At 42.1% G+C, this 56,048-nt stretch carries 53 protein-coding genes (1 of these 53 running past the window's edge); 5 read left to right on the top strand and 48 right to left on the bottom strand.

The window, feature by feature from the left end; all coding sequences use genetic code 11:
- Positions 1 to 414: 414 nt before the first annotated feature.
- The 16 genes from A5877_RS13270 to A5877_RS13195 form a co-directional block, all read right to left on the bottom strand.
- Positions 415 to 1,170: a DivIVA domain-containing protein gene (locus tag A5877_RS13270; RefSeq protein ID WP_005237274.1), complete on the bottom strand. Its 756-nt coding sequence runs from the start codon at positions 1,168 to 1,170 to the stop codon at positions 415 to 417.
- A 20-nt stretch (positions 1,171 to 1,190) separates the two neighbouring features.
- The gene (locus tag A5877_RS13265; RefSeq protein WP_086316963.1) at positions 1,191 to 1,973 is read right to left on the bottom strand and encodes an RNA-binding protein; all 783 of its coding nucleotides are present in this window, start codon (positions 1,971 to 1,973) and stop codon (positions 1,191 to 1,193) included.
- Positions 1,974 to 1,991: 18 nt separating this feature from the next.
- Positions 1,992 to 2,255, bottom strand: a complete 264-nt coding sequence (locus A5877_RS13260) for a YggT family protein (protein WP_005228822.1) — start codon at positions 2,253 to 2,255, stop codon at positions 1,992 to 1,994.
- A 26-nt stretch (positions 2,256 to 2,281) separates the two neighbouring features.
- Positions 2,282 to 2,935, bottom strand: coding sequence for a cell division protein SepF (locus A5877_RS13255; RefSeq protein ID WP_008377341.1), 654 nt, complete (start codon positions 2,933 to 2,935; stop codon positions 2,282 to 2,284).
- Between the two features lie 16 nt (positions 2,936 to 2,951).
- Positions 2,952 to 3,623, bottom strand: coding sequence for a YggS family pyridoxal phosphate-dependent enzyme (locus A5877_RS13250; RefSeq protein ID WP_016620653.1), 672 nt, complete (start codon positions 3,621 to 3,623; stop codon positions 2,952 to 2,954).
- 12 nt (positions 3,624 to 3,635) lie between these two features.
- Positions 3,636 to 4,880, bottom strand: a complete 1,245-nt coding sequence (ftsZ, locus tag A5877_RS13245) for a cell division protein FtsZ (protein WP_005237278.1) — start codon at positions 4,878 to 4,880, stop codon at positions 3,636 to 3,638.
- Between the two features lie 31 nt (positions 4,881 to 4,911).
- On the bottom strand, positions 4,912 to 6,234 hold the full coding sequence (gene ftsA, locus A5877_RS13240; RefSeq protein WP_005237279.1) for a cell division protein FtsA: 1,323 nt from the start codon (positions 6,232 to 6,234) through the stop codon (positions 4,912 to 4,914).
- Between the two features lie 153 nt (positions 6,235 to 6,387).
- Complete coding sequence (locus A5877_RS13235; protein WP_005237280.1) at positions 6,388 to 7,380, bottom strand: cell division protein FtsQ/DivIB; 993 nt, start codon at positions 7,378 to 7,380, stop codon at positions 6,388 to 6,390.
- A gap of 86 nt (positions 7,381 to 7,466) precedes the next feature.
- Positions 7,467 to 8,561, bottom strand: a complete 1,095-nt coding sequence (gene murG, locus A5877_RS13230; protein WP_005237281.1) for an undecaprenyldiphospho-muramoylpentapeptide beta-N-acetylglucosaminyltransferase — start codon at positions 8,559 to 8,561, stop codon at positions 7,467 to 7,469.
- Positions 8,562 to 8,576: 15 nt separating this feature from the next.
- Positions 8,577 to 9,935 (bottom strand): UDP-N-acetylmuramoyl-L-alanine--D-glutamate ligase, encoded by a 1,359-nt coding sequence (gene murD / locus A5877_RS13225; protein ID WP_086316962.1) that lies wholly within the window; start codon positions 9,933 to 9,935, stop codon positions 8,577 to 8,579.
- 12 nt (positions 9,936 to 9,947) lie between these two features.
- Positions 9,948 to 10,910: a phospho-N-acetylmuramoyl-pentapeptide-transferase gene (gene mraY, locus A5877_RS13220; protein WP_005237283.1), complete on the bottom strand. Its 963-nt coding sequence runs from the start codon at positions 10,908 to 10,910 to the stop codon at positions 9,948 to 9,950.
- Between the two features lie 15 nt (positions 10,911 to 10,925).
- Positions 10,926 to 13,121 (bottom strand): penicillin-binding transpeptidase domain-containing protein, encoded by a 2,196-nt coding sequence (locus A5877_RS13215; RefSeq protein WP_086316961.1) that lies wholly within the window; start codon positions 13,119 to 13,121, stop codon positions 10,926 to 10,928.
- Positions 13,122 to 13,541: a cell division protein FtsL gene (gene ftsL, locus A5877_RS13210; protein ID WP_008377334.1), complete on the bottom strand. Its 420-nt coding sequence runs from the start codon at positions 13,539 to 13,541 to the stop codon at positions 13,122 to 13,124.
- A gap of 5 nt (positions 13,542 to 13,546) precedes the next feature.
- Positions 13,547 to 14,506 (bottom strand): 16S rRNA (cytosine(1402)-N(4))-methyltransferase RsmH, encoded by a 960-nt coding sequence (rsmH, locus tag A5877_RS13205; RefSeq protein WP_008377332.1) that lies wholly within the window; start codon positions 14,504 to 14,506, stop codon positions 13,547 to 13,549.
- A gap of 25 nt (positions 14,507 to 14,531) precedes the next feature.
- Positions 14,532 to 14,963: a division/cell wall cluster transcriptional repressor MraZ gene (gene mraZ, locus A5877_RS13200; RefSeq protein WP_005228792.1), complete on the bottom strand. Its 432-nt coding sequence runs from the start codon at positions 14,961 to 14,963 to the stop codon at positions 14,532 to 14,534.
- Positions 14,964 to 15,161: 198 nt separating this feature from the next.
- On the bottom strand, positions 15,162 to 15,530 hold the full coding sequence (locus tag A5877_RS13195) for a DUF3397 domain-containing protein (protein WP_005237289.1): 369 nt from the start codon (positions 15,528 to 15,530) through the stop codon (positions 15,162 to 15,164).
- Positions 15,531 to 15,862: 332 nt separating this feature from the next.
- Here A5877_RS13195 and A5877_RS13190 point away from each other — a divergent pair, with 332 nt between their 5' ends.
- Entirely contained in the window at positions 15,863 to 15,982 is a 120-nt protein-coding gene (locus A5877_RS13190) for a DUF4044 domain-containing protein (RefSeq protein WP_005237290.1), read from the top strand.
- Positions 15,983 to 16,044: 62 nt separating this feature from the next.
- On the opposite strand, the gene cls is transcribed toward A5877_RS13190, so the two are convergent.
- The 15 genes from cls to A5877_RS13105 all read right to left on the bottom strand — a co-directional run bounded on the left by cls (position 16,045) and on the right by A5877_RS13105 (position 32,378).
- Entirely contained in the window at positions 16,045 to 17,490 is a 1,446-nt protein-coding gene (gene cls, locus A5877_RS13185) for a cardiolipin synthase (protein WP_005237291.1), read from the bottom strand.
- 123 nt (positions 17,491 to 17,613) lie between these two features.
- A complete protein-coding gene (gene ftsX / locus A5877_RS13175; protein ID WP_005237292.1) occupies positions 17,614 to 18,498 on the bottom strand; it encodes a permease-like cell division protein FtsX in 885 nt (294 codons plus the stop codon).
- Entirely contained in the window at positions 18,491 to 19,177 is a 687-nt protein-coding gene (gene ftsE, locus A5877_RS13170) for a cell division ATP-binding protein FtsE (protein ID WP_005237293.1), read from the bottom strand. The genes ftsX and ftsE overlap by 8 nt, the downstream gene beginning before the upstream one ends.
- 112 nt (positions 19,178 to 19,289) lie before the next feature.
- A protein-coding gene (prfB, locus tag A5877_RS13165) for a peptide chain release factor 2 (RefSeq protein WP_101495161.1) occupies positions 19,290 to 20,397 on the bottom strand; the annotation gives its coding sequence in 2 pieces (ribosomal slippage) (positions 19,290 to 20,324 and positions 20,326 to 20,397; 1,107 coding nt in all).
- Positions 20,398 to 20,485: 88 nt separating this feature from the next.
- A complete protein-coding gene (secA, locus tag A5877_RS13160; RefSeq protein ID WP_005237295.1) occupies positions 20,486 to 22,990 on the bottom strand; it encodes a preprotein translocase subunit SecA in 2,505 nt (834 codons plus the stop codon).
- Between the two features lie 247 nt (positions 22,991 to 23,237).
- Entirely contained in the window at positions 23,238 to 24,053 is an 816-nt protein-coding gene (locus A5877_RS13155; protein ID WP_086316960.1) for a DUF1189 domain-containing protein, read from the bottom strand.
- A 10-nt stretch (positions 24,054 to 24,063) separates the two neighbouring features.
- On the bottom strand, positions 24,064 to 24,897 hold the full coding sequence (locus A5877_RS13150; protein ID WP_005237297.1) for a sugar ABC transporter permease: 834 nt from the start codon (positions 24,895 to 24,897) through the stop codon (positions 24,064 to 24,066).
- 2 nt (positions 24,898 to 24,899) lie between these two features.
- Positions 24,900 to 26,189, bottom strand: coding sequence for a carbohydrate ABC transporter permease (locus A5877_RS13145; RefSeq protein ID WP_077453540.1), 1,290 nt, complete (start codon positions 26,187 to 26,189; stop codon positions 24,900 to 24,902).
- Positions 26,190 to 26,349: 160 nt separating this feature from the next.
- Positions 26,350 to 27,615, bottom strand: coding sequence for an extracellular solute-binding protein (locus A5877_RS13135; RefSeq protein ID WP_061053856.1), 1,266 nt, complete (start codon positions 27,613 to 27,615; stop codon positions 26,350 to 26,352).
- 156 nt (positions 27,616 to 27,771) lie between these two features.
- Positions 27,772 to 28,719, bottom strand: a complete 948-nt coding sequence (locus tag A5877_RS13130; protein WP_086316959.1) for a LacI family DNA-binding transcriptional regulator — start codon at positions 28,717 to 28,719, stop codon at positions 27,772 to 27,774.
- Positions 28,720 to 28,906: 187 nt separating this feature from the next.
- Positions 28,907 to 29,464, bottom strand: coding sequence for a ribosome-associated translation inhibitor RaiA (gene raiA, locus A5877_RS13125; protein WP_005237301.1), 558 nt, complete (start codon positions 29,462 to 29,464; stop codon positions 28,907 to 28,909).
- A gap of 137 nt (positions 29,465 to 29,601) precedes the next feature.
- Positions 29,602 to 30,285 carry a ComF family protein gene (locus tag A5877_RS13120; RefSeq protein ID WP_086299190.1) on the bottom strand — a complete coding sequence of 228 codons (684 nt, stop codon included), beginning with the start codon at positions 30,283 to 30,285 and terminating at the stop codon, positions 29,602 to 29,604.
- On the bottom strand, positions 30,275 to 31,585 hold the full coding sequence (locus A5877_RS13115; RefSeq protein WP_086316958.1) for a DEAD/DEAH box helicase: 1,311 nt from the start codon (positions 31,583 to 31,585) through the stop codon (positions 30,275 to 30,277). Before A5877_RS13115 ends, A5877_RS13120 begins: the two co-directional genes overlap by 11 nt.
- Before the next feature lie 106 nt (positions 31,586 to 31,691).
- On the bottom strand, positions 31,692 to 32,012 hold the full coding sequence (locus A5877_RS13110) for a PTS sugar transporter subunit IIB (protein WP_005228768.1): 321 nt from the start codon (positions 32,010 to 32,012) through the stop codon (positions 31,692 to 31,694).
- A 72-nt stretch (positions 32,013 to 32,084) separates the two neighbouring features.
- The gene (locus tag A5877_RS13105) at positions 32,085 to 32,378 is read right to left on the bottom strand and encodes a hypothetical protein (protein ID WP_005237305.1); all 294 of its coding nucleotides are present in this window, start codon (positions 32,376 to 32,378) and stop codon (positions 32,085 to 32,087) included.
- Between the two features lie 104 nt (positions 32,379 to 32,482).
- Here A5877_RS13105 and A5877_RS13100 point away from each other — a divergent pair, with 104 nt between their 5' ends.
- Positions 32,483 to 33,130 (top strand): YigZ family protein, encoded by a 648-nt coding sequence (locus tag A5877_RS13100; protein WP_176256977.1) that lies wholly within the window; start codon positions 32,483 to 32,485, stop codon positions 33,128 to 33,130.
- A gap of 200 nt (positions 33,131 to 33,330) precedes the next feature.
- Here A5877_RS13100 and A5877_RS13095 read toward each other — a convergent pair whose 3' ends face one another.
- Together A5877_RS13095 and A5877_RS13090 are read right to left on the bottom strand one after the other, a co-directional pair.
- Positions 33,331 to 34,038: a GntR family transcriptional regulator gene (locus A5877_RS13095; RefSeq protein ID WP_005228765.1), complete on the bottom strand. Its 708-nt coding sequence runs from the start codon at positions 34,036 to 34,038 to the stop codon at positions 33,331 to 33,333.
- A 199-nt stretch (positions 34,039 to 34,237) separates the two neighbouring features.
- Entirely contained in the window at positions 34,238 to 38,464 is a 4,227-nt protein-coding gene (locus tag A5877_RS13090) for a 2-hydroxyacyl-CoA dehydratase (RefSeq protein WP_086316957.1), read from the bottom strand.
- Between the two features lie 174 nt (positions 38,465 to 38,638).
- On the opposite strand from A5877_RS13090, the gene A5877_RS13085 reads away from it, so the two are divergent.
- The gene (locus A5877_RS13085; protein ID WP_005237309.1) at positions 38,639 to 39,244 is read left to right on the top strand and encodes a TetR/AcrR family transcriptional regulator; all 606 of its coding nucleotides are present in this window, start codon (positions 38,639 to 38,641) and stop codon (positions 39,242 to 39,244) included.
- A gap of 42 nt (positions 39,245 to 39,286) precedes the next feature.
- Here the strand turns inward: A5877_RS13085 and A5877_RS17225 are convergent, their stop codons facing one another.
- The 10 genes from A5877_RS17225 to A5877_RS13035 all read right to left on the bottom strand — a co-directional run bounded on the left by A5877_RS17225 (position 39,287) and on the right by A5877_RS13035 (position 46,107).
- Complete coding sequence (locus tag A5877_RS17225) at positions 39,287 to 39,454, bottom strand: hypothetical protein (protein WP_005237320.1); 168 nt, start codon at positions 39,452 to 39,454, stop codon at positions 39,287 to 39,289.
- 456 nt (positions 39,455 to 39,910) lie between these two features.
- Positions 39,911 to 40,318, bottom strand: coding sequence for a NusG domain II-containing protein (locus A5877_RS13075; RefSeq protein WP_005237322.1), 408 nt, complete (start codon positions 40,316 to 40,318; stop codon positions 39,911 to 39,913).
- A 14-nt stretch (positions 40,319 to 40,332) separates the two neighbouring features.
- Positions 40,333 to 40,728, bottom strand: a complete 396-nt coding sequence (locus A5877_RS13070) for a hypothetical protein (RefSeq protein WP_008377307.1) — start codon at positions 40,726 to 40,728, stop codon at positions 40,333 to 40,335.
- A 37-nt stretch (positions 40,729 to 40,765) separates the two neighbouring features.
- Positions 40,766 to 40,936, bottom strand: a complete 171-nt coding sequence (rpmF, locus tag A5877_RS13065; RefSeq protein ID WP_005237324.1) for a 50S ribosomal protein L32 — start codon at positions 40,934 to 40,936, stop codon at positions 40,766 to 40,768.
- A gap of 29 nt (positions 40,937 to 40,965) precedes the next feature.
- A complete protein-coding gene (locus A5877_RS13060; RefSeq protein WP_005237325.1) occupies positions 40,966 to 41,100 on the bottom strand; it encodes a putative metal homeostasis protein in 135 nt (44 codons plus the stop codon).
- A gap of 15 nt (positions 41,101 to 41,115) precedes the next feature.
- Complete coding sequence (gene rpsN, locus A5877_RS13055) at positions 41,116 to 41,385, bottom strand: 30S ribosomal protein S14 (RefSeq protein ID WP_005237326.1); 270 nt, start codon at positions 41,383 to 41,385, stop codon at positions 41,116 to 41,118.
- A 16-nt stretch (positions 41,386 to 41,401) separates the two neighbouring features.
- Positions 41,402 to 41,554 (bottom strand): 50S ribosomal protein L33, encoded by a 153-nt coding sequence (gene rpmG, locus A5877_RS13050; protein WP_005225339.1) that lies wholly within the window; start codon positions 41,552 to 41,554, stop codon positions 41,402 to 41,404.
- A 298-nt stretch (positions 41,555 to 41,852) separates the two neighbouring features.
- Complete coding sequence (locus A5877_RS13045) at positions 41,853 to 43,832, bottom strand: S9 family peptidase (RefSeq protein ID WP_086316956.1); 1,980 nt, start codon at positions 43,830 to 43,832, stop codon at positions 41,853 to 41,855.
- Between the two features lie 78 nt (positions 43,833 to 43,910).
- Positions 43,911 to 44,855, bottom strand: coding sequence for a tocopherol cyclase family protein (locus tag A5877_RS13040; RefSeq protein ID WP_086299187.1), 945 nt, complete (start codon positions 44,853 to 44,855; stop codon positions 43,911 to 43,913).
- A 214-nt stretch (positions 44,856 to 45,069) separates the two neighbouring features.
- On the bottom strand, positions 45,070 to 46,107 hold the full coding sequence (locus A5877_RS13035; protein ID WP_086316955.1) for an NADH:flavin oxidoreductase/NADH oxidase: 1,038 nt from the start codon (positions 46,105 to 46,107) through the stop codon (positions 45,070 to 45,072).
- A 263-nt stretch (positions 46,108 to 46,370) separates the two neighbouring features.
- Between A5877_RS13035 and A5877_RS13030 the strand changes: the two genes are divergently transcribed.
- Positions 46,371 to 48,509 carry a UvrD-helicase domain-containing protein gene (locus A5877_RS13030; protein ID WP_086316954.1) on the top strand — a complete coding sequence of 713 codons (2,139 nt, stop codon included), beginning with the start codon at positions 46,371 to 46,373 and terminating at the stop codon, positions 48,507 to 48,509.
- A gap of 163 nt (positions 48,510 to 48,672) precedes the next feature.
- On the opposite strand, the gene A5877_RS13025 is transcribed toward A5877_RS13030, so the two are convergent.
- Entirely contained in the window at positions 48,673 to 50,055 is a 1,383-nt protein-coding gene (locus tag A5877_RS13025) for a CHAP domain-containing protein (RefSeq protein ID WP_254907487.1), read from the bottom strand.
- Between the two features lie 392 nt (positions 50,056 to 50,447).
- Between A5877_RS13025 and A5877_RS13020 the strand changes: the two genes are divergently transcribed.
- Positions 50,448 to 51,848, top strand: coding sequence for a metallophosphoesterase (locus A5877_RS13020; protein WP_086316953.1), 1,401 nt, complete (start codon positions 50,448 to 50,450; stop codon positions 51,846 to 51,848).
- A 449-nt stretch (positions 51,849 to 52,297) separates the two neighbouring features.
- Here A5877_RS13020 and A5877_RS13015 read toward each other — a convergent pair whose 3' ends face one another.
- The 4 genes from A5877_RS13015 to A5877_RS13000 all read right to left on the bottom strand — a co-directional run.
- Complete coding sequence (locus A5877_RS13015; protein ID WP_005237337.1) at positions 52,298 to 52,651, bottom strand: nuclear transport factor 2 family protein; 354 nt, start codon at positions 52,649 to 52,651, stop codon at positions 52,298 to 52,300.
- Positions 52,652 to 53,239: 588 nt separating this feature from the next.
- A complete protein-coding gene (locus A5877_RS13010; RefSeq protein ID WP_005225331.1) occupies positions 53,240 to 53,440 on the bottom strand; it encodes a cold-shock protein in 201 nt (66 codons plus the stop codon).
- A gap of 247 nt (positions 53,441 to 53,687) precedes the next feature.
- Positions 53,688 to 55,148 (bottom strand): glycoside hydrolase family 1 protein, encoded by a 1,461-nt coding sequence (locus tag A5877_RS13005; RefSeq protein ID WP_086316952.1) that lies wholly within the window; start codon positions 55,146 to 55,148, stop codon positions 53,688 to 53,690.
- A gap of 1 nt (position 55,149) precedes the next feature.
- Positions 55,150 to 56,048, bottom strand: partial view of a glycoside hydrolase family 1 protein gene (locus tag A5877_RS13000; RefSeq protein WP_005237340.1) — the 3' portion only. It continues 544 nt past the right edge of the window; 899 of the gene's 1,443 nt are visible here — the last part of the coding sequence; the start codon falls outside the window, past its right edge — the gene reads right to left on this strand; its stop codon occupies positions 55,150 to 55,152.

Here is a 56,048-nt window from a genome sequence, read left to right as displayed (position 1 = left end):
GGTTACTACGCTCCCTATGGTCGCCTAGTACTGTTCATCATCTATTCTGTCTTGCTTCGCAAGCCAATCATAGTGATTCTTAGTACGGTTACTACGCTCCCGGCGGTCGCCTAGTACTGTTCATCATCTGCTCTGTTCCGCTTTGCGGACCAATCGCAGTGATTCACAGCAAAAAACACGTCCGTCCCTGGTAAGGGACGAACGTGTTCGTGGTACCACCCAAATTTTATTGTCGGTTGACAATTCTTTGATGATCGGTAACGGGATCAGGCGTCGTTCTCTACTCGAGTCTTTGAAAAGTCAGCTCTTTCAAGAACGCAACTCACAGATGATCTGATTTCTTACAGGGTTTTATTTGGCTTCCACTCTCCCAAACTCGCTTGAAAAATATAAGAAATTTTTCTGTTCTGTGTCTTAGTTATTATCTGTCTTGTTCAATTCGTCTAATAAGTTTCTCGCATCATCTAATGTTTTCACTTCAGGGCTTTCACTTACATCAACGATTTTTTCATCTGATTCAACAATGTCCACATCAAATGTTTCCACTGCTTCTGAGTTTACTCCAGAACCATTTTCACTGTCAAGTTCTTTTGACAAAACTTCTCTGATCACTTGGTGGGAATCTTGTACATAGCTTGAAAATGGCGCCAAAATTTCTTCCCACTCAGGACTCTTCACTTGTTCTAATTGCGTTTGCAACATAACTAATAAGTTGTTATGGAAGACTCTGGTTTTCTTCTTCAAGTCATTTGTTTCTGTCGCCAATTGACGGGCATTGTCGGTTGCATCCGTCAAAATCTCTTTGGCTTTTTCTTCCGCTGAGGTCATCAAGGCATGCGCATGTTTTTCTGCAGTAGCAACCATTTCATCCGCACGGTTTTGAGCAGAAGTAACGATTACTTCTGATTCTTTGCTTGCGCTTGTTTTTACTTTATCCGCCGTATCTTGAGCCACGATAATGGATTGATTCAAGGCATCTTTCAATTCATTGAAATATTCAAGTTTTTCTTCTGCGTGTTTCAACGATTTTTCTAACTCACGATTGCGTTGAACGGCTTCTTCATAATCACGAACGATCATATCCAAGAAGTCATCGACTTCATCTTGGTTGTAGCCTCTCATTTTTACTGAAAAGTTTTTATTTTGAATGTCTAATGGAGTTAATGCCATATTCTATACACCTCTTTGATTTATTTACGTAATACACCTAATAACAATCTAACTTTTTCTTTTTTCGTGGTTCCTTCTAACCCCTGTATTTGAATCCGACCAAATCCTCTTACTGAAACGATATCCAGTAAATCCAGAACAAAATCTGGTCGTAATGCTTCTGTCCAGTTTACTTTTACTTTTCCTGATTCGATCAACTGTTTCGAACGTTGGCGTGAGATGTTGTACACGGCGGAGATCACTGTATCAAGACGCAATGAACTAACCGTTTCTCTTTCCTCGGTCCAGCCATCTTTAGGCACGATCAAATCGGTATATTTCGTTTCTTCCAAACGTACCGATACGTTGCCGATTTTATCCACTTGGAGTTGAATAAAATGACTGACTTCAGTAGCAACGAATACTTGCCATATTTCACCATCGGAAAGAATGTCTCCAAAGTATTCCCTCTTGACTCCAGTCCCCATTAATGTGCCTAAAACTTTTCCATGACTCAACACCGTAAATTTTTTCGGGTATTGAATCGTAAATAAAGTCATGTCAAACTCATCGGCGGTGGGCTCATAGTAATCGGGATAAATCAAACAACGTCGTCTCTCAGCAGCTTCATATCCACCAAAAAAGCGGAAACTTAAATCCGTTGATTGACGAATCAAGCTTTCTAAGATATACGCTTGTCTCGGATCTAAAAAATCAGTCAAGTAAGGCGCATACTGCATTTGCACTTGTTCGATCCATCCTTGAGCGGAATCAATAAAAGGGCGTTCATCGTTTCGAAAATGTTGATAGACATTTGCGTTCACCGATAACCACCCCTTACGTTAAAATAAAATTGATTGTAGGATCAATATCAATGCTTGTGATGCTAGCTGTAAGACAATAATTGCAAATGCAATCGTAAAATCGATACCAGCAAAACTTAATTTCAATCGATCAAATAAACTCAAATACGGTTCACACACTTTTGCTAAGAAACGGCCAAAAGCGGACTGATACCCTCCTGGAAACCAAGACAAAAGTGCATAAATCACTAATAAAATGGTATACAGATAAACAGCATCACTCAGTAATTTAACGAATCTCAAGAATAAAATTGGCGTTCCTCCTCACTTTAGATATCAAAAAAATTGGTATCTGCTAATGTTTGGGCAGTGCCTTCAATTTCCATACCCTTAGGCGTGCAAAGAAAAATTTCATCGCCAACACGCTTGATATCACCATCTTCAGCGTACACTGTTCCTGTTAAAAAATCAACTATTCGACGAGCTTGGTACTCTTCAATTAAATGAAAATTAACAAGTACAGCATCTCCATTGATGACTTGCTTCGCAATCCCCATAGCTTCTGAATAAACGCGTGGTTCTACGATCGTTATTTTTCCAGCCATTTGTGGAGAGGTTTCTTTTGCTTTTGTGTCTTTGACTCTCGTATTAGTTCTTTGTTGCGCCATTGGAACGACTTTTTCTTCCGTCTTAGGCACCGATCTTACTCGTTCAGCCGCCGCTGAGGATTGTTGATAGGTAGCAGTTTGAGGCTGCTGTCTGTATTGATAGGCTTGATTTTGTGGTTGACTTGTTGTATAAGAAGCCGCTTGGCTAGAAGCACGCGTACTCGCTGTTGTTCTAGGGGCGGTAAAAGCTCCTCCTTGGTTCACAGCTGGTTTCGCTGCCGTGCGTGCCGGTTCTTCAGTGGCAAATGTTTCTTCATAATAATCTTCTTCGTCAGTCAATCCAAAAAAATTGGTCAGTTTCTCTTTGAGCGACATCGGTCAACCTCCTTTTTTATTGAAATAATGCTGTTCCTACACGAATAAATGTTGCGCCTTCTTGAATCGCAATGGGAAAGTCATTACTCATTCCCATACTCGTTTCTAAGCAAGGGGCATGTGTAAGATGCAGGTCAGCGATCTGTTGTTGAATCCTTTTTAATTCTTTGAAAATCTGATGTTGCTCGTCTTTGGAAGCAGTGAGCGGGGCCATCGTCATCAATCCAACAACACGAATTTTGTCGAACGAAGCGAGTGCTTCAATAAAAGCCACCACCTCTTCTACGAAAATCCCTTGTTTCGTTGCTTCCTGCGAAACATTCACTTCCACAAAGCAGTTGATCGGATGCTCTGCTCGTTTTTGAATTTCTTGTGCCAGTTTGATTGAATCCAACGCATGAAAAAAATCAATCTCATTTATAACTGATTTTACCTTTCTGCGCTGTAAATTACCAATAAAATGCCAACGGACATCTGGGTAATCAGTTAATGCTGCCTTTTTTTCAAGTAGCTTTTCTACTCGATTTTCTGCACAATCACGCACACCATTTTCTAGAAGTTCTCTTGTCGTTTCTGTATCGACGGATTTTGTCACAGCTGTCAAACAGACCTCACTGGCATCTCTAGAAACAAGAGCACAGGAGTCCTGTATCTCTTGCTGGATCTTGTGCAAGTTCTCAGAAATCATGTGCTCTGCCCCCTAGCGTTTACGACGGAAAAATGGTGGTGTGCTTAATTCGTCGTCATCATTCGAGCGTACTTCATCACGGCTGAAGGTGTCGAATTCTTTCTTTTCTACATTTTCAAATGTGTTTTCTTCTACTTTAGGTCGTACATTTTGTTCTTTACGGATATCCCAATCACCAAAACCATTGCTTTCTTCTGCTTGTGCTGGACGCGCTTGGTCCATATCTAAGGTTGGTTTTTGTGGGATAGAATGAATTTGGCTTTGACTTTGTCTGCTAGAGCGAGACCCACGTTCTTTTTTAGAAGGGTCAATGCCGGTTGCAATGACAGTCACACGGATTTCATCGCCTAAGTCTTCATTGATTGATGTTCCTAAAATAATATTTACATCACCTGTTGCCGCATGAGCGACGATATCAGAAGCATCTTGTGCTTCAAATAAAGTCATATCCAATCCGCCAGTGATGTTCAATAGCACTTGTTCAGCACCATCGATCGATGTTTCTAGCAATGGTGAAGAGATTGCTTTTTTCGTTGCTTCGATCACGCGTTCTTCGCCGCTAGCAACGCCGATTCCCATCAAAGCAGTGCCTTGATTTTCCATCACTGTTTTCACATCAGCGAAGTCTAAGTTGACATAGCCAGGTGCAGTGATCAAGTCTGAGATCCCTTGAACCCCTTGACGCAAGACATTGTCTGCTTCACGGAATGCTTCAAGCATTGGCGTTTTCTTGTCAACAACTTCTAACAAACGGTTGTTTGAGATGATCAATAAGGTATCGACATTCTCTTTTAATTTAGCGATTCCTTCAGCAGCAAAACGGCCGCGTTTTGGTCCTTCAAATGTAAACGGACGAGTAACGACGCCGACTGTCAATGCCCCGATTTCTTTGGCAATTTTAGCTACGATCGGTGCAGCACCGGTCCCGGTTCCGCCACCCATACCAGCGGTAATGAAAATCATATCTGCGCCTTCTAATGATTCACGAATAGAATCTTCACTTTCTTCTGCTGCTTTTTGACCAACTTCTGGTTGTGAACCAGCACCAAGACCACGGGTATATTTAGGGCCTAATTGAATGACTGTTTCTGCTTTTGAATTTTTTAATGCTTGAACGTCAGTGTTGGCTGCAATAAATTCTACGCCTTTGACATTTTCTTCGATCATACGATTTACTGCGTTGCCGCCACCACCGCCGACTCCGATGACTTTGATCACAGCGCCGTCATTGATGTTATTATCAATTGAAAATTCCATAGTTTATCTTCCTCCTGAGAATCGTTTTAGATTATTCAAAGATATTTGAGAAGAAATCTTTTACTCGGTTTGTGATCGACTCACCTTTTTTCTCTTCTTCTGTTTCTTCATAAGTTTCTTCTGGAGCTTCATATTGTTCGTAATGCACTTCTTGTTGTTGAATGGCAACGGGCTGTTGCGCGACTGTTTTTTCACCAGTGATCGCACTTTTGGCAAGCTGATAGACTTCGCTTAAGTTTGCTGAATAGTCAACGATACTGATTACATTGGTGAATACAGGATTTCTAAGTCCCATATGATTAGGAACGTAAAGCTTAACGTTTGTTTCGAATACTTCTTGAGCCAAATCTACGACACCCGGCAGGCTTGCAGCACCACCAGTCAAAATCACGCCACCTGGCAAATCAAGTCCATCAATTTCATCTAAGACTTCTTTTGATTTGGTAAAAATCTGTTCCATACGTGCTTCGATGATTTCTGACAAATAGCGTTCATCGATCTTCACAGGTTCTGATTTCCCAATCACATCCACTGGAAATTCTTCACTAGCGGATGTCCGTTCAGGATACGCATCCCCATAATTGATTTTTAATGCTTCTGCATTGTTGAAGGAGGTATTTAAAACTGTCGAAATGTCTTTTGTGACAAATTCGCCACCCTCTTGGTTCACATGGGTAAATTTCAATTGCTTGTCGTGCATCGCTGATGTCGTCGTTTGGCCGCCGCCGATGTCGATAACGATCGTACCAAAATCTTTTTCACCATCAGATAAAATCGATTCTGTCAGTGCTAATGGCGTAATGACTACTTCATTAACGATCAGACCAGATTTTTCCACACATTTACGAATGTTGTGAATGATGGTTTTTGGACCTGTATAAACCACACCAAACATCTCTAGGCGAACACCGATCATGCCACGAGGATCTTTGATCCCTTCAAAACCATCCACTGTAAATTCTTGCGGTAAGATAGCAATGATCTGTCTTTCAGGAGGGGTTGAACGTACAAGTGCTGCGGAAGCAACATTGCGGACGTCTTCGTCGGTGATCTCTTTTGATTCACTGTTGACAGCGATCATCCCTTGACAATTTTCCACTTCAAGAAGATTGGCTGGTACACCAACACTTACACTGCGAATTTGAATTCCTGCTTTTTCTTCTGCTTGTCTTACTGCTCTTTGAATGGCTTGTACCGTTTTATCGATATCTACAATGATGCCACGGTTGATTCCTTCTGATTTTGCATTTCCTACACCAATGATATTCATTTGGCTGTCAACGTATTCGGCTACTACAACTTTTACAGATGTCGTACCGATATCAAGGCCAACATACATTCCCGTTTTTGCCATGGATGGGGTTCCCTCCTACTTAAATTGGATATATAGCGAACCATCACAGTCCGTTTTTAGAGTTCATTCGAATAATTTGTTCACTGTTACCAATTCTACCATATAATGGCGCTTTTTAGAAACAAGTTAATGAAAAAAACTCTTGAATTTTTCCTAAGAATCACTATCAGCTGTTTGATTTTCGTCTGCATCGTCTTCTTGTGTATTTGAAATTGGGTAAGTAAAGATCCCAACTTCCATATCCACAATACTGTCCTCGGTCAAATCTTTGGCAATTTGCGGATAATACTGCATTTGACTCACCATATTTGAGATATTGACAATCACTTGATTGCCATCATTCATAAAGAGAGTTAACAGTTCATCATTGCTGTCACGGGGGGTGTATTTGATTTGAGAAATGCCATCTCGAATTTCTGAACTTAATTCTTGATAGGCACTGAGTGTCGCCTTGATTTTGTCTTCAGCCGAAAAATTTTCTAAAACCGGCAATCCTTCCTCTGGCTGCTCACTGATATCATCCAAAACAGCGCCATTTTCCAAAACTGGTGCATAGCCGCCATCTTTGGCTAATAAAGCCACTTCCTGGAATTCAGTGACAGTGATATCAAAACGATTAATACCGGATAAAGAAATAGAAGCATTTTTTATGCGCGGCAATTCTTTTTTGATTGCTGCTACACTCTGATTCCGTTCAAAAAATTGCGGCCACATCTCTTCATTGACGGCTAGGTCAGAATTTTTGAGAATCGCTTCTGCGGATACTTCTTGATTGCCTTTGACCACCACATTAGCCAAACGACTAAGCGGCGAAACAAAATACAAAACAATCAGCAAAGGAATCATCAGTAAACCGATAATCAGCGCTAAACGGCGAATCAATACTTGATTGCGGTACGCCTTTAGATTAGGTAGCCGGTCAGCAAAGGAGCGAGCCTTTTTTTCTGGCTCAGGCAGCTCTTCTTTCCCAGCGTCGGTTTCTTCTATCGCTTGTTCTGCTTCAAAAAGTGCTTCTTCTGCCAACTCCTCTTCATCTTCATGCGCTTCTTTCATGTCTTCTGTTTCTTCAGAAGCGGGTGAAGACCAAGCTGGCTGATTGCCTTTTTCTTGCAAATATTTTAGATTTTCTTTTTGCCAAGGGGTCAACTCTTCCGTTGACGAGGGGGTTTGATCATCATGAGGTGTTTTGTCTTTACTAATGATAATCGCTCCTTTCTATCCCACACATTGTACTATTTGATTACCTCTTGCACAAGTCGAAATAATCGTTCTGAGGCATCGCTGATCCCTTGTTCTTTTGAGGCTTTGGCCATCTTACTACGAAGGGCTTCATCTTGCATGATACTATCTACTGCTTCCACGAGGTTTTGGCTGTTTAGTTCATGATCGGCAATCATTTTGACTGCTCCTGCATTAGCTAAACTTTGGGCGTTCTTTGTTTGGTGGTCATTAGTCACATAAGGGCTAGGAATCAGAATTGCTGGAATCCCTAATGCCGTAAATTCGGCAATCGATGTGGCACCTGCTCGTCCAATCAACAAATCACTATTTGCCATCACTTCTGCCATTTGATCGATATAGGGACGAATACTGATATTAGGGAAAGCATCTTTTGACATCCCGATTTTTTCTTCGATCTCTTTGTAATACCTTTCGCCAGATGCATAAAGTAACTGATACTCTTTTTGAGCAAAAAGCGGCAGCGCATCAATGATCGCTTGGTTGATTTTCAGAGCTCCTTGACTCCCACCAAAAACCAAAACCGTTTTTTTCGCCGGATTTAAATCGTAAGAAGACAAAATCGTCGACTTTTGACTATTCCGTACTTCTTGCCCCCTGGGATTGCCCACAAGCACCGTTTTCTTCGCTGGAAAGTATTGAGAAGCATCGTGAAAAGCAATGGCGATTTTATCCACATACTTGGTTAGAAACTTATTGGTGATTCCAGGAACACTATTTTGTTCATGAATAATGGTAGGTATTTTCAACTTCGCTGCAGCAAAGACCACGGCGCCAGAAACATAGCCGCCGGTGCCAATCACCACATCCGGTTGAAACTCCTTGATGATTTTCTTTGCTGCATAATAGCTTTTCATGAAAAGCTGGATCGTTTTTACGTTATCAAAAGACAGCTTACGCTTAAAGCCTTGAATCTCTAACGTTTTAAAAGGAATACCTGTTGGAGGGACGATTTTATTCTCCAAGCCCCTTGTTGCACCAATGTATAAAAATTCGGCTGTCGGGTCAATCTCTTTTACGTAATCGACAAAAGACAACGCTGGATAGATGTGGCCGCCAGTACCGCCGCCAGTCACAAGTATTTTCATGTCCTTCACTCATTTCTATTTAAGTTCTGCTACTGCCGCCATAAATTTGTCGCCGCGAACTTCAAAATTAGGGTATTGATCCCAACTTGCATTCGCCGGTGACAATAGAATCGTATCTCCAGCAGCACTTAAAGAAAAGGCAACTGGGACGGCGGTTTCAACATTGTCTGTCATTTCAATCGTTTTTACGCCAGCTGCTTGAGCGGCTGAGGCTAATTTTTCTTTTGTTTCTCCAAACACTACGATAGCTTTGAGTCCTTTTAGTGCTGGAACCAACTCATCAAAACTGTTGCCACGGTCCAAGCCGCCTGCCAATAAGACCAATTTCTCATTGTCAAAACCGCCTAAGGCCATTTCTGTTGCTAAGATGTTGGTTGCTTTGGAATCATTGAAAAATTTCACCTGATTGATGGTGGTGACATACTGGGTCCGATGAGGTACCCCAGTGAAGGTTTGCATCGCTTGTTTGATTGCTTCGTTTGGCATATTGCAAAGTTTTCCAACAGCGATCGCCGCTAAGGCATTTTCAATATTGTGTGCCCCTGGTACGCCAAGTTCCTCCGCTGCCATAATTGCTTCTTCTTTATAGTAGAGCATCCCATCAAGCATATATGCTCCTGCTACTTTTTCCTTGGTGGAAAAAGGAATGATTTTCGCCTTTGATTTGGCCGACAGTGCTTCTAGTTCCGGTTGGTTCCAGTTGATCACTAAATAATCGTCAGCGGTCATTCGTTGTTGCAAGCGCCATTTTGCTAAGACATATTCCGGGCGACTACCATGGTAATCGATATGGGCTTCATATATATTCGTGATGACAGCGATTTTCGGCCGTAAGGTATCGATTCCCATCAATTGGAAACTTGAAAGCTCCATCACCAAGCGATCTTCAGGCTTAGCTGTTTGAGCAACGGAACTTGCAGGAAACCCGATATTTCCAGAAAGCAATGCCTGTCCTTTTTCCATTCCAGCATTCAAGACATTGGCGATCATAGTCGTTGTGGTGGTTTTTCCATTCGTACCAGTAATACCGATAATCGGCGCTTCAGAGATTTGATACGCTAGTTCCACTTCCGTGATCACAGGAATTTTTTTCTCTAAAGCTTTTTGAACAAGAGGTTGTGAATAGGGGATCCCTGGATTTTTAACGACTAGCGAAAATCCTTCATCCAATAATTCAATCGGGTGGCTGCCAGTGATCACTTTGACCCCTAAAGCCAAAAGATCTTGTGCTTCTGGATTTTCAGCAAATGGCTTTCCGTCATTAACGGTCACAAGTGCGCCCAAATCATGTAACAATTTGGCCGCACTGAATCCACTACGCGCTAATCCTAGCACAAGAACTTTTTTATTTTGATATGTTGTAATTTTTTTCATTTTCTTCATCTCCTACCATACAAGGGCTATTGTGAGCAACGAGCAACCTAACGCGATACACCAAAACACAGTGTCGATCTTCCACTCAGACCATCCGCTCATTTCAAAATGATGATGGATGGGTGACATCTTGAAGATTCGTTTGCCTGTTAATTTGAATGAGGCAACTTGCAGCATCACGCTTGCTGTTTCACAAACATAGACCAGTCCGACAAGCAATAGGGTCCATTCTTGGTGTAAAAGAATCGAGATAGCTGCCAGCAGACCGCCTAAAGCCAGTGAGCCGACATCCCCCATAAAGATTTTTGCCGGTTTGCGATTGTAGGGAAAGAAGCCGATCAATCCGCCGATGATCGCAAGACAAACGATTAACACATCGATTTGATCTTGTCGCCAAGCAATCAGTGCGTAAGTTGAAAAAGAAATCGTGCCCAGTCCTGCGACTAGCCCATCGATACCGTCCGTCAAGTTGACTGCATTTGAAAAACCAACAAGCCAAAAAATGACGAACAAGCCATAAAAAATCGATAGCGACACGTCTATCCCAAAGAAATTCAGTACATCCGCATTGCCTTCGGATCGGAAAACAAAGTAAAAGACGAGTCCGCCTAAAATCTGTCCAATCAGCTTTTGCAACGAGTTCAGCCCCATATTTCGTTTGCGGAAAATCTTGATGAAGTCATCAAGAAATCCTAATGCACCATAAACCAAGGTAATGAACAAAAGAATGAACAATGAAGCAGTCAATTGATTTTGCCATGCTCCTACCCAGATGGCAGTGATCATTGCAGAAATCAAAAATACAAACCCACCCATCGTTGGTGTACCGGCCTTTACATTGTGCCATTTGGGGCCGTCACCACGTATTTCCTGTCCGTATTTCTTCATTTGAAAATAGCCGATAAACAAAGGCATTGTGGCTGTTACGATCGCAAAGCCACTTGCCAAAGGTAATATCATCTCTGTCCATTCCATATTGTTCTCTCCTATTTATTCGTTTTCACTTAGTGTAAACTTGATCGATTGTCCTGATAATTCGGTGTATGGTTCCACGCTTTGTTTGGTACAATAGCCGTTTCCTTCAAAACTGACGTCTACATTCAGCAGACTACCAAATTTGATTAAGTCTGCTTTTGACCAAGAAGTCGTATCCGGCATATAGTACTTATCGCTGTCGGTAACGAGCAGTACCCGTCCGCCAGGCATGATCGAAGTTCCACTGTCAACCGATTGGGCAATGACTTTTTCACCATCCCCGATGACTACCGGGATCAATCCAGCTTTTTGAACATCCGTTGCAGCCGATTCTGTATCGAGATTGCGATAATCCCCCACAGTTGTTTCGCTACCAGATGTTGTGCTTTCTTCTAATGCAGAGTTTTTCAGATCCATGACCCGTTTCATCAATGGATTGGCAATTTCACCCAACACGGTGCTTTCGTGCTTCTCTGGTAATTTAATCGTCAAATACAAAATGTATTCTGGTTCTTCTGAAGGAAACATCAAAACAACGGAATATAGATAATTGGTGCCACCAGACAAATACTTACCGGTTGTTGGATCGGCTACTTGGGCCGTCCCTGTTTTTGCAGAAATGTTGTAGCCAGGTAATTCATAAACGCCATAGGCACTTCCGTAATTTTCACTCTCGACAACATCACGCATATATTCACGGACCTCTGTTGCAGCCTCTTTTGTGATCGGATGGCCGACCTCTTCTGGTTGCGTGACCGTTTCTTCTCCAGTATTGCCATCAACGATTTTACTAATAAATTGTGGTTTCAGCATCGTTCCATTATTTGCGACCGATGTGAAAGCCTGCATCATTTGGAAATTCGTCACACCAATCGCTTGACCAAAGGAAGTCATCGCTTGGCTGACAGGATTATCTTCTGGGGTGATTCCAGTATTTTCGTTAGGCAATCCTGAATAGGTGCTACGGCCAAAGCCAAATTCTTTTAAGTATTGTTGCCAACGATCAGCCATCCGCTGCTCCAAGGTCACCATTCCGATATTACTGGACCATGAAAGAGCTTGGCGCATCGTCAGTGTTCCTTTTTGACCAAAGTCCCAGTCATTGATGGTTGCATCGTAAAGTTTTAATCCATCAGGACTTGGGGTAAAGGTTTCGTTCTCATTGAAGATGCCTTGATCGATGGCAGCTGCTGTCGTCAAAATCTTCATGGTTGATCCTGGCTCATAGTTGTCTTCAACTAACAGATTTTGCCAATCATTGATCGAATCCAAATTTTCTGGATTGTAGGTTGGTCGTTGCGCCATCGCTATGATTTCGCCGGTTTTGGCATCCATTAAGTTCGCTGTTAAGTTTTCTGGTTTGTTTTCTTTAAAGACGCTGTCCATCAGCGTTTCCAAATAGCTTTGGATTCGACTATCGATGGTGGTATAAACGTCTTTCCCGTCAACGGCTGCGACGGTCTCTGCTACTGTTCCGGGCAGCGGGTTTTGATTGTTATCTTTTTGATAAACGATCTCACCATCAGTTCCCGATAATACATCATTGTAAGCAGCTTCCAACCCAGTTTTGCCGACTAGACCAGTATCGTCATCATTGGCAACAGCATACCCGATAAAGTGAGAAGAAAAGACCCCATTCGGATAAAGGCGAGCTGGATGGCTATCAAAATGGAAGCCGGCAATATCTTCTTTTTCCATTGCATCTTCGATCTCATTTTTTTGTTCTAATGTAATATTATTTCCCTTGCTCCCAAAAGAGACCCGCCACAATTGTTGCTCAAGGCCATCCTCTAACGTATTGACTGCTGTTTCTTGATCAATGGACAATACATCTGACAAAATTTTGGCCAACTTATTGAAGTTTGCTTTTTCTGCAAAGAGATTTTTGTTGCCATCTTTGTAATTCTGATTCAAAACAGCATAAATGGAATACGAGGTCACATCTTCGGCAATCGGAATCCCATTACGGTCATAGATTGTTCCACGTTTCGCTTTGATCACTTCGCTGCCTTCATAAAGATTTTTGGTCTTTTCTGCTAATGAAGTTCCCGCGACATCCCCGACAATGACGATATAGCTCAAACGCGTGACAAACAAAAAGAACAATCCAATACTCGTAGCAAAGAGAATAATACCTACTTTTTTGCGATTGTTCGTTGTAGTTTGATTGTTCTTTTTTAAGTATTGCTTGAATTTATCTGTTAACTTCATTTAGTCCACTTTCCTTAAATTGCCATCATCAATCGACAATCCATTATCCTCAGCAATCTTTTGGATGCGCTCGGTTTTAGAAAGTTCATTTTTCTCTTGTTCCAACTGTTCTGCTTGTGTTGTTTTCTCAGTGATATCCGATTGGATCAAGGAAATATCATGCTCAACTTGGCTGATATTGGTCCGAATATTGATGGTCAAGATTGCCAACGTCAATACAGCGATAATCACAAAGGCAGCAATCAGTTTTTCTAGAGTAGAAATACTTTTTAACCGACGAGCCGGAGATGCTGGTACACGGATGACCTCAGGACGCTGGGGATCAGTAGGCAGTTTTTCAGTTGTCGGTTCAGAGTGATCCAAAGGTTGTGATTCAAGAGGTTCTCTGAATTCATAGTCATGAACTTTTAGTTCTGCCATAGTTGTTACCCTTCGCTTTCCTTGATTTTTTCCGCGATTCGTAGTTTCGCACTACGAGAACGATTATTTTCAGCTACTTCTTCCTCAGTAGGAAGCAGTGGTTTTCTTGTTATAAGTTTTAGTGTTGGTTGAAATTCTTCTGGTATCATCGGCAGACCTGGTGGCATATCCTTTGGTGTACTGTATTCCTTGAACATCGATTTCACAATGCGATCTTCTAATGAGTGGAACGTGATCACACTGACACGTCCGTTGACTGCTAAAAGATGAATGGCTTGTTCAAGTGATTCTTCAATTACACCTAGCTCATCATTGACTGCAATTCGAATGGCTTGGAAAACCCGTTTTGCTGGGTGACCGCCCTTTCTTCTTGCTGGAGCTGGAATGGCTGTTTTGATGATATCGACCAATTCCCCTGTTGTTTCGATGGGATGATCTTGTCTCACCCGCTCGATTTCCCGAGCGATTTGTTTTGAGAATTTTTCTTCTCCATAACGGAAGAAGATTTTGACTAATTGATGGTAGTCGAATTGATTGACCACTTCATAGGCAGTCAATGCTGCAGTTTGATCCATCCGCATATCCAGCGGTGCATCTTGGTGGTAGCTAAAGCCACGTTCGGCTTCATCTAATTGGGGTGAGGAAACACCTAAATCATACAAAATACCATCGACTCGGCTTACGCCGTGTTGATTCAATGCTTCCTTTAAATAGCGGAAATTACTTTTAATAAACGTGACCATCCCTTTAGCAACATAAGGTGCTAAACGTTCTTTTGCATGGTCGATGGCGGTTTGGTCTTGATCAAAAGCAAAGAGATGTCCTTCTTCAGACAGTTGTGACAATAAATATTCACTATGACCAGCTCCACCTAATGTACAATCGACATAGACGCCTTCTGGACGAATTGATAATCCATCAACGGTCTCCTGTAGCATAACGGTGTAGTGTTGAAAATCTGCCATGTGTTTTTTCCTCTTCCTATCAAGCCTATAAGCCAAAGTCGATCATTGTTTCAGCAATTTCATCAAAGTTTTCTTCTGCTTCTTCAGAGAATGCTTGCCAACGCGTTTCATCCCAAATCTCGATTCGATTTGAAACCCCGATGATCACGCAGCTTTTAGTAAGGTCTGCATGATTTCTCAATGTAACAGGGATATTGATTCGTCCTTGTTTATCGATCTCGCACTCTGTTGCAGCAGAATAAAAGAAGCGGACAAATGTCCGAGCATCCTTTTTCGCTAAAGGCATTTCGTTTAGTTTTTCTTCAAGTTTTTCCCATTCAGATAAGGGGTAGCCAAATAAACAGCCATCTAATCCACGTGTCACAACAAATTTTTCTCCGAGTTTTTCTCGTAGTTTTGAAGGGACGATTAGTCGGCCTTTTGCATCTATCGAATGTTGAAATTCTCCCATAAACATCGATAAATAACCCCCGATCTCCACCTGATATTCACAGTCTACCACAATCCCCCACTTTCTACCACAAATTATATGAAATTTGAAAGGGAAGTTGTTTGACTTTTCTTTACCAAATGAACAAAAAGAGGGAATCAGACTCCTTAAAGTCTTTAAAAAAACTTTAAGCAAAAAAATGGACGTTTATCAAGGGGCAAAACACTATAAGTAACTTACGATATTTAGAATGATCAAAACGACATGAAAGATGATCGTAAATAGAAAAATACTGCGCCAATACATCTTAAAATAGCGACCATATTGGATCTCTTCATAGTAGTACGCCTGAAAGACGGCCAGTAGAATGCCTAATAAAAAAATGGAGATCAAATAATACAATGTGATTGCTTGATCAAAAGTATATTTTGATAATTGATGAATCCCCACCATTAAAAATGGTACCGCTAAATCCGGTGCCTTCACATGGAAACGATCATTCAACGAAAGTGCAGAAACGATAAAACGACAAGCAAAATAAACGAGCACAGGAAAAATATACCAAAACAAAACGATTGGATTAAATCCAGACATACAGCAAAATCCTTTCTAACAACTAGTGTCACTATACTTTATTTTCTTTACATCCATGTTTCAGTTCTTTTAAAAATCTAAGCCGGAATAAGACAGCCATGAAATTTTTTAAGGAGGCTCTTATTTCAACAACTAACTTTTGAAAGTTTTAAAGAATGTATTTCTTTACCTATTAAAACAGAAGGGCGTAGCTTCAACAAGCCTATCTTGCCATTCTAACGAATTTTTTTATAGTGAAATTGAAATTTTCTTAATTTCTCCTTGGATCAACTTGAGTTCTTGAGAAATTGAGGGTAAACTGTCACTAGAATAACTCTAAAAGGTGGATTAGAATGAACGAGAAAAAACCAAAAAGTACCTTTGCAAAAATCACGCAAGTCGTGATCTGGACCATGCTTATTCTCACTGTCGGCTCGATTTTCTTAGCAGCGTACACAAGTATTATGGGTTAATCCTATTAAAAAATGCCCTTTTCCAAAATGATGGCTTCCATCTTTTGGAAAAGGGCATTTTTTTACAGTAACGGTGACACAAGACGTGCCAGGCCTTCCTTGATCTTGATCGTCAATTTTCTTTGTTGATACGCTTCGATCGTTAACGGTTTGGAATCGATCGAATCCGCCAGAAACGCTTCTTTTGTTTGAGTCGCAAGTTGCGCATCATAGATAATCGTATTGACTTCAAAATCTAAGCGAAAGGATCGAACATCGATATTTGCTGAACCAATCGATACAAGTCCACTATCTATAATCATCGTTTTCGCATGCATAAACCCTTTCTCATAGGTTTCAATGATTGCACCAAAATGAAGCAGCTCAGCCGCAAAGGAATAGGTCGCCCAATATACCAAGGGATGATCCGGTTTATTAGGGATTTGGATATGGACTTTCACCCCAGAAAGCAGTGCCAACTTTAAGGCATTGTGAATAGCTTCATCCGGAATATAGTAGGGCGTTTGGATTAGAATTTCTTTTTTGGCTAAATTGATCATTTTCAAATACGTCATTTTTATTTCTTCATGTTCCGTATCAGGACCACTAGTGATAACTTGGGCTGCGACTGTCCCCGCTTGTTTGATTTCAGGAAACAAAGAAGGATCATATTTGATCTCCAAGGCATGTTGTGAATTCCAATCCATCAAAAACCGATTTTGCAGCGAATAGACAGCTGAACCGGCAATTCGCAAGTGATTGTCTCGCCAATAGCCAAATTTTTCCACTTGTCCTAGATATTCATCTCCCACATTAAAACCGCCTGTATAACCAATCTCACCATCAATCACCACGATTTTACGATGATTCCGATAATTGATTCGCGGATTGACATAAGGAACGAACAAAGGAAAGAAAAAGGCAATTTGCCCGCCATGCAGACGCAATTCATCAAAAAACTTCAATGATACCTGGGTACTGCCCCAAGCATCTAACAAGACTCTTACTTTTACGCCTCGCTTTGCGGCTCGTACCAATGCTTCTTTGACCTCATTTCCCAATGCATCACTGCGATAAATATAATATTCCATATGAATGTGATTTTTTGCCTGTTCGATATCCGCGATCAAGGCATCAAATTTCTGCCGCCCATCGGTATAAAGTGTCATGCTATTGGCTGTCGTATAGAGGGATTGACCAAAGACCGTCAACAGATAGACTAACTGCTGGACTTCTACTTGAGCAGTCGGCGGATGCGGAAACAAATGACGCGCGAGCGCTTGTTTTTGTTCTTCTAATTCAACGTTTAGACCAATCTTTGCTTGTGAGCGCATATCGAAAATCTTTTCCTTGGAAATTCCTCTACCAAAGAAAAAGTAAAGCACAAAACCAACGATTGGGATGAACATCAAGACCAAAAGCCAGGCCCATGTCTGAGCAGTCTGACGTCTCTCTCTGAAAATGATAATGATTGATAACAAAATATTAACTATAAATAAAATGGTTACCAAATTATCCATTACAACCATTTTTCCACCTCTTCCCCGATTTCCCGCTACTAAAGCATATCAAAAAATAGTACCTAAAGTAAAGAAACACTGTGATGAAACAAAAAAAGCCGATCTGACGATCGACTTTAATAAAACATACGTTTAGAATTTTAAAAATCGGCGCATTGATAAGACGGAACCAAGCGAACCAATCACGATACCAATCAGTGCCATCACACCGCACACTTGTATTAGAAACATATTTGGTGCAATTAAGCTGTAATTTGAACGTAGCAAGGATGGATTGACCATTGCATAAACTTGATGATACCCGAAGTACATCAACGCAATTGGGACAATTGATCCTAAGAGTCCGATCCAGCCTCCTTCAAGGAAGAATGGCCAACGAATGTAGCCGTTTTTCGCCCCAACCAGACGCATGATTTGAATTTCTCTTTGACGGGACAAAATCGTGATCCGAATCGTATTAGAGATTAGGAACATTGCCACAAAAATCAGTAAGACAGCAGCAGCTAAGCCCCAAGTCCGCACAGCCGCAGACAATTCAAAGATTCGGTCAGAAGAGTCTCCACCGTAATCGGCTTTAAAGACATTCGGCAAATCCCCAGCTTGTTCTGCGATCTCTGTCGTATACTCTGGATCTGTGGCACTTACAACAAATACGTTATACAGTGGATTACTGTCGCCTTCGAACAAGTTCCATGAATCCCCCATGGCATCCTGGATCTTCTGCAATTCTTCGTCTCGACTAGAAAATGTCACTTCTGAAACGTTCGGCAGATCATTTAAGGCCTGTTCTAAAGCATCCATGTCTTCTTGTTCTGTACCAATATCAACGAAAACCGACACGTCCACATTCTCACGAATATCTTCGGCTAGTTTTGTTGCATTTAAGATTACACCTAGAAAAATACCGACTAATGTTAATGTGATCGTCACGGCACTCAATGACGCGATAGTCATCCAGCCGTTACGCTTTAAACTTTTAATACTCTCCAGGAGATGACGGAAAAATGTTCTAATCATCGTAACCATATTCTCCTTCCGCTTGGTCGCGAATAATGCGGCCATTCTCAATCGCGATCACGCGATGACGAATCGTATTTACGATCGTACTATTATGGGTCGCCATAACGACCGTTGTTCCTTGTGCATTGATTCGATCAAGCAATTTCATGATTTCCCATGAGTTTTCAGGATCTAGATTTCCGGTTGGTTCATCCGCAATCAATACCTTCGGTGTATTTACGATGGCACGAGCGATCGACACCCGTTGTTGTTCCCCACCGGAAAGTTCACTTGGAAAGACCCGAACTTTATGTTTCAGTCCGACCAAATCCAAAACTTCCATCACCCGTTTTTTGATATCACGGGGTTTGCGTCCGATAACTTGCATTGCATAAGCAACATTTTCAAAGACCGTTTTCCGCGGTAAAAGTTTGTAGTCTTGGAAGACCACGCCGATTTCCCGGCGCATCAAAGGGATCTCACGGTTTTTCATGCCGACCAAATCATATCCTGCGACATTCAAAACGCCTTTTGTTGCTCTTTCTTCTCGATACATCAATTTGATAAAGGTTGATTTTCCGGCGCCGGATGGTCCAACGACATAGACAAACTCCCCTTGATCAATTGAAATCGAAAGGTTACGGATAGCAGTCGTACCATTAGAGTACTTTTTCATTATATCTTTCATTTCTATCATACAGCTATCTCTCCATCTCAAATTTTCATTCTGGCTTATTATAGCATGAATATATTTCACCTTGCTTGCAACAGATTACAATTGTGTTTCAATCTGTTTAAGTCATACCAGGTTATTTTTGATTCAGTTTCAGCTTCAAATAGGCATCGATAAAGCCGTCCAAATCGCCATCCATGACTGCCTGTACATTCCCAGTTTCGAAATTCGTTCGGTGATCTTTGACCATTGAATAGGGATGGAAGACATAAGAACGAATTTGCGAGCCCCAGCCGATCTCTAATTGCTCGCCTCGCAAGGCTGCTGCTTCTTGTTCTTTCTTTTCGACTTCTAATTGATACAGCTTAGCTTTCAACATCCCCATCGCTTGCTCACGGTTTTTCAGCTGTGAACGCTGGGCTTGGCTAGCGACCACTGTACCTGTTGGAATGTGAGTGATCCGCACAGCAGATTCGGTTTTGTTGATGTGCTGTCCACCAGCGCCGCTTGCGCGGTACGTATCGATCTTCAAATCATCTGAGTTGATCTCCACATCGATCGCCCCATCTAATTCTGGCATCACATCCACCGAGCAAAATGACGTATGCCGTCTCTTAGCAGAATCAAAAGGTGAAATACGGACCAAGCGATGCACGCCTTTTTCCGACTTCAAATAGCCATAGGCGTTGTGGCCTTTCACAAGTAATGTGACACTTTTGATCCCCGCTTCATCACCGGCTTGATAGTCCAAAGTTTCCACCTGATACCCATGTTGTTCACAAAAACGAGTATACATCCGTAACAGCATGCTGCCCCAGTCTTGCGACTCGGTACCGCCTGCTCCCGGGTGCAGCTCGATGATGGCATTGTTTCGATCATAGGGTTCATCTAACAACATCGACAATTCATAAGAAGCCATTTTCTCATTTAACTTACCGATTCGCGCATCAAGTTCTGCTTCCATTTCCGGATCGGCTTCTTCTTGAATCATTTCCAACATCACTTCGAGTTCTTCCAATTCTTCTGCTAGCTGATTGAATTGATCGTAAGTCTCTTTGTTGGCATTGTTGGCGTTAATGACTTGTTGAGCTTTTTCTGAATCATCCCAAAAGGTAGGATCTGCCATTTGGTGTTCCGCTTCCGCAATGTCCTCTTCTAACTGATCTAAGTCAAAGAGACCCCCTAAAACTGATTATTTTTTCATTCATCTGGGTCAATTGATTCCGAATATCTGCGATTTCCATTAAAATTCCTTCTTTCTTTTTTTCTTACAAACGAAAGTAGACTGGACAAAAACGTCTGCCAGCCTACTCTCACCTTTTTCAAAACTTGTTACATATTTTTCCCGTGGCAATTCTTGAATTTTTTCCCGCTTCCGCAAGGACAAGGATCATTGCGGCCCACGTTTTTGAAACTTGGCGCTTGGGCAGCCGGTGCTTCTTCTACCCCTTGTGCTTCTCCTTGGGCTACTTGTTCCCGTTGAACGTTTTGGCGGATTTCTGCCTTCATAAACAGACGAGTTACTTCATACTCGATGGCTCCAACCATGTTTTCAAACATATTGAATCCTTCTGTTTGGTATTCAACTAACGGATTGTTTTGTCCATAAGCCCGTAACCCAACCGATTGGCGCAATTGATCCATGGCATCGATGTGGTCGGTCCACTTCGTATCAACGACTCGTAAAATCACTACTTTTTCAAATTCCAGTAATTGTTCTGGACTATTAAGTTGTGTTTTCTTTTGTTCAAAGACTTCTTCTGCCCGTTGGTTTAGATAATCTTTAATCTCTTGAGCTGATTTGCCCTTGATGTCTTCAATACTGATGGTATCTTCATGAACAAGTGCATTGGCAGCAAAATCAACGATTCCTTCATAATTCCAATTGCTTTCTTCTAATTGCGTATGACTGTCAACGACACGGCTGATGGAACGTTTCACCATATTCATTAATTGTGGTGAAAGATCCGTTTCTTCCATGATTACTTCTTGACGTTGTCCGTAAATAACTTCCCGCTGTTCTCGCATTACGTCATCGTATTGCAAGACGTTTTTCCGGGTATCGTAGTTATTCCCTTCCACTCGTCTTTGGGCAGATTCTACTTGTTTTGAAAGCATCTTGCTTTGGATCACGGCATCGCCTTCATCGATTTTCATCCGATCTAAGAACACTTTGATTCGTTCAGAACCAAAACGTTTCATTAAATCATCTTCTAGCGACAGGTAAAATTGCGACATCCCTGGATCTCCTTGACGTCCCGCACGTCCCCGCAACTGGTTGTCGATCCGTCGTGATTCGTGACGCTCGGTACCAATAACTGCCAATCCGCCTAGTTCTGCAACACCAAGACCCAACTTGATATCCGTTCCCCGACCAGCCATATTGGTCGCGATCGTTACAGCACCTTTTTGCCCAGCATTCAAAATGATTTCCGCTTCTTTAAAGTGATTCTTGGCATTCAATACTTCATGAGGAACTTTCTCCCGATCAAGCATTGATGATAGTAATTCAGAAGTCTCAACAGCGACCGTCCCTACAAGGACTGGTTGCCCTTTGCGGTGACGCTCTTTGATGTCTTGAACGACTGCTTGGAATTTGCTGGTAAGTGTTGGATAAAGCAAGTCCGCACGATCATCCCGTAAGATCGGTTTGTTCGTAGGAATCTGAATGACTTGCATGTTATAGATTTCTCTAAACTCTTCTTCTTCCGTTTTCGCAGTACCGGTCATCCCAGACAGTTTTTTGTACATCCGGAAATAGTTCTGGAATGTGATCGTCGCCATCGTTTTGGTTTCATCTTCGATCTCGACACTTTCTTTTGCTTCGATCGCTTGATGCAGCCCGTCAGAATAGCGGCGGCCATCCATGATCCGACCTGTAAATTGGTCAACAATCATTACTTTGCCATCTTGCACCACGTAATCAATGTCACGAATCATGATGTAATTCGCCCGCAACGCTTGGTCCAAGTGATGGGTCAATGCGGTGTTTTCGATATCATACAAGTTTTCTAAGCCGAAGGTCTCCTCCGCTTTTTCGATCCCACGTTCTGTCAAGCCGATCGTTTTTGATTGAATATCGATTTTGTAGTCTTCTTCTTCCGTCAAGCGTTTGACGAAATTGTCGACCCGATTGTATAGCGCGGTCGATTTTTCTGCTTGTCCTGAAATGATCAATGGCGTTCTCGCTTCATCGATCAAGATCGAATCGACTTCATCGACAATGGCATAGTTTAATGGACGTTGTACCATTTGATGACGATAAACCACCATGTTGTCCCGCAAATAGTCAAACCCTAATTCATTGTTTGTACTATAAGTGATGTCACAAGCATACGCCGCACGTTTTTCTTCTGCTGATTTTGAGTTGATGTTCAAACCGACTGTCAATCCTAAAAAGTTGTACAGCTCCCCCATCTCAGTCGAGTCACGAGTTGCCAAGTATTCATTGACAGTTACGACGTGGACACCTTGACCGCTCAAAGCATTCAAATAAACAGGTAATGTCGCCGTCAAGGTTTTCCCTTCACCCGTACGCATCTCTGGGATATTCCCATCATGCAAGACGATCCCACCCATTAATTGGACGTGGTAAGGATAAAGGCCCAAAACGCGTTTTGCAGCTTCACGTACTACTGCAAAGGCTTCAGGTAATAATTTATCCAAAGTCTCTCCCTCTTGGAAACGACGACGAAATTCATCGGTTTTCCCGCGTAATTGTTCATCAGATAAAGCGGCCATTTCATCCGCATGTGATTCAACTTGATTCGCAATATGGTCAAGACGTTTTAATTCTTTTTTGTCGTTTTCGATTAATTTTCTAAAAAAATTGGCCATACCTTAATAATTCTCCTTTTACTTCTGCATTATCCTAGCTGGAAACTCTCCTAACTATTTTAGCACTAGTTCACCATAAATGAAATATTTTTCGATAGAACTATCGCATCAATCTTGCGTGATAAACGGATTCTTAACCTTTTTTCACAGATTTTAAAGAAACGAAGGGAAAAAATACGCAACAAGCCATCGATCGGTGCCCAAAGTCCAGCGCACGTCCAAATGACTTGTTGCGAATATTTGCAAATTAGGCCGTTTTAAAACGGGTTTTTATGAAAGCTAAGAAGAGCATCAGCAGCATGCCTAAAGATTGGATCCCAATCATCAAGATGATGTCCGCGCCAATAAATCCTGCCAACATCGCCACCAGAGAGCCTGCCCCCAGTGCATTCAAAATCACGTTGGTACTTTCTTTGAAACTGCTGATCGTCGACAGTCGCGACTTTTTCGTCAGCCAGAGGAAAAACGCTGCGCCCATGACGAGGATACTATTCATTGCCACCAATAAAAATGCCACCGTGATCGTCTGGCTGAAGAAAATCGCCGTCTCGTTGTTGCGATAAAAGCCGTCTTCGATCACTTTCTGAAACGAAGCCGCATCATGCACTTGATCAGGCATCATTTCCGCCGTGTAACGCATCTCATAATGATAGGTTTGTCCATCGATTTCCTCTTTGATGGTCCAGTCTGTTTCACGAAAATTGATGGCATATTTTGCTCTTGAAAGGTCCGCTTCTGAAAGCGCAACACCTATAATGCCCGCTTCTGTTTGCGAAAAGACTTGTGACTCATCCGTTAAAAGTTTGCCATCATCCAGCTGCAGTTCACTGTATTCGGCTGCTGTTTCAGCAGTCATGAGTGTTTTTGCATGGGGGAAAAATGCTGCAAAGGCTTGATCCGTTTGCTTGCTGATCATCAAGGTCAGCGGGATCATCAGCAAGGACATCAAGAAAATATAGACAAACACTTGCTGCCAGCGATTTAATTTTTTACGCCATGCATAGACTTTTGTTGGAGAAAATATGGCCCCAAAGTATGTTAAGGGAAATCGTTGTTCAGACATCCTATCATTCCTATCCTTTTGTTCCGCCCGAGGTCAAACCTGAAACAAAGTATTTTTGTAAGAAGAAAAACAGTGCAGCAATCGGTACGGCGATCAAAATCGCCCCAGCCGCAAAGAGTGCGACCCGTTGATTACGGGCATCGTTGATAAAGGTCTGCAGCCCGACTGCGACGGTCAAACGCTCTTGTGAGCGAAGCAAGAACCGCGCCAGCAAGAATTCGCCGAATGGCCCCATAAAGGCCCACAATGCTTGGACGGCAACCATTGGTTTTACGAGGGGCAAAACGATTTGCCAAAAGATGCGGAAATGCCCTGCACCGTCAAGTTTTGCTGATTCATCCAAGTCGATCGGTACCGTATCAAAGTACCCTTTCATCAGCCAAGTATTCATGGGAATCCCACCACCGATATAGATCAGTGTCAAGAACCAGAAACTATCTAGACCGTTTGCTAATAAGCCCATGACATAAAAAGCGGTCAACGCCGACATCGTTGGCACCATCTGAACGATCAAGAACACCATCAAACTGCTCTTACGACCGGCAAAGCGATAACGACTGTAAGTATACCCTGCCAGTGTTACGATCATTACTTGGATCACCATCGTGGAAACAGCCACGATCAAGGTGTTTTTATACCATGTCAAATAGGGGGTTTCATTGAACAATCGTCGAAAGTTGTTCAATGTCCAATCCGCATCAAAATCCAAGCGAAAGGCGATCATATTCCCTGCCTTGAAGGCTGAGGTTGCGGTAATCAACAAGGGATAGATGATAACGATCGATAAAGCGATCATAAACAAGTAGGTAAATAATTTGCTGAAAGAAAACTTTTTCTTTTTCATCCTCAATCCTCCATATTAAATGCATTCGTCTTTTTAAACACCAGTAATGAAATGGAAATCACCACAAAGGAAATGATCAAGGTCAATGCAGAAGCAATCGAGTATTGTGGCGAGCCGCCCGTCGTCAATTTGTAGATCCATGAAATCAAAATATCCGTCGAACCGGCATTTCCACCTAAACTTCCTGGACCACCTTCGTTAAAGAGATAGATCATGGAGAAGTTATTAAAGTTCCCTGTATATTGCGTAACGAAGGTTGGTGCTGCCACCAAAAAGATCGCCGGTAACGTAATATTGCGAAAACGCTGAATCGCATTTGCTCCATCCATTTTGGCTGCTTCATACAAATCTTCAGAAATGGATTGTAAAATCCCTGAGACCATAACATAAATATATGGAAACCCTAACCAACCTTGAATCAAAATAATCGCGGTCTTTGTCCAAAACGGGTCGGTTTTCCAAGCAATATTGCCAATATCAACAAAAGGCAAATTGTTCAATAGCGGGATCACCTGCGTATTGATCGCTCCAGCGGTATCATTAAACATGTTCGAAAAACTCATGATCGTGATGAACGCTGGCACCGCCCAAGGAAGCAAGAAAATCACCCCGAAGACCCGACGGAACTTCACAAATTTTTGATTGGCAACAACTGCTGTCAGTATTCCTAAGGTAATTTGCAAAGTAGTTGCTAAAACGGTCCAAATCACCGTCCAACTAAACACTTTTACAAAGGTGTCGCGGTAAGAACTTAAGGTGAAGATATTCGTAAAATTCGAAAAACCGATCCAGTCGATTAAGTTTGCTGGCGGAATATGTCGAAAATCATAGTTGGTAAACGCCATGAAGAGTGTCACCATTACCGGAAAAATAATTGCTACGATCATCACCAGATAGGCTGGGATCGTCAATAGATAAGCGAAACCATCCTCATACAATTTATTGAAAAACTCTTTTCTCGTAACTGCCACCGGGAACCCTTTTTCAATACTTTGGCGAACTTGATAGGCATCTTTGATATTTAAAACCCAAAAGATAATGAAAATAACGGTAACGATGACCTGTAGCGTTCCTTCGATCAACAAGAACAAAGAATTGTGTTCCATCGGTACTGATCCCAGTGTGACAAAGTTATATAATGCTTGTCCACCGAACAAAAGCATTTCGCCTAGAAAAATTAGAAAGACCGCAAAAAAGAGTCCCGCTTTAAATTTCTGACCATTTTTGAATTGTCCCACCCCAGGGATGATTGAAAGAAGCGCTGTCTGCATGGCTTTTGAATTCGTCCTCATATGTATCCTCCTTAAAATCGAAAGTCTGCCAAGCGGCCGACGATCCATAGAAATCAATCTCATCAAGCAATTTCTTGCGTGCTACGTTGCAAGGAATCCTTTTGACAAACATCCTCTATAGAATCGTCGACATGAATGACAGACCGTAATCGGCTATTTATTAATATTTCTGCTCAATCGCTTCTTCGATTGTTTTGGCAGCATTATCCGCTGCTTCTTGAGGAGTCATATTGCCTGAACCTGCATCAAACAGCATGTTTTCAGCCCCTACCCAAACCTCAGACATTTCAGGGATATTTGGCATTGGTTGTGAAACACTGTATTGCTCAATCACTGCTTTTGCTACTGGATCATCAGAAGCAGCAACTGTTTCTTGAGCCATAATGTTTGCTGGAATATCATGACGCATTTCATACAATTTCTCTTGATTAGCTTCGTTTGTTAAATATTCGACAAATTGTTGAGAAATGTCTTTGTTTTGTGAGTAGTTGGAAACAACCCATGCTTTTCCACCACCAAACGTTTCATAATCATTGCCATTGCTCAGCGTTGGGATTTTCGCTACGCCATAGTTAATCCCTGCTTCTTCAAAGCCGTTCACGCCCCATGGTCCGTAAATGATGGCTGCTGTTTTGCCTTGGTTAAAGTAATCTAACATCAAGTTTTCGTTGGCTGATACATCCAGCATTCCTTGCGGCCAGACATTTTGGAACCAATCAGTTGCGTACGTGATTGCTTCAACAGAACCTTCATTGTTGATCCCTAAGTCAGATGGATCTGTCCCTTCATCCCCAAAGACATAACCACCATAACCAGCTAATAGACCGTACGTATAATAAAAGTCTGTCCAACGAGCTAAGAAACCAACATTGTCATCGCCTTCTGCAAAACGATCATCTTTTGCTAGCTCTTCTAAATCAGAAAAAGTTGCTGGCGCTTCATCGATCAAATCTTTGTTATAGAACATGACAACTGCTTCAATCATTGCTGGTGCGCCATAGATTTTATCATCGATCGTCACTTGTTGCTTGTCTGTATCGCTGTACCGTCCATCATCTGGCAAAGTCATTTCTGCCAAATGCCCTTGCGAGCCTACTTGACCTACACGATCGTAAGGAGACATCGTAACATCTGGACCTTTCCCAGCAGGACCGTCTAGTTGAAGCGCATCCATTTGATCGAACATATCCATTTCTACAACGTTGATGGTAACATCATTTTCAGATTCAAAGTCAGATTTCACTTCATTGATATAATCAATATAGTCTGCGCCTACAGAGACCGTGAGCGTTTTTTCATCGCTCCCTGAACCTGCATCTGCATTACTACCATCGGTACTACCGCCGTTGCCGCCACACGCTGCAAGCGCTAACAACGCACTTCCTGAAACTAATCCTAGAGCTGCCTTTTTCCAATTCACTTTCATCCTGTTTACCTCCTGCAATTTGTAACTCCATTATGCAACCGGTTTCTTAAAATGGCAAACCTTTTCTAAATGTTAGCGATAACAAAAATAGAAAAAACCTTTAAATTAAGATGTCGAGGAATCAAAAAGAAATTGCGCAACCATTTGCTTAATTTTTCATTTTGTGGATTCACGAACCACGAGTTGAGGTAAAAAGCGCTGTTGTCGCTGGCTCGTATCATTATGTTCGATTTTTTGGATCAATAATTCGCCGCAAACTTCCCCCATTTCCACGATGGCTTGCTTCATCGTTGTCAATTTTGGCGAACTTACCTGATCAAGGAATACGCCATCGTAGCCGATGATCCCAAAATCATCTGGCACCTCCACTCCGATCGACTGTAAGCCTTGATTGATGCCTAACGCTAAACGATCTGTGGCACAGATAAAACAAGTGTTTTTCATTAAATGCTCATTCTGCGATTGGATAAACTTGCGGGCGGCGGAAGATCGGTTGTCAAAACGATAGATTTTTGGTGATATTCCCGCTTTTTTGACTGTATCTATGTACCCTTCTTCTCGGCTTTTCGTAAACGCTTCTTCCAACTCTAAACCAATATAGACCAATTGTTGATAGCCGGTGTCGATAGCATGTTTGCATGCAGAAACGATTCCTTGGTAGTTGTCACTGTCAACAAAACTGAACCCAGCTTCATTTTCGCCAAACAACACCACAGGCTTTCTTAAATTTCTTATCCAGTCCATGTCAGCCTGGCGAAAGCCCGTAATGATGCAGCCATCTGCTGGACCACGATCCACCCCGTCAGTCGTAACTAGCTGCAAAGAATAGTGTGCTTTACCAATAGAACGAGCGATCCCAACCAATAAGTTCATATAGTAAGGTTCCGTCGTATCCATCTCCTCTAAAATATACACTTTGATGATATGGGAACGCTTGGAAACTAATGATTTGGCAGCAATATTCGGCTGATAATCCAATTCAAGCATCGCTTGATGAACCAGCTGCTTTAACTCTTCAGTTACTTTGTCCGGATGATTGATCACTCGAGAAACGGTCATTGCGGAAACATTTGCTTTTTTAGCAACATCTGCTAGCGTAGTCATGATTCACTCTCCTTGTATTATTTCATCTATAGTATAACATAATAAACCAAAAGAAGAACCAAGACACTCTCTATATAAAAAAGATTTCCAGCCAATTTAACGAGTATAAAAAAACAGAGTAGCTTCTCAGCTACTCTGTCAAAAAAGACTATTTTTTGGGGTGTCGAGAAAAAGGTATCAACACTTGTTAATCGGTTTCGATCAACCCGTATTTGCCATCTTTTCGACGATACACAATGCTCGTTCCATTCGTTTCCGCATCTTCAAAGATAAAGAAGTTGTGTCCAAGCATGTTCATTTGTAAAACAGCTTCTTCACTGTCCATTGGTTTTAAAGACAAACGTTTTGTACGTACGATGTCTAATTCAGAACCATTGTTTTCTTCATCGTTTGCTTCAGTTGTGAACAAATCACCATCTGTTGGCGGAACCAATGCTGTCTCGCGAGATTTGCGGTTGATTTTTGTTTTAAATTTGCGGATTTGGCGTTCCAATTTGTCAACAACCAAATCGATACTAGCATATAGATCAGGTGAGGTTTCTTCCGCACGCAGAACTAAGAATGGTAAAGGAATCGTTACTTCTACTTTTGCTGTTTTTTCAGTATAAACTTTCAAATTAACATGTGCTGTTGCTTCCGGCACATCGTTAAAATAACGTTCTAATTTACCTACTTTTTTCTCGACGTAATCACGGATCGCTTCTGTTACCTCGATATTTTCGCCGCGCACATTATATCTAAACATAAAAATTACCCCTTTCGTCTACCAGTAAAGAAGGAAAAGGACCACTCTTTTCTTCTTCTTAACTCTATTATATCGAACTCTTGCTCATTTGCCTAGTAAATCGAACAAATTTCTTTAAGCGTTTTCAAAATAACGATTCAACGGGCAAAGGAAAAGGATCGAATCGACTGGGGGCCAAAGGTCTGCAATGCTTCAGCTGCGTGATATAACGTTCTACCGGTAGTGTAAACATCATCGATCAACAACAGTTTCTTGTTTTTTATTTCAACCGTTGCCTCTGGCTTCACCGCAAAAGGTTGCACCTCCTCTAATCGTTGCTTGCGAGAACGTTGAGCTTGTGGTGCGGTATCAACCACTTTATCCAGCCATTCTTTCGACTTAACTCCGCCTGCGTCCAGCACAGCGGTCACTTGATTAAACCCTCGCTCCTGGTAACGTTCTGCCGATAGCGGGATGGGTATCAAACAATCGTAATCAAAGTTGTTGATCTTTTGTCTGATGGCAGCAGCAAAGGTCTCTCGCAACTGATAGTTTCCCATTAATTTGTATTCGTGAATCCACTCCTTCATCCCTTGATCGTAAGCGAACAGTGCCCGATGCTGCAAATGGATCATGGGACAGGTTTTCGCCCAAAAGAGACAGTCACTGCAGGAAATGGTATCCTTTTTGCCACATGTTGGGCAGCAGCTTTGCCAATCGATCACTGTAAATCGCTGAGCGCATTGTGGACATAATTCTTTTTCGGGGATGCGCCAAGGAGCCAACAGCTCAATGATCGTTACCTCTCTTGAAAAAAATATTTGGCACCAACTACACTCCATCGGTCAACCAGCTCTTTGCTAATTGGTTCATCTCATTGATTTCTTTGATTGCTTGACGGATTGCTTCTGTCATTTGGTCGTAGAAAAAAATGACTTCCCCTTCTGTAAACGCACCTTTGCGATCGACACGGCCAGCGATTTGTACTAACGCCGATTTTGTAAAGACCGGGTGATTGGCTCCCAGTACCACCACTGAGACATTTTCAAACGTTACACCTCGTTCTAAAATCATCGTTGTAAACAACACCTTGTACACTTGGCTGCGTGCCGATTGGACTTTTTCCCTCCGTTTTTCATCTTGTGAAGAAACACTAGTGAGGAGCCATGATGCTTCTTGCCTGCGGACAGCCCCTTCCATTTCCTTCATCAGCTGAATACTTGGACAAAATACCAAGACAAAGTTTTTTTTAACCAACCGCTGCAAGTGCTGTAGCAATGGTCGCAGCCAACGTTTTTTGCGATAAGCCTGCGCCCAGCGGCTATAATGAATAGGTTTCGGAACGATCAGCGGACGCTGATGAAACCGTAGAGGCATTTTTAACACTGCAAATTCCAAATGAATTTCTTGCAACAATCGTTTTGAAGGCGTCGCACTTAAATAGATCAGACACCCGTTTTCTGCCAAGGCATTGTATAATCCGTAACGCAGCTGCGCATCGCCCTCGTAGGGAAATGCATCTATCTCATCCACCACGATCAGTTGAAAGCTGCGATAAAAATGCAGTAGCTGATGAGTGGTGGCAATAAGGATCGTTGTATAACGATAAGGTTCTTCTGATTTCCCATAAAGGAGCAGGCTTTCCTCTTGTGGGAACGCTTGTTGAATCCGGGGGAACAGTTCACGGCAGACATCGATCCGTGGCGAGACGATCGCCACACGACCACCTTCTTGCCGTATGTGGCGGATCGTTTCAAAGATCATCTCGGTCTTCCCTGAACCCGTGACTGACCAAACAAGAGACGATTTCTTTTGTCGACAATTTGCCACTAGTTGCTGAGAAATTTTTTGCTGAAACGAAGTCAACACTCCTGGCCAAACGATCTTGTGATCAAAGGCTGCAAGATCCGTTTGTTGAATTACGAGTTGGCCATCTGATGTGATCCGACCATAGCGAATACAAGTTGGACAGTAATAGCAGCCTATCGGCAATAGAACCGACGGCTTGTGGTGGGAAGAACCGCAACGCTGACAAACGATTCTCTTCCCCTGCTCGAGCATTGCCGGTCGAGAATCAAAAGTTTTTCCTACACTCATTGTTTCATCTAAAACAAAAAATTGTCTTCCTTTTTGATTGGTCATAACATACACCTCAGTTTTAAGTACGCAAAAAAATCGGTTCAAGTACTTTTTGAAAAGTACTTGAACCGATTACAGGTTTCTTGTTTGCTTCAACAGCAGGTCTTGCTTATTCGCCGATCAATGTCAAAGCTTGATCTAAGACTTTTTCGCCGTTCATCATGCCGTAATCTGCCATGTTGATTACTTCTAATGGAATTCCTTTTGGCGCTAGACGTTTCTCGAAATCGCCTTTCATGAAACGAACTTGTGGTCCTAATAGTAAAACGTTTACGTCTTTGCTTTCTAAATGTTGATCTGCTTCTGATGCGGAAACTGCAAAAATATCTGCTTCTAATCCTTTTGCTTCAGCTGCTTTTTGCATTTTTGTTACTAATAAGCTTGTACTCATCCCTGCAGAACAAACTAACATAATTGTTTTTTTCGCCATATCGAACACTCCTTGAATTTTAAGAATAAGATAACATTTCCTATCTCTAGTATAGAACAAGTTTGAAATTTGTCAACGCTTTCTATCCAGCAACCAGTTTGATTTTACTAAACGATTAAAAACGACGTACTCTTTTTTTAAATTGACGAGGACTACCTCGTAGCCGGCATTCAGCCACGCATAAGCCCCATTTTCTGGATGGCGGTAATCATTCGCCCACCAATCGCTACTGGTGCGGGCACTTTTGGGCAAACCGGATGCGGGGAAAAGAAATTCATCAAACTGCGTAAACGTTAAGGTGATTTGCGAACCGCCGTTGTTCTTTAAATAGTGAGTGATCGTATCGTACTTTTTGCGTCTACCCAAAGCAACTGCCTCCTCTTTTTAGGGTCTATGTTCGTACCTGTTTCTTTCTTCTATTTGTAACTTTCCTTCCGATTGCCTATACTAGAAACATAAAGGAGGCGATCGTGCGCGTGACTTATCGAACGATTCGACAAGACGGAGAAACAGAAATAGAAATCAAAAAATCGCGTTTCCTCTGTTCATTAAAACGAATTCAATCAGAAGACGAAGCCAAAGCGTTTATTCAAGCCCTCAAGAAAGAGCATTGGAAGGCAAATCATCATTGCAGCGCCTATGTATTAGGTGAAAATCATGAGATCCAGCGCAGCAGTGATGATGGTGAACCGAGCGGCACCGCTGGGGTACCGATTTTAGAAGTGTTAAAGAAAAACGAACTGATCAATGTGATCGCCGTTGTTACCCGCTACTTCGGTGGAACGAAACTGGGTGCTGGTGGATTGATTCGCGCTTATTCAAGTTCGGCCTCTGCTGGAATCAAAGAGGTAGGAATCGTCGAGGGTATTTTGCATCAAGAACTTGCCTTGACCATCGATTATCCCCTTTTAGGCAAGCTCCAAAACTACTTAGAACTGCAGAATATCTATATAAAAGATATTGCTTATACGGAGAAAATCGTTGTCACCTTAATGATTCCTGAAGCAGTACTTGCCGACCAAGAAGCCGCTCTGATCGATTTGCTACAAGGTCAAGTGCAATTGACCAGAGGGACTACCGAATATGTAGAACGCTTGATCGAGCAGTCAACAGAGTAAGCCAGCTTACTAAAGACCTTCCAGTGTGTGCTCTTTTCCTCAAGGAGGACGCTGCCAAGTTTGCTACAACCAATGCAGGAAGCCCAAATATTTGAAAAGCCGAAACGGTCATACACCCAGCGACGCTAAGCAACAGCAGATACGCTCGTAGGGTCCTTTCGGCTTTTTTGGGCTTTTTGTTGCCAATTGGAAGAGACAGGTTATTTTTCCATATAAAATTCAAAACGATTACCAACATATTGGGTGCGCACGTATTCAAATGGTTGACCATCTTCAAATGAAGTGATTTGCCGCATACGTAAAATCGCATCGCCGCGTTTGATTTGTAAGTAATCAGCAATTTGCTCGGAAGCGACCATGGCTGAGATTGTCTGTGAAGCGCCACCGATTTTCCGTTGTCCTTTTTCCTCTAAAACTTTATAGAGGGAAGAGATGATCTCCTCTTTGCTAAAGTCATGAATAAACTTTTCAGGGATACTCGCTACTTCAAAACAGATCGGCACATCATCCGCATACCGAATCCGCTCCATCCGTAAAATCGTTTCGTGACCTTCTAATTGCAGCTTTTCCATCTCACTGGAGCTAGGTGCCGTCAAGAAATAAGCGACCGCTTTGCTGGAAGGCTTACGACCAAGAGAATTCATGATTTCGGTAAAACTCGTCGTGCCCGTCATTTTCTCTTGTACTTTTTGGCGAGCCACATAAGTGCCGGAACCGATTTTACGCTCAAGAATCCCCTCATCTGCTAAGGTTTGGATCGCTTGTCGCAACGTCATGCGACTCACGCCGAATTGTTTCGACAACTCGCGCTCTGAGGGCAGACGATCCCCGATTTTGTATGTATTGTTTTCAATATTGGCTTTAATTTGATCATGAATTTGGATATAAACAGGTAATTTTTCCACCACTACACATTCCTCCGTTCCCCTCCTATTATAACTGGTATATACCTAAATAGCTAATAAAAAAAGCAAAAACTGCTCTGTTTTTCTCAATTTGTGCGAATTCTTTCCCTATTTTATAGGCAGAAGAAAGAAGTTATCACAAAATGTCCAAACAAGAGCAGTCGCTTTTCTTTTAAATTGGTTCGGTCGCTGGCTTGAGAATTTATTCAGCCAACGCTTTATTGGCAGTGGCCATCAACAAGCGGATACGATTCAATTGATTGACGATTGAGACACCTGGATCATAATCAATGGCCGCAATGTTCGCCTGCGGGTATTGACGACGTAATTCTTTCATAACACCTTTTCCTACCACATGATTGGGCAGACAGCCAAATGGTTGCAGACAAATGATATTGTTGACATTATTTTCCAATAGATCAATCATCTCACCGGTCAAGAACCAGCCTTCTCCCGTATGATTACCAATGGAAACAATCTCGCTCGCTTGCTCCGCAAGCTGATGGATCGAATGGATACCATCAAAACGCGTTGACGCCCTCAGTGCTTTATCCATCGGTTTTTGGAGCCTTTCAATCGCCATGATCGCAAAATCAGCGATCATTTTACTTTTCTTCGCCATCCCCAAATGCTCGTAGCGCCAAATCTGATTGTAGAGGGAATAATTCATGAAGCCGACAATATCTGGTACGACCGCTTCCGCTCCTTCTGCTTCTAACAGGCGAACGACATCGTTATTGGCAGTCGGTGAATACTTCACTAAAATCTCTCCCACGACACCGACACGCGGCTTCTTGATATCTCTTATCGGCACTTGATCAAAGGCTTGAATGATTTTTTTCATATTTCGATTAAACAGACTGAAGGAGCCATTGCGGACATTTTTGGCAATTTTTTCCAGCCATTCTTGATGGAGCCGATCGACAGCCCCTGCTTCTTGCTCATACGGACGGGTGCGATAAACGACCCGTTCAAAGAGATCTCCGTATAAAAATGCCACCGCCAAACGCTTCATCATCGGTAAGGTAAAGCGAAAGCCCGGATTTGATTCAACCCCGGTGTTGCCCATCGAAATAGATACCACCGGCACTTGTGGAAATCCTGCATCGTTCAGTGCTTTACGTAACAAAGGAATATAGTTCGTTGCACGACATCCGCCGCCCGTCTGAGTCATCAAAACACTGGTATTTTCAACATCATATTTTCCGCTTTGCAATGCTTCTACTAGCTGTCCAATGGAAATGATCGCCGGATAGCACGCATCATTATTGACAAAGCGTAAACCGACATTAACCGCCTCACGATCTTCACTAGGTAGACAGACCACTTGATACCCAGAAGCTTGCAAAGCAACATCGACTAACCCGCTTTGATGGATGGGACTCAACATCGGCAATAAGAGCGTGTGCTGCTTGCGCATCTCTTTGGTAAAAATAATCTTTGCCGGTTCCTCGTATTGCTTTTTAGGAACAAAGTGCTGTTTGTCCCGTTCGCTGACTGCTGCTTTCAAGGAACGCAACCGAATTCGAATTGCCCCAAGGTTCGCTCCCTCATCGATTTTCAACACCGTATATAACTTCCCATACTGCGCCATAATCTCTTCGACTTGATCAGTAGTGACTGCGTCGATCCCGCAACCGAATGAGTTTAATTGAACCAGTTCTAATTGTTTGTTTTTCGCGACCACTCGAGCTGCCGCATACAATCGCGAATGATAGACCCATTGATCCACAACCCTCAGATCGCCGACAATTGCTAAATGAGCAATACTGTCCTCAGTCAATACATGGAAGCCTTCTTGGGTAATGACTTCTGCAATCCCATGGTTGATTTCAGGATCCAAATGATATGGTCTTCCAGATAAAACGATCCCTTTTTGATTGGTCGTCATCAGCATACGTAGCGTTTCTTCTCCCCGTTGCGCAATATCTGTCTTGAACTGATCCAGCTCCTCGAAACCGCTGCGTAGGGCTTGGGCAATTTCTTCTTCTACAAAACCAAAATCTTGAAAAGTACTCGTTAAAGTTTTGACCATTGAGGCTTCATCCGCCAAATTCAAAAACGGACAGCGGTAGTCAACCGCCCCTTCACGAATCGCATCGACGTTATTACGAATCACTTCTGGATAGCTTTGCACAATTGGACAGTTAAAATGATTCTCAGCGGCAGTGTTCTCTAGTCGCTCAAAAATAACACCTGGATAAAAAATCAACGGTACGTTTTGATCAATCAGTGCTTGGATGTGTCCATGGGCTAGTTTGGCTGGGTAACAAACCGTATCACTAGGAATCGTTTCAATCCCTTGCTCATATAGTTCTTTGTTGGAACGTGGCGACAAGGTTGCTCGAAACCCTAACTTGGTGAAAAAGGTATGCCAAAGCGGATAATTTTCATAAAGATTCAATACTCTTGGCAGGCCGATTTCGCCATGGACGGCCTCTTTTTTACGTAAGGAACGGTACTTAAACAAGCGGCGATATTTTTCATCCACAAGATTGATTTTGCGGTCTTCTTTCTTGATTTTGATTCGCGCACCACGTTCGCAGCGATTCCCGGTAATAAATTTTCGACCGTCAGAAAAGAGGGTCACCGTCAACAAGCAATTGTTTTCGCATAGACCGCAATTCGTAAATTCTTTTTCTGCTTGGAAATCGGCCATTTCTGCTGGAGACAACAACGTACTAACATCGTCAAGGGCTGCTTCTTCTAAAGCGATCAAGGCGGCACCATATGCCCCCATCAAACCGGCGATCGATGGTCGAACGACTTCACGGCCGCTGATCAATTCAAAAGCGCGCAGAACCGCTTCGTTATAGAAAGTCCCTCCTTGGCAGACGATTTTCTCGCCGAGGTCTTCAGGTCGCCGAACCTTGATAACTTTATAGATAGCATTTTTTATGACCGAGTAAGACAAGCCGGCTGAAATGTCGCCAACAGAAGCCCCTTCTTTTTGGACCTGTTTCACTTTTGAGTTCATAAAGACGGTACAACGCGAACCAAGGTCAACCGGTGCTTGGGCTTTTGTAGCTGCCAACGCAAATTCTTTGACATCCTGATTCATAGATTTGGCAAAAGTCTCAATGAAGGAGCCGCATCCTGAGGAACAGGCTTCATTCAATTGAATCGAAGATAACGCGCCATCTTTAACCGTCATCGCCTTCATGTCTTGTCCACCGATATCTAGGATAAAATCAACCCCCGGCTGGAAATGTTCGGCAGCTTTGTAATGGGCCATCGTTTCCACTTCACCGATATCGACTTTCAGTGCATGTTTGATCAAATGCTCGCCGTAACCTGTGATCGTTGACTTTGCGATGTAAACGTCAGAAGGCATCTGACGATAAAGCTCTTGTAAAACCGCCATCGTTGTCGCTAACGGTTCACCTTCATTATTGCCATAGAAAGAAAACAATAATTCCCCTGCATCATTGATCAAAACCACTTTCGTTGTGGTTGATCCTGCATCGATGCCTAGATAAGCAGCGCCTGTATGCTCAGACAACGCTTTTTCTGCAGCAACCGCTTGAGCATGGCGAGCACGAAAAGCAGTCAATTCCACCTCGTCTTTAAACAATGGGGCTAATGTATCAGTTGGCGCGAGTTTGCCATCTTCTCCGTTGGCTAAGCGGGCTAATAGCACGGAAAGCTGTTGCTCTTCTTCTGCATACAGTGCGGCCCCCATCGCTACAAACAGTTCTGGGTTCTCGGGAAAAATGATGTCTGCTTCTTGCAGGCTCAACGTATCGATAAATCGTTGACGCAATTCCGACATAAACGTCAACGGTCCACCTAGAAAGGCTACCTTGCCTTTGATTTTACGACCAGCAGCCAAGCCAGCAATCGTTTGATTGACCACCGCTTGAAAGATACTCGCCGCAATGTCTGCTTTTGCTGCTCCTTCATTGATCAGCGGCTGCACATCGGTTTTGGCAAAGACCCCGCAGCGTGAGGCAATCGGATAAAGGGTTTGATAATCTTTGGCTAGTTCATTGACCCCATTGGCATCCGTTTTCAATAAAACCGCCATCTGATCAATAAACGCACCCGTTCCACCGGCACAACTGCCGTTCATTCGCTGCTCCAATGCCCCTTCAAAAAAGGTGATCTTCGCATCTTCGCCGCCTAACTCGATGGCCACATCGGTTTCGGGAATCACTGTCTCAACTGTTTTGGTACAAGCGATGACCTCTTGGACAAATGGGATCCGCAAAACTTCCGCCAGACCCATCCCACCTGATCCGGTAATCGCCAGCGCAAGCGGCTGATCTTCGATCACTTCTTGCGCTTCTCTAATGATTTTTTCCGCTGCCTTCTGGATGTCTGCATAGTGCCGTTCATATCTTGAAAAACACGTTTGATTGCCTTCATCTAACAGAACCATCTTGACTGTTGTCGACCCGACATCGATACCCGCTTTATATTTTTTCATTTGTTGCCTCCATCTAAACAACACTTTGTTGATTATCTAACAAGCCGTTTGTTATAATACTTATGTTCATTGTAATTCTTTTAATTGATAATTCAACAAACAATTCTAAGGAAGGTGTGGGATAAACAACAATTACCCGTTTTTTGTTGTTTATTTTGAAAGGAAATTCACAATATGAAAAAATTGGATTTACGTGTCAAACGAACCAATAAGTACATTATTGAAGCTTTTATCCGCTTAGTGGAAGAAAAAGGATTCGAGCAAGTGACTGTCCAAAATATCGCCGACGAAGCCATGATCAACCGTGCAACCTTTTATGCCCATTACAAAGACAAACAAGACTTGTATGAAAAGATATTTGACTTGGCTGTCGAATCATTTACCGCGATTCTTGATTTTGAAGATTTTGTTCAAGGCAATCGCATCAAAATCCGCAAAATCGAAGCGGCCATGACCGAACTTTTTTTACACATTCAAAACAATCGTTCCTTTTATTTGACGATCATGGATGCCTCTGCCATTGAGATCATCCGTAAAAAATTGGGCCTGATTTTGACTGAACGTTACCAAGAGATCTTTTCAACGTTGAGAATCACCGAAGGAGACATTGAAGTGCCCTTAGACTTCATCATTGACTATATGACCTCGATATTTGTTGGTACCTTGCATTGGTGGCTAACGGCAGAAACAACGATGACACCCGACCATCTAGCAAAACTTGTCATCAAACTGGTGGCAAACGGCCACCTGACTGTCTTGGGGATTGAGATTGAGGAATAAAAAAAGAAGCTGCGAATATGCAGTTTCTTTTTTATTCCTCAATTAGTGATTCTTTGAACGCCATTTGATCGTGTCTTTCGTCTTACGCTGTTTCGTTACTTTGATTCCTTTTGGAGCCACACGAATCGCATAATCTTCCTTTTTCACCACATCATAGACATGCTCTGCAACTTCCGTTACTTTTTCTTTTAGATTCAATTTAAATTTCATGTGTTTTCATCTCCCGAATGCTTTACTAATAGCCTATCGCAAATAAAAAAAATCTTCAACTTATAGCCCTTCATAAAAAGGATTTTTAGGGTTTTCGTTCCTCTTTATTGGACAAGCGATTTAGACGCAACCAATGCTTCGTAATGCTGAACTGTTTTTCTAGGTTTAGAAGAAAATTTGTTGAACAAACGGCACGATCTTTCCTTTTCCCCTTCACAGTTCCCTATTTCTGGCAATGTAGCATTATTGACATCCCTTTGATTTCAGGGATGTTTGCAGAAACTTATCTTTTTCATGTGCTCCTCGTTTCTTATCAAATGAGACTGAGTTTGATCGACAGATTGTCTCTAGACAGACACACTTATTTTCTAGTTTCAATAAAAAAGTGTCAGTAGAAAATCCAACGATTTCCCACCAACACAAAATAGTATAGTTTCCAACTACCACGAAGTTTGATTAATAAATTAAATAGTCAGAGGCACCAGCTTGCTTGATCTCGATCACCAGCTTATGAGGCAGGCAAATGCTCGTCTGCCCATTGCGATAGATCCAGCTGGTTTTGACAGCAATCTGGTCGGGACTATTGTCTTCACGAACTCGGATCGCGCCATCTTTGATCTCGACGATATTGTACTGACCTTCTGCTGGATAGTAGGTTTTTTCCATCGCATCGATTTCTTCTAAGTTAAAACGGTCAACCTCTTCTCCATTTATTCGCACGATTGCATACCGATCGCCGGTATCACTTTGAGCTTGCGCTTCAAATAGAAAAAGCGGTAAAAAAGAGCCAACAACTAATAGAACAAACAATAGATAATCATAGGGCTTTAATAGTTTTAAAAATGGCTGGATCGTCTTTTTCATCACATGTACGCCTTTCACTGTTCATTTTCGGAAGGTAATCGCTCTTCAAAAAAGGCAGTCAGATCAATGATCTCTTCCTCTGTGAAGGTTTCTCGTTCCCATTGGTCAAGAATTTGTTCTTGCAAAGCCAAATCCATTTCCCAAAAATGATCGATCTTCTTGAAATGCTTTGGGTCAAAGGAACGAAACACGGGGTAGATCATCAAAAATTCTTCAAAGGTAAGATCCCAGTCCTCAGTATAATCTTTAACGACCCCTTCTGACAAGGCTTTTTCCGTTGGATCGCCATTTTCTTTGATTAAACCAGCTTCGTAAAAATGGCGATAGATGGCCTCTTTGGTGATCTCTGGATGAAATTTTTTACTGTGACGGTAGGCTTCTTCAATCAATGACGGATAGATGATCTCCATTTTCCCCCTGCTTTCTGGACGGCGTCATAAGACGGCGTTAATTCTTTTCGATTGGGTGCTGTGCTTTGTATTCTGCTAAAGATACATGGTGGCTGCGCTTGAAGGTTCCTGTTGTCCCATCAAACGAAATCGCTGGGGATTTGACGCCATGGTGGGTCCGACGCTTATTCTTTTTTGCTTTTGATGTTTTTCTTGCAGGTACTGCCATGTCATTTCCAACTTTCTTTCACTTTTTCATTATGCACGCAGCTGCAATGCATTTTTTCGTTTGTTTCGTTTAAATTCATGAATGATTTTTAATGCGCGTTTCCTTGTTTTGATGTTCGGGCTCTTTAAACGTCGATACGCACTAGACAAGTCCGTTTTTTCCATGTTGACTCCTTTCTGTTACCAGCTTGCTTTTGTAACGCCGGGAATTTCTCCGAGGTGTGCATGCTTACGGAAATTGATCCGTGACATGCCGAATTTATTCATGTAGCCCCGAGGACGACCATCGATCATATCCCGTTTCTTCAAACGAGTCGGATTCGAATCCTTCGGTAGTTTGGCCAATGCTTGGGTATCTCCTTGCGCTTTTAATTCTTGACGCACTGCTCGGTATTGTTCGATCAGTTGTACTTGCTTGTTGTATTTTGCCATTTTTGATTTTTTTGCCATTCAGTTATTGTCCTTCCTATTTCTTGATTTCACGAAAAATCGCTCTGCGCCGCAACTTTGGTGAATATTTTTTTAATTCTAAACGTTCCGGCGTATTGCGCTGGTTCTTATTAGTCAAATAAAGTCTTTCCCCTGTCTCCACACATGCCAAAATAATATTGTTTCTCATAATAACCAGCTCCTTTCTCTTGCGTCACACCAAAAAAGGTTAAAGTGTAACGATTACGTTTTGTATCATATCACACTCAAACATAGGAAGCAAGCAAAACTATTTCTTCTTTTTGTTATTTAACACGTGAAGAAAACGTCATATGAATTTGTTTTCAATCGTTGCTGTCATTGGCGGCAAGGTAACAGGAACCTGTAGCTTTTGATCGCGCAAAAAAACCACCTGATCTTTAAGGAATCACTGGTCGGGCTTTTCAAGCAGCCCATGTCGTGATCCTTTATCAGGTGATTTCTTTCGGTTAATTTACTGATTTGTTCTCATGTGATGCAAGCCATTCACTGATCGCCTGCAAGCGTTCTATCCGCAAGTTCGGCAAGCCATTGCGTGATAAACCATGCGAGGATTGAGGAAACAATATCAGCTTCGTATCGACGCCTTTACGCTGCAACGCCATGTAAAACTGCTGTCCTTGTTCTTGCGGACATCGCAAATCATTTTCCCCATGGAGGACTAGCGTAGGTGTCTTGACTTGGCTGGCATAGGCCAAAGGCGACATCTTCCAAAGTCCTTCGGTCTCATCAAGTTCCCGCAACAATTGGAATTTGACGAAGGCAGGTCCAATGTCGCTCGTCCCATAAAAGCTGATCCAATTTGAGATCGAGCGTTGCGTAACTGCCGCACAAAAACGATCGGTATGACCAACGATCCAGTTGGTCATAAAGCCACCATAGCTGCCGCCAGCTACATGGATCGTGTTCGTATCGATTTCTGGATGGTTTGCCACCACGGCATCCACCCCCAACAGTAAGTCTTGATAATCTTTATTGCCATAATCACCTAAAATCGATTTGACAAACGCCTGACCGTACCCTTGCCCGCCACGAGGGTTCAACAAGATGACCCCATAACCGTTAGCGGCATGGACTTGCATCTCATGGAAAAATGTTTCCCCGTAGCAGACTTGCGGACCGCCATGGATGTACAAAATTGCTGGATGACTTTCTTGTGTTTCGGTCGGGGGCAAATACCAGCCTTGAATTTGCCAACCATCTGCTCCTTCGTACCAAAACGCTTCGGGTTTACTGATCGCTAACCTTGACATAACTGCTTGGTTGGGATCGTATAGATCAGTTACTTCGCCACTTGTTAAGTCAACCAAGCCTAAGCGACTAGGGATCGTTGGCGTCGCATAAGCAACAGCAAGTTTGGCTTCCGAATAGATCGCCGCATCAAGGATATCCATTTTTTCATCAAGCAGTTTGGTCCATTCTCCTTGGATCGAGGCGCGGTACAATTGTAGCTTGCCATGCTCCGTTACGGGTACAAGGAATGTGTCATCCGTCAACCAGGTGATCGCTACGCCGCGATTTTTTTGTTGAAAATCACTGATGATCGCATTGCCAAAAGCGATGTCAAGATCTTGGGAAAGATTTTTGACCGCTTTTGTTTTTAAGTCGACCAAAAACAAATCATCCAAGGTCACAAAACCATAGGAAAGATCATTGCCTAATAGTAATAGCTGATCATTGCGCGCTGCAGCAAAAGTATACGTTCCTTCTGGCAGAATGTTTTCTAAACTTTCTGTCTTTTTCGTCTGGCTATTTAGGAGACAAACCTTCGATCCATAGTCCCACTCGTCTTCTTCCTCTTTGTCAAAAGTGAGAAACAAAGTCTCTTGATCATCCGCTAAGCCAGAGAACACAAAGGGATACTTATGCTCAAAAATCAGTTCCGTTTCTTGTGTCGCGATCGTTTTTTTGATGATCGAATGTTTTTTTTCTTTTAAAAAGCCGACGCCATCCGCCAAATAATTGACTTTCGTAGTAGCTTTTACTTGTGGAAATTCCTTCTGCTTGTCCGTCTTTTCTTTGTCGTCTTGATCCTCTGAAACTGTCTCCTCTTGTGCCAGCTGGTAATAGATAGCCGTTGCGTCTTGCTCCCAAAAATAGTCGCCCAGACCTTTTTCAGTGACAAGTGCTTGGGGCTTGCCGCCGGATATCGGCATCGTCCATAACGTACTTTCACCTTTCTTTGGATCGGTCGTCACAAAACTGAGCCATTGCTCATCTGGCGAGACCTTTAGACTGTTGTGGGTCGTCGCTTCGGTGCCCCACTCACGCCGTTCATTGGTCTTTGCGTCAATACTATAAATCGCTGAATCATACGTGTTGGTCTCTGGGTTGACTACCGTTTCCAAGTAAAAAACCTGATTTTGCCCCACTGCAGGCTGCGCAATCGTTTTCAGTTCAAACAGTGTCTCATTCGTTATTTTTTTCATCCATTTCCCTCCAAATATACGTGTTTTCGTAGTAACTATCTACTAGTATATCAAAAGAAACGAATTTTTCTGCTTTTTTTAATAGTGAAATCCTCGCAAATTCGCAACTTCTTCAAAACCAGCCGACATCCCTGTCTGCCTTAAGATCTCCTGCCCATTTTCTAAAAGGGTCAAGGCAATTTCCGTACTGGCACTTTCGCGAATGATCCGATTCATTTGCCCAATAGAAGGTGCCCTCAAAGAATGTCCTTCTTTCGTCAAAACTTCGATCGTTAAGGACCATTGTTTTTGTTTGAGATGGATCACTAAACGGTCTTCCGTGCGTTTGACATCATGAATCTTTGCACCATGATAAGTAGCAAAACGATATTCTTGGCTCCCGGCTTGCAGAACACAAATCGTTCCCAAAAAAGCAAAACCAGCAAAGGGAATGTCGGCTGCGGAGAAAAAGAACCGAACATCTGGCGCATCAAAGCTGTTGCATTGAACCCAAATATAAGCTGCTGGAAAGGAGGTTCCCCAATCTTTTTCCAAATAACCGATCCCGTTCGTAAAATCGATTGCTTCGTCGTTCCACTGCAGCGTACCTTCTAAGGTATGACTCATGCTCAAGACCCCGTGATAACACTCCATAAATGACAGATACGAAAAAGGACCCATGATACTCGGCGCATAACGTGTCCGCTGAATCGGTTTGTGGTCGTTATACTTTACTGACCCTTGTACTTGAAGTTCGTTATTTTTTAAAGAGACTTGGATGCCTGCTTCACTAAAGATATTGTCACCAATCGTTACTTTACGCTCCTCTTCAGACACTTGAAAGTCAGTTTCTGGAAAGGAAAAGTAATGCGCACCCTCATGATTGATCACTTGAATGAATACTTCTTTGGTCCCGTCTTTTTGAATCGAAAAACCAGGAATAAAAGCATAGACTTCTTCACCGATTTGGTGTTTATGGTACCAGCCTTCAAAAAAAGCGGTCTGCTTGTCGTGGCCGTGAAAGAACTGATCTGTTGTCAACATCTTGATTTCCCTCCGTTTCTTTTTTAGTGTAGCATGAAGCAGAAAGATTCCTCAGGATAATGCTTTTTCTATGTAAAAAAAGCCAGAAACAAGTAAGACACTTGTTTCTGGCTTTGTTTATTGCTCTTTCATCACTCGTTTGAAAAATATTCTAGCAGAATAAAAAAATCTCCTAAGAAGAATTTTCTTCTAGGAGATGTTTTTATCAAATATATCAACGTTTCACCCCACGTTGATAGGAATCATTGTACGCTTGAAAGGACTTATCGTGAAGTTTAGCCGCTGCATCTGCCAACCAGTTGGCATTTCTGATCAATGCGCGGCCTTGTAAAACCAAATCCACTTGATTGGTTTGCAAAAGATATTCACAAAGATCAGGATTATCCAATAAACCGACTGCTGCTACGGGAATATCGACCACTTGCTTGATGGCTGCAGCAAAGGGCACTTGGTAGCCATCATAGATCGGAATATTAGGCTTTTTATCCACCACACCACCGGTTGAGCAATCAAGACAATCAATGCCATCTGCTTGAAGCCATTGGGCTACTTGCTGCCAATCTTCCAACGAATTTTGGCGTCCTGGTTCTTCATAGTCTGTCAGTGACAAGCGCATCCACAATGCCCCAGAAAAGACCGCCCGAACTGCTTGTACCGTTTCTTTTACAAAGCGATACCGATTCTCTAAGGAACCACCATACTGGTCGGTGCGTTGATTGACGAATGGCGAAAGAAATTGATCCATCAAGTAGCCATGAGCCCCATGAAGTTCGATCATCGCGACACCCGCATTAGCTGCTCGTTGGGCAGCCTGAACAAAACTGTCTTGCACCCGTTTGATCTCCGCCAGGGTCATTTCTGACGGTAACGGGTAGCGTTCGTTAAAGGCAACGGCACTTGGTGCCAAAGGATTGGTGGCATCAACTGCTTTTCGTCCTGCATGGCTTAGTTGGATGCCTACTTGCGCATTGAAACCATGCAGCAGTTCCACCAATTTCTTCAGTTCTGTTTGCTGTTCTTCATTCCATAACCCTAGATCATTGTTTGTGATTCGTCCGTCTGGTTCAACGGCAGTTGCTTCGATAATGATCAATCCGGCTTTGCTTAATGCTCGTGCCCCATAGTGAACAAAATGAAAGGGCTCCGCAACACCGTCTTCTTTTTTTACTTCATACATACACATCGGCGACATAACGACGCGGTTGGCCAATGTTAAATTCGCTAGCTTCACTGGTGACAATAGTTTGGACATGTTGACACTCCCTCAACGATTTTTCGCTTTGTATTTTTCTCTATATTCAGTATAAACAGCCCCTTCAAAAACACAAGCAATGACCCTTTTTCTCATTTTTAAAACAAAAAAATAGACGCATTCTGCTTGCTCCCATGACATTGGAACAATCAGCTGCCTCTTCCCACTATTATTATACCGCATCCAGAGTCAAAAAAATAGACTAGTATTTTTGGTGGATGCCCGTATAATTGAGTTACTTTGGAGAATGGATGTGAGTCTGAATGAACAACCTAAAGGCTGAAAAGAAGCATCTCGCAGACACGTACCAGCAATTGCTGACACGAAAGACAGTGCTGAACAGTTTCTTGACTGAAGGCAGAAAAAAAGATCGCCTTGCGATGCAAAGCATCGGCGAAGAAATTCGCTTAAACTTTGATAATTTTGCTGACCGTTTAGATACTTTTGCTGCCATCGAAAGTAAGAATCGTGAGATAGACCAAATGAACGCCGCTCTTCAATCTGCTGAACGTGAATTAGCTGCCATCGACCGTCTTCTGGATAGTCCCTACTTTGGTAAAATCTCCCTACAATTTGAAGATGAGGAAACGATAGAAGATTTTTACATTGGGATCAATGGTTTTGTTAATGAAAATAAGGAAGGGCTGATCTATGATTGGCGCTCCCCAATTGCCGAATTGTTCTATGCCAAACGCCTTGGTCCGGTCTCTTATCAAGTGAACAATCAGACGATTTCTGCCGTTCTTGAACAACGCCGTCAATTTATTATCGAAAAAGATCAATTGAAGCAAGCCTTTGATACCTCAGTGGCGATTCAAGATGAAGTGTTACTGGCAGCCCTTGAAGCCAATAATAGCCAAAAAATGCAGGATATCACTGCTTCGATCCAACACGAACAAAACGTCATCATCCGTGACTTAGCGCATAAAAACCTACTGGTCAACGGTGTTGCTGGAAGCGGAAAAACTTCTGCTGTCATGCAGCGGATCGCCTTTTTGCTGTACCATTTTCGTGAAGAGATGACCGCAGAGAATGTCTTGATCCTCTCCCCGAATTCGCGGTTTATTGATTATATTTCGCAAGTGCTGCCTTCCCTCGGCGAAAAAAATCCATTGACGTTGACCATGCGGCAGTTTTGCCAAGCATTTCCTAGCGTTGACTTAGAATCGGAAGAGGCTTATTTTGACCGCATCCAGCAAGCACCCAGTGAAGCAATCGAACTTTTACGCAGTGCTGACTTCAGCCGCTTTCTTCAATCCTTGAGCAAACAGCTGCCAGAAGAACTTGTGCTTCAGTTTAAACCAATCAAAAGAAAAAACGTCGTCCTTTTTTCTGAAGAAACGATCGACACTTTCTTCCAAGAAACACCGAAACAGGCACCCTTGCGCGATCGCATCCAAGCTGTCAAAAAGAAATTGGCTTACGCTTGGGAGGAACGATTGCAAAAAAATGCCTTAGCAGCGAATGTTCACGACCAAGTTCGTTCTTTGACTGAAGATGAACAACGATCCCTTTTAGGGACAGTTTTAAAAGATGATTCAGAAAAAACGATTCAGAAAGCAGCCCTTCGCCTCCTAAAGAAAAAATATGAAAAAGTTACGAAACAAATCAACGACCTTACGTGGTTTGATACGAAACAATTGTTAGCAGACAGTGCCGACTATTTTACTCATGGACAGATCGCTTTGACGCAAACAACAGATAGTTTGGATTATACTGTTTGTCTATTGCTGATACGTCATTTGGTGGCCGAAAAACAACCTGTCCCTGCTTTGCGCTATCTCTTTATCGACGAAGTCCAAGATTATACGCCAGCACAACTGCAGTTTCTATTATGTCTTTTTCCTATGACCGCTTTCACCCTCGTGGGGGATCAGCAACAGGCGATTTTTACAAGTGCCATCACCGTATCAGAAATCCAAACGATATTTCAACAACAGGCGAAATCCCTCGAAACGTATCAGCTGACTACGAGTTATCGGTCTAGCGGTGTAATCACACGGTTATTTGCTCAAATGCTACCAAAAGAAACCAATTTAAACATCTCTGCCGTTCGACCAGCAGGAAAGTTGCCACAGTTTTATGCCAATCTGACTGACGTTGCCTTGGTAGACATAGTAAAGGAACTTAAGCAGCCAGTAACGATCATCACAAAAGATAGTCGATCCAGTGAAGAGCTTAAACAATTCTTCGATAAACAGGCCGTGTCATTTCATGGAACGGTTTTACCGATTCATCTTGCCAAAGGATTGGAATTTAAGCAGGTTCTTTTATATGATGTTTCAGCAGAAAATTATCATACCGATCAAGATCAGCGGATTCTCTATACGGCGATTTCTCGTGCAATGGAAGAACTGATGGTAACTTCAAAAACGACCTTTTCACCGTTTCTCACTATTTGATAGTAGAACGAGAAACCTCCTATTTTCTATAGAATCTTGATAAGATTTGAGAGAACCCTGTCTTGTCTCTCTGGGTAATTCTCTTGTCTGACCGATTTAGAAAGCGATCGATCAAATAAAAAAGCATCAACGCGATTGCGTTGATGCTTTGCTTTTGATTTGATTAGCGATGGATGTAAGTATATCCAGATGCGCTCAATGTTGCAGTGTTTGGTCCACCAGGACTGTCAAAGCCCATTCCGCCTTGAGAGATCGTGATCGTATTGTTTGATGGGTTGTATGATTCAACATAGGCTACGTGACCATAAGTTGGATCAGCAGTCCAAACGCCACCAACTGATTGACCAGCGGCAAAGACTACCACAGCACCGGCTGCTGGTGTACCATTGACAGTGTACCCATCAGCTGCAGCTGACGCACCCCATTGGGCCCCGTTACCCCAGTAAGTACCTACCCAAGGAGCGCGGTTTTTCACGTACCAAGTACATTGACCCCAAGCATACATGTTCCCTGAGCTTGAATGATCTTTTCCGCCGCCTGTAGAAGTACTTCCGGTAGAATCATTGTTTAATGAAGAGTTTGAACCTGAGTTACTTGAACTTGAATTGCTTGAACCAGTGTTCGAAGAGCTTGTGTTCGATGAACTTGAGCTGTTAGAACTGCTAGTATTGCTTGAACTTGAGCTTGTGTTGCTTGAAGAACTACTTGTTGCTGTTTCAGTAGAAGCAACTGTATTTTCTGTCGTGCTCTCTGTTGATTGGGCAGCAGCTTCTTCTTGTGCTTCTTTCAAAGCAGCAGCTTGTCTTTCTTCTTCTGCTTTTTGAGCAGCAGCAGCTTCTTGTTGTTCTTTCAAGACACGGGCTTTTTCAGCTTCCGCTTCTTGTTTTTTCTTGTTCAATGCATCTTTGTCTTTTTCAGCAGTTGCTTGTTCTGCTGCTAAGTTTGCTTTCAAGACATTTAAATCAGCTTGTTTTGCTGCAATGGCATCTTTTTGTTGGCTAAGTTCTGCTTGGTTTGCAGCAACTTCTTGGATCTTGCTTTCGTTTTCTTTGACTTTGTCTTCAACATCTTGTTTGTCTTGTTTTTGTTGTTCAACTAAATCATTGTTTGCATTGACGATCGTTGTCATCGCTTGTACTCGACCGATAACATCCGTTAAAGAATCTGCTTCTAAAACAGCATCAATGAAATTGGTGCTTTGACCGTTAACTTGTACATCACGGGCTTGCTTTTGGATTGCTTCTTCACGTTTGGCAATACGCAATTTCAATGTTGCGATTTTGTCTTGCAATTTCTCAGCTTCTTGACCTAACTCAACTTGTTTCGCTTCTAATGAAGCAACTTTTGCACTCACTGTTTCAATTTCTGCTTCTAGAGAATCGATTTGTGATTGGGCGTCAGCTTGCTGACCTTTAAGAGAATTGATTTTTTGGTCTTGCTGCTCGATTTGATCATCAATGGAATCTGCAAATGCTAATGCAGGTGCTGCAACTGCTGTTAATGTTAGTGAACACACCATTAATGCTGATAACAAACTATTCTTCACTCGTTTTTCCTCCGACTAGCTGGTTGATTTGACAGATGAACTGCCTTTATAAAAACTTAATTTTGTCTAAGAAAGTTTAATGTTCGATTTAACGACAAATGAATTCTACCATAATGATATGACACACAGATAAAGGAAATGTTACAAAAATGTTTCAATCTAACATTGCATTTATCTCAGCGATAAATAACAGAACAATTAAAGACGGTTAAATCAATGTTTCTGAATAAAACACCGCGTTTTCTTTTCATTTTCAAAAAATGATGTTCTTTCTATTTTAGCTATTTTTATCACATAAAAGCACCCAAATAAGAGCACTTATAGTTTTTTCGGAATTATTTTAACAAGAAAAACTATGAAAACAAGAAATCTTTCAAAAAAAGACCCTTTATGTGACAAGATTCCTTTTCCTTCCTATAATAAATAAAACAAGCGAGGAGGGAATCGCGATTCGTACACACAAAAAATGGTTTTGGCCATTGGCACTTCTTACACTTTTTGTCACCTGTTTCCTGTTATTCTTTCAATTTCGTAAGGTGCATGAAGCCGATACACCTTTGCAACAGGCAAGCAACAGTGAGTTTTGGCTCTTAAGTGATATTCATTTTCTTTCCTCCACGCTTCATGATAATGGCGAAGCCTTTCAGACCTTCACGCAAGGAGCTGCTGGCAAAGAGATGATGTATCAAGAACAATCAATCGAGGCCTTCACCGCTCAAGCCTTAAAGGAGAAACCAACGGGAATTATTTTGACCGGTGATATGACGCTCAATGGCGAGAAAGCAAGTGCTCAAGAGTTGGCAAGATTGCTTGAACCATTGCAAGAAGCTGGCATTATGGTTTTATCATTACCTGGCAACCACGAGATTTACAATGGTTGGGCGCGAGCATTTCAAGGTGAAAAGGAATACTATGCCGATCAAATCAGTCCTGAGAATTTTCAAACGATTTTTGCTGAAGGTTACGAAAAAGCCAACAGTATCGACAAGTCTTCCCTTAGCTACAGCATTCAGTTAAATGACAAGTATCGCCTCTTTTTACTAGATTCATGTATCTACGATTCTGAGGTTAATTGGGATGATCCTACAACGAATGGTGAGTTGAAACCAGCTACTCTAACCTGGTTGGAGGAGCAATTAACCCTGACAAAAGAAGCAGAGCAAGTACCACTGGTCTTTTTACATCATAACTTGTTTGGTCATAATAAATTGTTACAAGACGGTTATGTTCTCGATAATGCCTCCGAAACTGTCGCTTTGTTGGACCGTTTCAACGTGCCAGCCGTTTTCTCTGGTCATATCCACATTCAAGACATTAACGAAGGGAATGATTCGCTTTATGAAGCAGTCACTGGGTCTTATTCAACAGCAGAATTAGGCTACGGCGTCCTTTCTCTTTCTGACAAGGAAATCGACTATGAAGCTCGTCAAATTGATCTAGATGCTTGGGCGGCTGAAACGAAGCAAACTGATGAACAGTTACTGGACTATCAAAACTACCAGAAAAGTATTTTTGAAAATGACACCGACCAACTGGTCCGCGACCAATTGTCCGCCGTGTCTGAACTGTCAGAAGCCCAGATCACACAACTTTGCACGTTTGTCACGAAGCTGAACACGGCCCTTTTTACTGGCAATGATACTTACTCAGTCGAGGAAATAGCTGCCATCAAAGACTCCGAGGAGTATCAGTGGTTAGCGACCTATTCTTACTTTTTGAAGCAATATGTCGATTCAATGCTCGACGATCAAACCGATGATCGCAAGCTGACGATCCCCCTCAAAGCAGAATAAAGCCAAAAAGTGTCTTCTTCCTTTCTTTTAGGAAAAAGACACTTTTTCTTTTCTAATGAACGATAGCCCTCTCGTTTGGGTAAACGAGAAGGCTATCTGACGAGTCAATATTTATTCTTTGAAAGTGCAGCATACTATTACTACTATTATTTATTTCTCATTTAAACGATACAATCCCTAACCTCTATTGTATCCTTGTAACTCTGAAGTTACGCCAGGTTTGAATAAATTTCTTCAAAACAAGTAACGTGTGGTACAAAAATATTTGTCGCTTGTTAATAACAATACCACGAGACAGAGTGCAAATGGAAGGAAACGTACTTATTCTTAAACATTACTTAAACAAAAAGCTTTGTTTTCATACAGTGTTGCCCTTTAAGAATTTTACGTGAAGCGATTAACCTTCCTGTCATGCATATCTGCTAACCATTCCTATACGGGAATTCCTTTTATTCAATAGGCAAGTCGTGCTGTTTTAAAAAAGATAATTTATCCCAGTAGCCTCTTTGAAATAAAATTTTATCATTTACTATTTGAAAAAAACCGCAGCCTCTCAAACCTAATGGGTCACGCCACTCTAAAATTGCCCATTGTCCATCTTCGAAAATGTTCTCAACGATACAAACCATTTTTGCGTTAGAAAAATCTTGCTCAAACATCTGCTTTATCGCTTCTTTCCCAATAACTGGCTCATTGGCAACCTGATGGTTTATTGCATTGTCATCATATAATTCTGAAATACATTCTACATCTGCTTGATTAAACGCATCAACCCATTGGCAAAGTATTTCTTTTGGCTTCATATAGATTCCCCCTCGATAGGTAATCATCTTTGTTCCCATCTGCAATAAAAAAAGTATCTAATTTGTATCAATATATTCTACTTTTGCAATTGATTCAAGACAATATCGATGAAACGAATAAGAATTATCGATATTGCACATCGATTACTCTTGTATAAGTACGGGGGACCATACATTGAATCGTGGCATTTTCCACTGTACTTGTTTCTTTATTCTATTCAAATGAGACATGCCATTTGAATCACTTGCGATCAGTGATTTTATTGATAGCGATGCTACTAAACCTGTTCAATCACTTTTTCATTTACTGTGAAAAGCATTTATTTATTGAATACGGTATAGTGCCCTCTTTCTCTTTTCCTCTTTTTATACGCTTATCATCGAATGAGAAATCATGGATAAGTAAAACACAACGCTTAGGGTTAGTTGACTATCGAAAGCAAAGATGTACTATTTACCATGTTAGGCTCTCAAATCCTGCAACTATTCTCTTGTAGCAGATCATCAAAACCCTATCCATTTCAATACTTACATAAAATAAAACAAAAAAAAGCGAGAACCCAATGGATTCTCGCTTGTTAACGTCAATTAACCTTTAACGATGTTTGTTGCTTGTAAGCCACGTTGGCCTTCTTCAACGTCGAAAGTCACTGCTTGACCTTCTTCTAAAGTTTTGAAGCCGTCGCCTTGGATAGCTGAGAAGTGAGCAAATACATCATTGCCGTCTTCACCTGTAATAAATCCAAAACCTTTATCTGCATTAAACCATTTTACTGTACCGTTATTCATAAACGTATACCTCCATATTACACATCGACTGTGTTTATTTGTTTGTAATAGAAAATGATGTGTAATTGAAGTGTGTATCAATAGAAAAGATAAACAAGTATTAACATATCAGAACTTTACCTATTCATCATAGCACGGTTAAAATAAAATAGCAAATAAATTTGGGCTTTTTTCTTGATAAAAAGCTAAATTGTTAAGAAACCTTATGATTAAGCCTAGGAATTGCTTTATCTGGAAGAATCAAAAATCAAAGAGTTGCGCCGTTTGAAGCAATTACTTTTTTGTACCAATCAAAAGATGCTTTCTTGATGCGTTTCTTTGTGCCATTGCCTTCATCGTCTTGGTCGACGTAGATAAAACCATAGCGTTTCGACATTTGTGAGGTCGAAGCACTGATGATATCGATGCAACCCCATGCCGTATAGCCAAAGACCTCGACGCCATCATGTAACGCTTCATTGATTTGTTCAATATGCTGACGCAGATAGTCGATTCGATAAAAATCATCGATGGTGCCATCTTCGTTTACGACATCCTCTGCTCCCAAACCGTTTTCGGCAATAAACAAAGGTTTTTGGTAGCGGTCATAGAGTTGATTCAATGCTGTTCGCAACCCTTTGGGATCGATCTGCCAACCCCATTTACTGCTTGGCAAATAGGGGTTTTTGATCCCACCAGTAATCAAATTCCCGACAGCACTTTCCAATCGTTCTGGATGCGCGCTGACTGCACTGGACATATAGTAACTAAAGGAAACAAAATCCACAGGGTTTTCCCGGATGACTTCTAAATCTCCTGGTTCGATCACCAATTCCACTCCTTTTTCTTCAAACATGCGGTTGGCATATGCTGGATAATAGCCTCTTGCCTGCACATCACTGAAAAAGAGTGAGGTTCGTTGACTTTCGACTGTTTTTTGGACATCATCTGGATCACAGCTGTACGGCGTTAATAATTGATAGCTGATCATACAGCCGACCTTGGCATTGGGAATCAATCGATGGCAAAAGTCAGTCACGATTGCGCTGGCGACAAATTGATGGTGCGCCCCTTGGTACTTGTCTTGTTCAATATTTGGATGGCCTTCTTCAATGATCCCAACACTAACATATGGATGGTGTTTGACACAGTTGATTTCATTAAAAGTCACCCAGTATTTGACTTTCTTTTGGTATCGCTCAATCACCGTCTTGGCAAAACGGACATAAAAGTCGATCACTTGCCGATTCGGCCATCCTCCATACTCAGTCACTAAATACAAAGGCATCTCATAATGGGATAGTGATACCACTGGTTCAATCCCATACTTCAAACATTCATCAAAGACTGCGTCGTAAAATGCCAATCCAGCTTCGTTTGGCTCTACCTCATTCCCCTTTGGAAAGATCCGTGTCCAAGCAATTGACATCCGATAGGCTTTGAAGCCCATCTCAGCAAATAAGCGAATATCTTCTTTAAAGTGATGATAAAAATCGATGCCCTGTCTTTTCGGATAGTATTTCGTGCTGTTAGAATCTTGTGCTTCTGCAACTTGCTGATGAGTCATCATATGCCATTGGTCAGTCCAACGTTCTTTCGGCATTGAGGAATCGAACAGATAGACATCAGAAACCGACAAGCCTTTTCCATCGATCCCAGAGCCTCCTTCAACTTGGTTGGCAGCTGTTGCTCCCCCCCAGAGGAAATCTTTTGGAAAATAACTTTTCATTTTACTTGCCTCCTTTCAAAAATGATTCGTACGCCAACGCTTCCCCATTCGTGGCGATCACTTGCTGATAATACGCAAAACTAGCTTTTTTCTTGCGGGAAAGATCTCCGCTACCATCATTTTGCTTATCGACATAGATAAAGCCGTATCGTTTTTCCATCTCTCCTGTCCCCGCAGAAACGATATCGATCGGTCCCCACCATGTATAGCCTAGAATCGTTGCGCCATCTTTGATCGATTCCGCCATTGCCTTTACATGGTCTTTCAAATAAGCCATCCGTTCTTCATCGACGATCGATCCATCTTCATTGACAACATCCTTTAAACCAATTCCGTTTTCAACGATAAATAATGGTTTTTGATAACGATCAGTCAATTCGCTGCAAACATAGCGTAATGCCAACGGATCGATCGGCCATCCCCAAGCAGTTTCTTTTAGGTAAGGATTCTTTTTCCCCAATAATCCGCCAGTATTACCTAAAATTTTCATGCCCGCTTCATGTAATGAGCTGCGGTAAAAACTAAAGCCTAAATAATCGCAGGTCCCCGCTTTAATGATCGCTAGATCTTCTTCTGTAATGTCCAGCAACAGATGATTATCCTTCACGATGCGGTCGAAGTATTCAGGATACGCTCCTCGCAATTGCACATCACTATAAAACAAAGAACGACGGCGCAGTTGATACGATTCAAAAACATCTTGCGGGTTGCACGTTGCAGGATAAATCGGACTCAGTGACAGCATACAGCCAATCTGATTGTTTTCATCTACTGCCTTCCCATTCAGAACTGCTTTGGCACTTGCAACAAACATATTATGACTCGCTTGATAAAGTGCCTGTAATTTTTCTTCTTCAGTCTCGAAAGAAAACACATCGATACCTGCTGCGAGTAAAGGGA

The organism is Enterococcus sp. 3C7_DIV0644 (assembly GCF_002141235.1).
Taxonomy (GTDB): Bacteria; Bacillota; Bacilli; order Lactobacillales; family Enterococcaceae; genus Enterococcus_D; species Enterococcus_D entomosocium.
This window is presented reverse-complemented; position numbering and strand designations above follow the sequence as displayed.

Excerpts from the sequence above, each read along its gene's own strand:
- A5877_RS13270 (WP_005237274.1), bottom strand. The coding sequence starts at position 1,170 with ATGGCATTAACTCCATTAGACATTCAAAATAAAAACTTTTCAGTAAAA.
- A5877_RS13255 (WP_008377341.1), bottom strand. The coding sequence starts at position 2,935 with ATGTCGCTCAAAGAGAAACTGACCAATTTTTTTGGATTGACTGACGAA.
- A5877_RS13250 (WP_016620653.1), bottom strand. The coding sequence starts at position 3,623 with ATGATTTCTGAGAACTTGCACAAGATCCAGCAAGAGATACAGGACTCC.
- ftsZ (WP_005237278.1), bottom strand. The coding sequence starts at position 4,880 with ATGGAATTTTCAATTGATAATAACATCAATGACGGCGCTGTGATCAAA.
- ftsA (WP_005237279.1), bottom strand. The coding sequence starts at position 6,234 with ATGGCAAAAACGGGAATGTATGTTGGCCTTGATATCGGTACGACATCT.
- murG (WP_005237281.1), bottom strand. The coding sequence starts at position 8,561 with ATGAAAATACTTGTGACTGGCGGCGGTACTGGCGGCCACATCTATCCA.
- murD (WP_086316962.1), bottom strand. The coding sequence starts at position 9,935 with ATGAAAAAAATTACAACATATCAAAATAAAAAAGTTCTTGTGCTAGGA.
- mraY (WP_005237283.1), bottom strand. The coding sequence starts at position 10,910 with ATGGAATGGACAGAGATGATATTACCTTTGGCAAGTGGCTTTGCGATC.
- A5877_RS13215 (WP_086316961.1), bottom strand. The coding sequence starts at position 13,121 with ATGAAGTTAACAGATAAATTCAAGCAATACTTAAAAAAGAACAATCAA.
- ftsL (WP_008377334.1), bottom strand. The coding sequence starts at position 13,541 with ATGGCAGAACTAAAAGTTCATGACTATGAATTCAGAGAACCTCTTGAA.
- rsmH (WP_008377332.1), bottom strand. The coding sequence starts at position 14,506 with ATGGCAGATTTTCAACACTACACCGTTATGCTACAGGAGACCGTTGAT.
- mraZ (WP_005228792.1), bottom strand. The coding sequence starts at position 14,963 with ATGTTTATGGGAGAATTTCAACATTCGATAGATGCAAAAGGCCGACTA.
- A5877_RS13195 (WP_005237289.1), bottom strand. The coding sequence starts at position 15,530 with ATGTCTGGATTTAATCCAATCGTTTTGTTTTGGTATATTTTTCCTGTG.
- A5877_RS13190 (WP_005237290.1), top strand. The coding sequence starts at position 15,863 with ATGAACGAGAAAAAACCAAAAAGTACCTTTGCAAAAATCACGCAAGTC.
- cls (WP_005237291.1), bottom strand. The coding sequence starts at position 17,490 with ATGGTTGTAATGGATAATTTGGTAACCATTTTATTTATAGTTAATATT.
- ftsX (WP_005237292.1), bottom strand. The coding sequence starts at position 18,498 with ATGATTAGAACATTTTTCCGTCATCTCCTGGAGAGTATTAAAAGTTTA.
- ftsE (WP_005237293.1), bottom strand. The coding sequence starts at position 19,177 with ATGATAGAAATGAAAGATATAATGAAAAAGTACTCTAATGGTACGACT.
- secA (WP_005237295.1), bottom strand. The coding sequence starts at position 22,990 with ATGGCCAATTTTTTTAGAAAATTAATCGAAAACGACAAAAAAGAATTA.
- A5877_RS13155 (WP_086316960.1), bottom strand. The coding sequence starts at position 24,053 with ATGTCTGAACAACGATTTCCCTTAACATACTTTGGGGCCATATTTTCT.
- A5877_RS13150 (WP_005237297.1), bottom strand. The coding sequence starts at position 24,897 with ATGAAAAAGAAAAAGTTTTCTTTCAGCAAATTATTTACCTACTTGTTT.
- A5877_RS13145 (WP_077453540.1), bottom strand. The coding sequence starts at position 26,189 with ATGAGGACGAATTCAAAAGCCATGCAGACAGCGCTTCTTTCAATCATC.
- A5877_RS13135 (WP_061053856.1), bottom strand. The coding sequence starts at position 27,615 with ATGAAAGTGAATTGGAAAAAGGCAGCTCTAGGATTAGTTTCAGGAAGT.
- A5877_RS13130 (WP_086316959.1), bottom strand. The coding sequence starts at position 28,719 with ATGACTACGCTAGCAGATGTTGCTAAAAAAGCAAATGTTTCCGCAATG.
- raiA (WP_005237301.1), bottom strand. The coding sequence starts at position 29,464 with ATGTTTAGATATAATGTGCGCGGCGAAAATATCGAGGTAACAGAAGCG.
- A5877_RS13120 (WP_086299190.1), bottom strand. The coding sequence starts at position 30,285 with ATGGAGTGTAGTTGGTGCCAAATATTTTTTTCAAGAGAGGTAACGATC.
- A5877_RS13115 (WP_086316958.1), bottom strand. The coding sequence starts at position 31,585 with ATGACCAATCAAAAAGGAAGACAATTTTTTGTTTTAGATGAAACAATG.
- A5877_RS13110 (WP_005228768.1), bottom strand. The coding sequence starts at position 32,012 with ATGGCGAAAAAAACAATTATGTTAGTTTGTTCTGCAGGGATGAGTACA.
- A5877_RS13090 (WP_086316957.1), bottom strand. The coding sequence starts at position 38,464 with ATGAAAAAATATAAAGCGGGTATCGATGTCGGGTCGACAACAGTCAAG.
- A5877_RS13085 (WP_005237309.1), top strand. The coding sequence starts at position 38,639 with ATGAAAAAATTGGATTTACGTGTCAAACGAACCAATAAGTACATTATT.
- A5877_RS17225 (WP_005237320.1), bottom strand. The coding sequence starts at position 39,454 with ATGAAATTTAAATTGAATCTAAAAGAAAAAGTAACGGAAGTTGCAGAG.
- A5877_RS13075 (WP_005237322.1), bottom strand. The coding sequence starts at position 40,318 with ATGAAAAAGACGATCCAGCCATTTTTAAAACTATTAAAGCCCTATGAT.
- A5877_RS13070 (WP_008377307.1), bottom strand. The coding sequence starts at position 40,728 with ATGGAGATCATCTATCCGTCATTGATTGAAGAAGCCTACCGTCACAGT.
- rpmF (WP_005237324.1), bottom strand. The coding sequence starts at position 40,936 with ATGGCAGTACCTGCAAGAAAAACATCAAAAGCAAAAAAGAATAAGCGT.
- A5877_RS13060 (WP_005237325.1), bottom strand. The coding sequence starts at position 41,100 with ATGGAAAAAACGGACTTGTCTAGTGCGTATCGACGTTTAAAGAGCCCG.
- rpsN (WP_005237326.1), bottom strand. The coding sequence starts at position 41,385 with ATGGCAAAAAAATCAAAAATGGCAAAATACAACAAGCAAGTACAACTG.
- rpmG (WP_005225339.1), bottom strand. The coding sequence starts at position 41,554 with ATGAGAAACAATATTATTTTGGCATGTGTGGAGACAGGGGAAAGACTT.
- A5877_RS13045 (WP_086316956.1), bottom strand. The coding sequence starts at position 43,832 with ATGAAAAAAATAACGAATGAGACACTGTTTGAACTGAAAACGATTGCG.
- A5877_RS13040 (WP_086299187.1), bottom strand. The coding sequence starts at position 44,855 with ATGTTGACAACAGATCAGTTCTTTCACGGCCACGACAAGCAGACCGCT.
- A5877_RS13035 (WP_086316955.1), bottom strand. The coding sequence starts at position 46,107 with ATGTCCAAACTATTGTCACCAGTGAAGCTAGCGAATTTAACATTGGCC.
- A5877_RS13030 (WP_086316954.1), top strand. The coding sequence starts at position 46,371 with ATGAACAACCTAAAGGCTGAAAAGAAGCATCTCGCAGACACGTACCAG.
- A5877_RS13015 (WP_005237337.1), bottom strand. The coding sequence starts at position 52,651 with ATGAAGCCAAAAGAAATACTTTGCCAATGGGTTGATGCGTTTAATCAA.
- A5877_RS13010 (WP_005225331.1), bottom strand. The coding sequence starts at position 53,440 with ATGAATAACGGTACAGTAAAATGGTTTAATGCAGATAAAGGTTTTGGA.
- A5877_RS13005 (WP_086316952.1), bottom strand. The coding sequence starts at position 55,148 with ATGAAAAGTTATTTTCCAAAAGATTTCCTCTGGGGGGGAGCAACAGCT.